Origin of the sequence: Psychrobacillus soli, assembly GCF_006861775.1 — a bacterium.
Lineage (GTDB): Bacteria > Bacillota > Bacilli > Bacillales_A > Planococcaceae > Psychrobacillus > Psychrobacillus soli.
The window spans coordinates 1-57671 of record NZ_VDGG01000023.1 but is presented as its reverse complement, the minus strand read 5'-3'; the positions used below and the strand labels follow the sequence as shown (position 1 = coordinate 57671).

At 38.0% G+C, this 57671-nt stretch carries 56 protein-coding genes and 1 pseudogene (1 of these 57 running past the window's edge); 4 read left to right on the top strand and 53 right to left on the bottom strand.

Features of this window, described 5'->3' with window-relative positions:
• A protein-coding gene (locus FG383_RS12275) for a VOC family protein (RefSeq protein WP_142607680.1) crosses the window boundary here: on the bottom strand, positions 1-160 show its 5' end (the start). The gene continues 191 nt to the left of window position 1, outside the view; the window shows 160 of its 351 coding nt (coding positions 1-160); the start codon lies at positions 158-160; its stop codon lies off the left edge, out of view.
• 269 nt (positions 161-429) lie between these two features.
• Between FG383_RS12275 and speD the strand changes: the two genes are divergently transcribed.
• Entirely contained in the window at positions 430-1245 is an 816-nt protein-coding gene (gene speD, locus FG383_RS12270; RefSeq protein WP_142607679.1) for an adenosylmethionine decarboxylase, read from the top strand.
• 81 nt (positions 1246-1326) lie between these two features.
• Here speD and FG383_RS12265 read toward each other — a convergent pair whose 3' ends face one another.
• Complete coding sequence (locus FG383_RS12265) at positions 1327-2319, bottom strand: LLM class flavin-dependent oxidoreductase (RefSeq protein WP_142607678.1); 993 nt, start codon at positions 2317-2319, stop codon at positions 1327-1329.
• A 196-nt stretch (positions 2320-2515) separates the two neighbouring features.
• Between FG383_RS12265 and FG383_RS12260 the strand changes: the two genes are divergently transcribed.
• Positions 2516-2725, top strand: a complete 210-nt coding sequence (locus FG383_RS12260; protein ID WP_142607677.1) for a hypothetical protein — start codon at positions 2516-2518, stop codon at positions 2723-2725.
• Between the two features lie 309 nt (positions 2726-3034).
• On the opposite strand, the gene FG383_RS12255 is transcribed toward FG383_RS12260, so the two are convergent.
• The 17 genes from FG383_RS12255 to FG383_RS12175 all read right to left on the bottom strand — a co-directional run bounded on the left by FG383_RS12255 (position 3035) and on the right by FG383_RS12175 (position 23463).
• Complete coding sequence (locus FG383_RS12255) at positions 3035-3355, bottom strand: DUF4183 domain-containing protein (RefSeq protein ID WP_142607676.1); 321 nt, start codon at positions 3353-3355, stop codon at positions 3035-3037.
• A 315-nt stretch (positions 3356-3670) separates the two neighbouring features.
• The gene (locus tag FG383_RS12250) at positions 3671-4108 is read right to left on the bottom strand and encodes a hypothetical protein (protein ID WP_142607675.1); all 438 of its coding nucleotides are present in this window, start codon (positions 4106-4108) and stop codon (positions 3671-3673) included.
• Positions 4108-4905: a DUF3100 domain-containing protein gene (locus tag FG383_RS12245; RefSeq protein ID WP_246096985.1), complete on the bottom strand. Its 798-nt coding sequence runs from the start codon at positions 4903-4905 to the stop codon at positions 4108-4110. Before FG383_RS12245 ends, FG383_RS12250 begins: the two co-directional genes overlap by 1 nt.
• Before the next feature lie 457 nt (positions 4906-5362).
• Positions 5363-6772, bottom strand: coding sequence for a YfcC family protein (locus FG383_RS12240; protein WP_142607673.1), 1410 nt, complete (start codon positions 6770-6772; stop codon positions 5363-5365).
• A gap of 44 nt (positions 6773-6816) precedes the next feature.
• Positions 6817-7992 (bottom strand): M20 family metallopeptidase, encoded by a 1176-nt coding sequence (locus tag FG383_RS12235; RefSeq protein WP_142607672.1) that lies wholly within the window; start codon positions 7990-7992, stop codon positions 6817-6819.
• A gap of 168 nt (positions 7993-8160) precedes the next feature.
• Entirely contained in the window at positions 8161-9462 is a 1302-nt protein-coding gene (locus FG383_RS12230) for a helix-turn-helix domain-containing protein (protein WP_342782141.1), read from the bottom strand.
• 313 nt (positions 9463-9775) lie between these two features.
• Positions 9776-10213 carry a hypothetical protein gene (locus tag FG383_RS12225; RefSeq protein WP_142607671.1) on the bottom strand — a complete coding sequence of 146 codons (438 nt, stop codon included), beginning with the start codon at positions 10211-10213 and terminating at the stop codon, positions 9776-9778.
• On the bottom strand, positions 10213-11010 hold the full coding sequence (locus FG383_RS12220) for a DUF3100 domain-containing protein (RefSeq protein WP_142607670.1): 798 nt from the start codon (positions 11008-11010) through the stop codon (positions 10213-10215). Before FG383_RS12220 ends, FG383_RS12225 begins: the two co-directional genes overlap by 1 nt.
• A gap of 18 nt (positions 11011-11028) precedes the next feature.
• Positions 11029-11916, bottom strand: a complete 888-nt coding sequence (locus FG383_RS12215; RefSeq protein ID WP_142607669.1) for an NAD(P)-dependent oxidoreductase — start codon at positions 11914-11916, stop codon at positions 11029-11031.
• Positions 11917-11930: 14 nt separating this feature from the next.
• On the bottom strand, positions 11931-13424 hold the full coding sequence (locus FG383_RS12210; protein ID WP_142607668.1) for an aldehyde dehydrogenase family protein: 1494 nt from the start codon (positions 13422-13424) through the stop codon (positions 11931-11933).
• Between the two features lie 104 nt (positions 13425-13528).
• The gene (locus FG383_RS12205; RefSeq protein WP_185907928.1) at positions 13529-15145 is read right to left on the bottom strand and encodes a helix-turn-helix domain-containing protein; all 1617 of its coding nucleotides are present in this window, start codon (positions 15143-15145) and stop codon (positions 13529-13531) included.
• A gap of 254 nt (positions 15146-15399) precedes the next feature.
• Complete coding sequence (locus tag FG383_RS12200) at positions 15400-16698, bottom strand: dihydrolipoamide acetyltransferase family protein (protein ID WP_142607666.1); 1299 nt, start codon at positions 16696-16698, stop codon at positions 15400-15402.
• Between the two features lie 12 nt (positions 16699-16710).
• Complete coding sequence (locus FG383_RS12195) at positions 16711-17694, bottom strand: alpha-ketoacid dehydrogenase subunit beta (RefSeq protein WP_142607665.1); 984 nt, start codon at positions 17692-17694, stop codon at positions 16711-16713.
• Entirely contained in the window at positions 17694-18704 is a 1011-nt protein-coding gene (locus FG383_RS12190) for a thiamine pyrophosphate-dependent dehydrogenase E1 component subunit alpha (protein WP_142607664.1), read from the bottom strand. The genes FG383_RS12195 and FG383_RS12190 overlap by 1 nt, the downstream gene beginning before the upstream one ends.
• Before the next feature lie 16 nt (positions 18705-18720).
• A complete protein-coding gene (lpdA, locus tag FG383_RS12185; RefSeq protein ID WP_142607663.1) occupies positions 18721-20151 on the bottom strand; it encodes a dihydrolipoyl dehydrogenase in 1431 nt (476 codons plus the stop codon).
• A 116-nt stretch (positions 20152-20267) separates the two neighbouring features.
• Positions 20268-21362, bottom strand: a complete 1095-nt coding sequence (locus tag FG383_RS12180) for a Leu/Phe/Val dehydrogenase (RefSeq protein ID WP_142607662.1) — start codon at positions 21360-21362, stop codon at positions 20268-20270.
• An 85-nt stretch (positions 21363-21447) separates the two neighbouring features.
• Complete coding sequence (locus FG383_RS12175; protein WP_142607661.1) at positions 21448-23463, bottom strand: sigma 54-interacting transcriptional regulator; 2016 nt, start codon at positions 23461-23463, stop codon at positions 21448-21450.
• A 129-nt stretch (positions 23464-23592) separates the two neighbouring features.
• Between FG383_RS12175 and FG383_RS12170 the strand changes: the two genes are divergently transcribed.
• The gene (locus FG383_RS12170; protein WP_142607660.1) at positions 23593-23838 is read left to right on the top strand and encodes a DUF2627 domain-containing protein; all 246 of its coding nucleotides are present in this window, start codon (positions 23593-23595) and stop codon (positions 23836-23838) included.
• Between the two features lie 4 nt (positions 23839-23842).
• On the opposite strand, the gene FG383_RS12165 is transcribed toward FG383_RS12170, so the two are convergent.
• The 11 genes from FG383_RS12165 to FG383_RS12115 all read right to left on the bottom strand — a co-directional run bounded on the left by FG383_RS12165 (position 23843) and on the right by FG383_RS12115 (position 35452).
• Positions 23843-24568 (bottom strand): glycerophosphodiester phosphodiesterase, encoded by a 726-nt coding sequence (locus FG383_RS12165; RefSeq protein WP_142607659.1) that lies wholly within the window; start codon positions 24566-24568, stop codon positions 23843-23845.
• Entirely contained in the window at positions 24561-26135 is a 1575-nt protein-coding gene (locus FG383_RS12160) for a flagellar assembly protein A (RefSeq protein WP_246096984.1), read from the bottom strand. Before FG383_RS12160 ends, FG383_RS12165 begins: the two co-directional genes overlap by 8 nt.
• A gap of 460 nt (positions 26136-26595) precedes the next feature.
• Entirely contained in the window at positions 26596-27342 is a 747-nt protein-coding gene (locus FG383_RS12155) for a class II aldolase/adducin family protein (RefSeq protein WP_142607658.1), read from the bottom strand.
• Positions 27343-27394: 52 nt separating this feature from the next.
• Positions 27395-28771: an acetyl-CoA carboxylase biotin carboxylase subunit gene (accC, locus tag FG383_RS12150; RefSeq protein WP_142607657.1), complete on the bottom strand. Its 1377-nt coding sequence runs from the start codon at positions 28769-28771 to the stop codon at positions 27395-27397.
• A gap of 49 nt (positions 28772-28820) precedes the next feature.
• Complete coding sequence (gene accB, locus FG383_RS12145; protein ID WP_342782142.1) at positions 28821-29300, bottom strand: acetyl-CoA carboxylase biotin carboxyl carrier protein; 480 nt, start codon at positions 29298-29300, stop codon at positions 28821-28823.
• A gap of 28 nt (positions 29301-29328) precedes the next feature.
• Complete coding sequence (locus FG383_RS12140; RefSeq protein WP_142607655.1) at positions 29329-30303, bottom strand: 5-oxoprolinase subunit C family protein; 975 nt, start codon at positions 30301-30303, stop codon at positions 29329-29331.
• Positions 30291-31025: a 5-oxoprolinase subunit PxpB gene (gene pxpB, locus FG383_RS12135; RefSeq protein WP_185907927.1), complete on the bottom strand. Its 735-nt coding sequence runs from the start codon at positions 31023-31025 to the stop codon at positions 30291-30293. The genes FG383_RS12140 and pxpB overlap by 13 nt, the downstream gene beginning before the upstream one ends.
• Positions 31026-31069: 44 nt before the next feature.
• Positions 31070-31843 carry a LamB/YcsF family protein gene (locus FG383_RS12130; RefSeq protein WP_142607653.1) on the bottom strand — a complete coding sequence of 258 codons (774 nt, stop codon included), beginning with the start codon at positions 31841-31843 and terminating at the stop codon, positions 31070-31072.
• 18 nt (positions 31844-31861) lie between these two features.
• Entirely contained in the window at positions 31862-33319 is a 1458-nt protein-coding gene (gene nhaC, locus FG383_RS12125; protein ID WP_142607652.1) for a Na+/H+ antiporter NhaC, read from the bottom strand.
• A gap of 131 nt (positions 33320-33450) precedes the next feature.
• Positions 33451-34239 (bottom strand): SDR family NAD(P)-dependent oxidoreductase, encoded by a 789-nt coding sequence (locus tag FG383_RS12120; protein WP_246096983.1) that lies wholly within the window; start codon positions 34237-34239, stop codon positions 33451-33453.
• A gap of 46 nt (positions 34240-34285) precedes the next feature.
• The gene (locus FG383_RS12115) at positions 34286-35452 is read right to left on the bottom strand and encodes an NAD(P)/FAD-dependent oxidoreductase (protein WP_142607651.1); all 1167 of its coding nucleotides are present in this window, start codon (positions 35450-35452) and stop codon (positions 34286-34288) included.
• A gap of 670 nt (positions 35453-36122) precedes the next feature.
• On the opposite strand from FG383_RS12115, the gene FG383_RS12110 reads away from it, so the two are divergent.
• Entirely contained in the window at positions 36123-37331 is a 1209-nt protein-coding gene (locus FG383_RS12110; protein ID WP_142607650.1) for a sugar diacid recognition domain-containing protein, read from the top strand.
• A 376-nt stretch (positions 37332-37707) separates the two neighbouring features.
• Here the strand turns inward: FG383_RS12110 and FG383_RS12105 are convergent.
• From FG383_RS12105 to FG383_RS11995, 23 genes and pseudogenes are all read right to left on the bottom strand, one after another.
• Positions 37708-38043: pseudogene (locus FG383_RS12105) on the bottom strand (sporulation initiation factor Spo0A C-terminal domain-containing protein); the annotation flags it as partial.
• A 237-nt stretch (positions 38044-38280) separates the two neighbouring features.
• Complete coding sequence (spo0A, locus tag FG383_RS12100) at positions 38281-39081, bottom strand: sporulation transcription factor Spo0A (RefSeq protein WP_425467645.1); 801 nt, start codon at positions 39079-39081, stop codon at positions 38281-38283.
• 214 nt (positions 39082-39295) lie between these two features.
• Complete coding sequence (locus tag FG383_RS12095) at positions 39296-40252, bottom strand: SpoIVB peptidase S55 domain-containing protein (protein ID WP_142607649.1); 957 nt, start codon at positions 40250-40252, stop codon at positions 39296-39298.
• Between the two features lie 127 nt (positions 40253-40379).
• Complete coding sequence (gene recN, locus FG383_RS12090; protein ID WP_142607648.1) at positions 40380-42083, bottom strand: DNA repair protein RecN; 1704 nt, start codon at positions 42081-42083, stop codon at positions 40380-40382.
• A 144-nt stretch (positions 42084-42227) separates the two neighbouring features.
• Positions 42228-42677: a transcriptional regulator AhrC/ArgR gene (ahrC, locus tag FG383_RS12085; RefSeq protein WP_142607682.1), complete on the bottom strand. Its 450-nt coding sequence runs from the start codon at positions 42675-42677 to the stop codon at positions 42228-42230.
• 99 nt (positions 42678-42776) lie between these two features.
• Positions 42777-43595 carry a TlyA family RNA methyltransferase gene (locus FG383_RS12080; RefSeq protein ID WP_142607647.1) on the bottom strand — a complete coding sequence of 273 codons (819 nt, stop codon included), beginning with the start codon at positions 43593-43595 and terminating at the stop codon, positions 42777-42779.
• On the bottom strand, positions 43592-45487 hold the full coding sequence (gene dxs / locus FG383_RS12075; RefSeq protein ID WP_142607646.1) for a 1-deoxy-D-xylulose-5-phosphate synthase: 1896 nt from the start codon (positions 45485-45487) through the stop codon (positions 43592-43594). The genes FG383_RS12080 and dxs overlap by 4 nt, the downstream gene beginning before the upstream one ends.
• 89 nt (positions 45488-45576) lie before the next feature.
• Entirely contained in the window at positions 45577-46461 is an 885-nt protein-coding gene (locus FG383_RS12070; RefSeq protein ID WP_142607645.1) for a polyprenyl synthetase family protein, read from the bottom strand.
• The gene (xseB, locus tag FG383_RS12065) at positions 46454-46675 is read right to left on the bottom strand and encodes an exodeoxyribonuclease VII small subunit (protein WP_142607644.1); all 222 of its coding nucleotides are present in this window, start codon (positions 46673-46675) and stop codon (positions 46454-46456) included. The genes FG383_RS12070 and xseB overlap by 8 nt, the downstream gene beginning before the upstream one ends.
• Positions 46676-46680: 5 nt before the next feature.
• Complete coding sequence (gene xseA / locus FG383_RS12060; protein ID WP_142607643.1) at positions 46681-48033, bottom strand: exodeoxyribonuclease VII large subunit; 1353 nt, start codon at positions 48031-48033, stop codon at positions 46681-46683.
• A 72-nt stretch (positions 48034-48105) separates the two neighbouring features.
• A complete protein-coding gene (gene folD / locus FG383_RS12055) occupies positions 48106-48960 on the bottom strand; it encodes a bifunctional methylenetetrahydrofolate dehydrogenase/methenyltetrahydrofolate cyclohydrolase FolD (protein WP_142607642.1) in 855 nt (284 codons plus the stop codon).
• 27 nt (positions 48961-48987) lie between these two features.
• A complete protein-coding gene (gene nusB, locus FG383_RS12050; protein ID WP_142607641.1) occupies positions 48988-49365 on the bottom strand; it encodes a transcription antitermination factor NusB in 378 nt (125 codons plus the stop codon).
• A gap of 120 nt (positions 49366-49485) precedes the next feature.
• A complete protein-coding gene (locus FG383_RS12045) occupies positions 49486-49878 on the bottom strand; it encodes an Asp23/Gls24 family envelope stress response protein (protein WP_142607640.1) in 393 nt (130 codons plus the stop codon).
• Positions 49879-49892: 14 nt separating this feature from the next.
• Positions 49893-51242, bottom strand: coding sequence for an acetyl-CoA carboxylase biotin carboxylase subunit (gene accC, locus FG383_RS12040; protein WP_142607639.1), 1350 nt, complete (start codon positions 51240-51242; stop codon positions 49893-49895).
• Between the two features lie 33 nt (positions 51243-51275).
• Complete coding sequence (gene accB, locus FG383_RS12035; protein ID WP_142607638.1) at positions 51276-51773, bottom strand: acetyl-CoA carboxylase biotin carboxyl carrier protein; 498 nt, start codon at positions 51771-51773, stop codon at positions 51276-51278.
• Between the two features lie 136 nt (positions 51774-51909).
• Positions 51910-52443 carry a SpoIIIAH-like family protein gene (locus tag FG383_RS12030; RefSeq protein ID WP_142607637.1) on the bottom strand — a complete coding sequence of 178 codons (534 nt, stop codon included), beginning with the start codon at positions 52441-52443 and terminating at the stop codon, positions 51910-51912.
• A 1-nt stretch (position 52444) separates the two neighbouring features.
• Entirely contained in the window at positions 52445-52789 is a 345-nt protein-coding gene (locus FG383_RS12025) for a hypothetical protein (RefSeq protein ID WP_142607636.1), read from the bottom strand.
• A gap of 291 nt (positions 52790-53080) precedes the next feature.
• Positions 53081-53995, bottom strand: a complete 915-nt coding sequence (locus FG383_RS12020) for a stage III sporulation protein AE (RefSeq protein ID WP_142607635.1) — start codon at positions 53993-53995, stop codon at positions 53081-53083.
• A gap of 15 nt (positions 53996-54010) precedes the next feature.
• Positions 54011-54394 (bottom strand): hypothetical protein, encoded by a 384-nt coding sequence (locus FG383_RS12015; RefSeq protein ID WP_142607634.1) that lies wholly within the window; start codon positions 54392-54394, stop codon positions 54011-54013.
• A gap of 3 nt (positions 54395-54397) precedes the next feature.
• Positions 54398-54607, bottom strand: coding sequence for a SpoIIIAC/SpoIIIAD family protein (locus FG383_RS12010; protein WP_142607633.1), 210 nt, complete (start codon positions 54605-54607; stop codon positions 54398-54400).
• Positions 54608-55206: 599 nt separating this feature from the next.
• Positions 55207-55764, bottom strand: coding sequence for an elongation factor P (gene efp / locus FG383_RS12005; protein ID WP_142607632.1), 558 nt, complete (start codon positions 55762-55764; stop codon positions 55207-55209).
• Between the two features lie 17 nt (positions 55765-55781).
• Entirely contained in the window at positions 55782-56846 is a 1065-nt protein-coding gene (locus FG383_RS12000) for a M24 family metallopeptidase (RefSeq protein WP_142607631.1), read from the bottom strand.
• A gap of 70 nt (positions 56847-56916) precedes the next feature.
• Positions 56917-57339 carry a hypothetical protein gene (locus FG383_RS11995; protein WP_142607630.1) on the bottom strand — a complete coding sequence of 141 codons (423 nt, stop codon included), beginning with the start codon at positions 57337-57339 and terminating at the stop codon, positions 56917-56919.
• Positions 57340-57671: the final 332 nt, after the last annotated feature.

Sequence of the window (57671 nt, the reverse complement as noted above, 5' to 3'; positions counted from 1 at the left end):
CTTTAAAGAAAGAAAAGATCGTTTCATTGTCGACATCTGGTTTGATAATAGTAGCATTCCAATCTCCCATCGAAATTCCTAGCGTCTCTTCATACCATTTTTTTAAGGAATCAACATCTTTCGATCTCCAAAAAACTCCACCAAAACCTTTGATTTTCATTATACTGACCTCCAAATAATATTATTTAATAAATTTTATTGCAAAACAATCCTATTTCGTTACTTCTATATGTTCAAAACAAATACATTTTTTAAAAAGAGATGATTTATTTGTTCGCTAATTGTAGATAAACTAATGAAAAAATAATATGTTTCAGAAAGGTTGTTTATGGAAAAATAAAGCTATAGGGAATGTATATCTAGTTTTAACGCATACTTATTATATCGTTTTAACTGGTCCAAAATTTAAGTGAAAGAGAGGAGTTCCAGATGAGCTTAACTCCTAAGCAAAGAATTGAGTTACATGGATTTAATAACCTTACAAAGACTTTAAGTTTTAATATGTATGATATTTGCTACACAAGAACAAAAGAAGAACGAGAGGCATATATTGACTATATCGATGAACAATATAATGCGGATCGTTTGACTAAAATATTAAGTAAAGTGTCGGATATTATTGAGGCAAATATTTTAAATATCGCGAAGCAAGATTATGAACCACAAGGAGCAAGTGTTACCATTTTAGTTTCCGAAGGACCTGTTGATGATTCTCCAGTGGATTCTTTTAAGGAATCCCCAGGACCGCTACCTGAAGCAGTAGTCGGTCATCTAGATAAAAGTCATATAACTGTTCATACTTATCCTGAGTATCATCCGGATGAGGGGATTAGTACATTCCGAGCGGATATTGATATTTCCACTTGTGGAGAAATTTCTCCTTTGAAAGCGTTGAATTATTTGATTCATTCATTTGAGACAGATGTAATGGTAATGGATTATCGCGTACGCGGCTTTACAAGAGATGTAACTGGTCATAAATTATTTATCGATCATGACATTAATTCTATCCAAAACTATATACCCCTTGATATACAAGAATATTATCAAATGATTGACGTTAATGTCTATCAGGAAAATATTTTTCATACGAAATGTAAACTCAAGAAATTTGATATAAATAACTACTTATTCGGCTACACAGAAGACGAGTTAACGGATGAAGAAATAATATCCATTACGAAGAAGTTAAAAACAGAAATGGATGAGATTTTTTACGCTAAAAACATGGCAAGAAAAGAATGAAGTATTAGGACCAAATTTTTGGTCCTTTTTATAGCGGAACAAGACAAAGACACACTCAGAAGAAAAGTGTGTCCATCATTGTTAAAATAATTCACGTGCAAGCAATCGGTACACATCTAACCGTTTCTGTTGGGAGTGTGGAATGCTACAGATCATCGCTTCCTCAAACCCGTACTGTTTCTGCTCCTCTTGTAAAATCGATGCAACTTCTTTTGCTGTTCCAACTAAATGGATTTTGCGATTTTGCTGAATAGCCATGCGATCCATTTCGGTTAAAGGATAATTTTGTGCTTCTTCTGGCGTTAATGTTTGACGTATTTGGCCTCTCATTAGCGATAATCTAGAAATATCTTGTGGAAGTGCTTCATACTCCGCTTCTTCCTTCGTTTCAGCAACTGTTACCATATACGTTACGTTGATTTCTGGCTTTACCATCAGTGCAGAAGGTTGAAAATTACGTCGGTAAGTATCAAAAATTTCTTTTGTCATGCCGCCTTGGAAAAATTGCGCAAAAGAATAACCTACTCCTAGCCGTCCCGCTTGCATCGCACTATTTCCAGTAGATCCGAGTAGCCAAGCTTCCGGTAGAACGACATTCGACGGAGTGGCAATTGTTCGATTATATAAGCTATCTTCTGGCATCTCATCATTTAGTAATTGCAATGTAGTCTTTAATTTTTCGTACATATTATCTAACATCGGCTGGCGTCCTTCAGAAAGTGCATACATTGCATAATTATCTCCACCTGGAGCACGTCCTACACCGAAATCGATACGACCCGGTGAAAATGCACTTAATGTTTTAAACACTTCGGCAAGTTTTAGTGGCGAATAATGCATCATCATTACCCCACCAGTCCCGATACGAATATTGTTCGTTTTCGCTGCTAAATGCGCAGCAATAACTTCTGGAGCTGAGCTAGCAATCGTCCCAGTACCATGATGCTCCGCCATCCACATACGGTGATAGCCCAGTTTATCTGCCAAAATTGCAAGTTCCTCTGCTTTTTTTAACGCATCTACGGCAGTATTTCCAACTGTGATAGGCGCTTGATCTAGAACACTTAATTTCATTCGTTATCTTCCCTTCTTACTTATGTAAAGTAGCAACAAATTTTTCTCTTTGTTAAATTGTATTCCTTCCCAATTGGAAGGTAAACAAAAGTGACTTTCTAACTCTATTCTTATAAATAAGTTTACATAAAGAAAAAGGAGGTACATAGAAAATAAGAACATCAAACTTTGGAAAATGAAAAAGGAGGAATTTACGATGAAAAGAAAATTGATAGCTTTACCATTCGCCTTATCTACTGCCTTATTATTAGGTGCTTGCAGCGATAGTGATGATGATTTAGATGATATTGAAGTAAATGACCCATTATTAGAAGATGATGGTCAAAATGACGTTGGCGTTCCCGATGGTGAAAATGAGGAAGAAACGAATAAATATGGAGAGTCGAGTGAAAACTCTACACCCTAAACACTTATTCCTTCAAAAGCACACTTTCCACTTTATTAAAAGTGTTAGTGTGCTTTATTTATTCCCATGAATCAAAGAAACTAATTAGTTATACACCAATTGGTTTCTTACCATAATTTTAAACTCTACCTTGTATTTCTTACTGTTAAGTGCGCTTGACTTCATCTCAATTTTTCTCTTTTCTTATGTATATACAAACTTGGCTACTTTATTAAAATGTATCGGTTTAAAAATAGAAAGTAAACAAAAGAGACTCCAAATCGGAAAACGTCGATTGAAAGTCTCTTTTGAAAAATCTTTAAATAGCTATTAAATTACTGTAGCTAATTCCACAGCCTCTACTACTAGAGGTGTTCCAGCAGTGATAGTTCCAGTTACTGTATTGAAGGTCAATTCAGTAGCAGAAATTGTATAGGAACCTCCTTCTTGTAGTACACCATTCAAGTAAAGATTATAGTAGCCATTCGCCACTACTGGAAAAGCTGTTGCAGCTACTCCACTGTCATCTAGAAAAGCTGTTGCAGCGACAGTAGTACCATCCGTAACAACTAAAGGTGCTGCCAATACATTAAAAAATCTTGTTGAAGTACTTGATACATTTACATTAATATTAATAAGTGATAATGCCATTTGATTCACCTCCATTCTCTTACTCTATAGTTAATGCAAAGATTCATAAGATAGTAGGGCTGACCACATAATAAATCTAAACAAATTTTATAATAGAATCTTCGCGGAAGCCCTATGACTCCATGGCAATAGGGGCAGCTATAATAAATTATAATAATAGGTTATCTGGTTGTGTTTACATAGGAAGAATTTCGTTCGAATAGAAATCAAAAAAAAGCTGACAGATTAATTACTTCTGTCAGCTTTAGAATTATTTATTTTAATATGGTAAACTCATTAAAATTACTACCATAAATCTACACAATCCAGCTCGCTTTAAAACCTACCTTGTATTTTAAATACAATTTCTGCAAACAATGTAGCGAATAGGAAAGTTCCAGTGTAGACAACTAATGAGATAACAACAATTCTCCAACCTAGCTTTTTGAAACTTTCTATGTCTTTACCGAGAGAAAGGCCAGCATAAGCAAGGATTGGTGTAGCTAATGCCATAAAGTTAATATCCGCCGTTTTTGCCACAATCCATTCGTTTCCTGGGAAAATTGGAGTTGTCGCAATTAGCGCTATCAAGGAAATCCATACTACTGCAGGCATTTTAGGTAAGTACTTATTTAAAACTAAACCTATTATTGTAAATAATACGATAAGAATTATACCAGGAAGAGCTTTAATCGGAGATACACCATAGCCTACCCAGTTCCCAAGAATGGCAATGATTCCAATCAATGCTAATACTTTTGTTTTTTCAATCATTATTTTGCAGCCTCCTTACGTAAGCGGCCAATTTTAGGTTCAAGCCACTCGTAAAGTCGTGCTGTTACTGGAAGTGAGAAGAATACACATAAGTACGTTCCTAATATCGTAGAGATCAAGTTGGCTGCCGCCGCAAATAATGCAATATCCTCTGCATCGTTTGGAAATGTGACAGCAAGTGCTCCAGAAGCAGCCGCCATCATACTACCGGAACCGACCCCAGCTCCCATTGCCAATGAAATTGGATGGAAAATGCCGAGACTTCCTAAAAACCCTGCTAAAATAGCTAAATAGATAGCTCCAAATACAGTCCCGCATATGTAGACACCTAATGCCCCTCTTCCTTCTGGTGAATCTGCTCCATATTTCTCAGAAATAATGGCTAAATTCGGCTCCCGATCTATCGAGAAAGTTGCACCAATTGCTTCTCTTTTCATACCAATAAGTAATGCTATTGGTAATCCAATAATAATCGTTCCTAAGACATGTCCGACTTCTTGCACAGCTAATGACACTCCAGCATCGAAAATTTTAGGCAATGATGGTCCTAACATCGACCCGAGTTTAGCTACAAATAACAAAAAAGATATTCCCAGTATTCCTGCTGCACGCTTCATCTGAGTCTCATTCATTAGTTTCAACTTAGGAAAACTAACGATTCCACCCATTATCAAAACATATAACATCGGGAACAAAGCAACTGTACCGACTCCTAAATTGAACTGTTTAACACCTATTGCTTCACCTATCAACACAAAGAATAAAACGATAATATGAAGTTTCCAATCTTTCAGCAATGATATCTCCTCCTCGAAAGTGCATTCCCTATTTTTTCATGCACCACAATTTTTCTACAATTTGAAAACTTCTTATCGATAATATAGTTATTTTACATCTACCTCCCCATGCTGCCTATAACTCTCAAAATCACTTTGTCGTTGATGAAAATGGAGACAGATTTTAATGAATATTAAAAAAAATCCTTCTTGAAGAATGTCTAGTATACAAACATTTTTATAGGAAGATTTTCTTTTCATTATAGAATAATACCATCTAGCCCTCATCGTATAAAGCATTTTTTAAATCTTCCTTAATTATATAGGCCAATCTGAATAAGTAGCTTCATTTGTAGCTCATTAAAATAACTTGTTTAGTGGACTTTTTACATATAATAGAAAAAACTCAAAACTGTAGTGAGAACAATTTTGAGTTATTTTCATGAGATTATCTTTCATTCATTATTATTCTACTACCTTAATATGGTCCCCAATTGATTGAAACCCCAATGATTAGTGTAATGACAGCGATAACCATCCAAATAAGGAACAATGGGAACATCCATTTAAACCACTTTGTATACGGGATTCCAGCAATCGCAAGACTTGCCATTAATGTTCCCGACGTTGGAATGATACTATTCGTAAACCCGTCTCCGAACAAATAAGTTTGAACTGCAACCTGTCTTGTAACTCCTAGCATATCGGCTAAAGGAGTAATGATCGGCATAATAAGTACAGCTTGTCCGCTCCCAGATGGTACGACAATACTAATAATCGTATTTGCAACAAACATAGCCATTGTAGCCATTATTGGCGATAGACCAGTAAATAGATTTGATAAAGCATACACAATCGTATCTAATACTTGCCCTTGTTCCAATACGACTAATATTGCACGTGCTGCACCTACAATGAGTGCTCCGTAAAGTAATTTTTCAGCACCTCTCATAAAATGAACGATAAACTGATTGTAGTGAATTTTTCCGATTACTCCAACCAAAATTGCAACGCCCAAGAAGTAAGCAGACATATGATCAAGTGTCCATTTGTACTGTATCGTTCCAAAAACCATAAAAGCAAAGGCAAGCCCTACAAAAATCAGTATGCCCTTATGCTTATTCGTAAATTCAGTATGAAGTTCACTTTCATCTTGGTCCTCGTCATCTAAAAATGCACTTGAAAGGATGCTATTATTAGGATCCTTCAATACTTTTTTTGCATAGCGCCATGTATACCAAATCGTAATCGAAACAATTACCACAAATACAATAACACGGAAGAGTAGCCCAGAAAATAGTGGCAATTCAGCGATTTTATGCGCTATCCCAACTGAATATGGGTTGATGAACCCAACATTAAACCCTGCGAAGGTAGCTCCAAATGTAATCGCAACCGCAATAATCGGATCCAGTCGTAATGCTTTGGAAATAATGAGTCCAATGGAAACAAAAGCGATGACCGAGTTAGCGACAGCACCTATCGCACCTCCTAAAGCGAAAAGAATCGTAATAACAGCTATTAAAATAAATTCATTCCCTCTTGTTTTATCTATCGCCTTCATTACCGCTGCTTTAATAGACCCCGTCGATTCAATGACTTCCATTAATCCACCGATAAATAACACGAGGAAAATGATACTACCAGATTCCACCATTCCTTTTTGTAGGGATAGGAGAATATCCATCACTCCGACCCCACTACTCTCCACACTTTCGTAAGTCCCAGGCACGACCATCGTTAACCCATCTTTTTCAATTCTTTCAAACTGTCCTGCTGGAACTAGATAAGTAGCTATTGCAGCGACTAATAGTATTCCAAATAGTAAGACATAGGTATCTGGCATTTTCAAGGAAAATCGTTTTTCTTTTTTTGTTTTAGTTTCCATAAGCTCCTCCTTCTGTAAAAAGCAAACTATCCCTCATAGACACATTAATCTAAAAGTTTAAAGGTTGCATGAACAAACATATTTATTCCGTTCGATAAAGCGTTTTCATCAATGTCGAATCGAGGATGATGATGTGGATAGTCCGTTCCTTTTTCCTTATTACCTGACCCTGTGAAGAAGTATGTACCAGGTGCCTTTTGTAGGAAAGCAGAGAAATCTTCTGCACCCATATTAGGTTTCACTAAAACTAACGCTTCTTCTCCCCATTGTTCACGCACTGTTTCTTCGATTATTTGCGTTACTTCATAATCGTTAACGACAGGTGCAGGACCTTCCATATACTCAAAGTGATAAGTTGCACCATGAGCTTCCGTTATTCCTTTTACCACTCGTTCCATTAATTCCGTCACAACCGGTCGAAGTTCGGTACTAAAAAGACGAACTGTTCCCGCAATTTCCACGGATCCTGAAATAATGTTCATGGCCGTACCACCTGCAAATTTCGTTATGGAAAGGACTAGCGTATCTAACGGGTCCACATTTCGAGAAACAATATGCTGTAAGTTACTAACCACTTGTGCCCCAATCGCTATAGCATCGACCGTTTGATGTGGAAGCCCTGCATGACCTCCCTGTCCATTAATCGTAATAGTAAACGTGTCAGGCGACGCCATTACAGGACCTGCTGCAACACCGATTTTTCCTGTTTCTAGAGGTGACCAAAGATGGGCTCCAATGACCATATCCACTCCATCCATAACACCCGCCTGCACCATTTCCTCTGCACCACCAGGGGCTAACTCTTCCGCATGCTGAAATAAAAAACGGACCTCGCCTTTTAATTGATCTTGTAATGTAGAAAGAATCTTGGCTGTTCCTAGCAAGATTGCCGTATGACCATCATGACCACAAGCATGCATAACACCTGGATTTTGGGAAGAAAATGAAAGGGAAGTTTCTTCTTTAATCGGCAAGGCATCAATATCCGCACGAATTGCTAGCACTTTACCCGGCCGCTTCCCAATCAAACGCGCCATCACACTTGTTTTCGTAGGACGGGAAATTTCTAGATTGTCGAAAGTCTGTAGCGTTTCATAAATAAAACGAGCTGTCCTCTCCTCTTGAAATGACAATTCGGGATATGTATGAAGATATCTTCTCCAAGTGATAACATCGTCCTGAATCGCTTCAATCAAATCACTAAATGTAGTATTATTCATCTCTCTTCTCCTCGTAATCTATGTATATACTCTTTTGCGAGAGCTTAGATTCATTTTAGGTTCATTTACGGCTATGACCAAAATTATATATTAATTACAACATTTTAATCAAGTCCTAATTTTCTAAAATCGAAAAAAAATAAAAAGACAAGTCCTCAAAGGATCTTGTCATAATATAATTTGAAAAACTTTTCTTGGCCTTCCTCTTGGATGAGGGCTTTCTTCTCCTACTACTTGCGCCAATCCTTTTGACTCTAACTCCGTCAAAATTCTACGGGCACTTCTTGGCATAATACTCATTTGTTGGGCTAGATCATGCGCATTGATTTCCGTTTTCCCCATTTTTCTTAAAATCGATTCCAGTTTACTTAAAGTAGCAATACTAAGTGATGTTTGCTCACTTAGCGACTGGAGATGCTCCGGGGCATATCCATATGTAATTTGCTCAGGCTGTCCTAATGGACCGACAATCGTTTTATCGTCAAAGACAACCATCGACGATCCTTTGTGAAATTCTTTTGCATGCAGCAAGGCGGTCCCAGCATTTATTTCGGCATCATAGACAGTTTGTCCAATTCCAATACCGCATGTGACTGCATCACTACTCGTCAACTGAAGGATTGCGAAATCTGGAACGATGGTAAAATCTTTCGTCATTTCTCGAAGAAGTCCATGCGTCGTAAATATGACAAACCGGCCAGGGCCTGCTGATTTAAGCGAACCATTTATTTTTTTCGTATATTCTAGTAGCTTTTCCGTCATTTTGATTTCGATTTTATAAATTTCATCTGTGCTAAAGGTATCTTTCGTTAAACTAGAAAAGGAATCGAATTCAATCATCTGTACCGCAATTTGGGTATCTTTAAAATGCATCGTCTCATTCGTTTGAAGAATAAGGGCTAAAGTTGAAACGATGGCTGATTGAGTGGGAAGAACGCGAAATGCAGGAACGCCAAGTTTATTAAGCTCATGTTGAGCATTTTTAAGACAAGTGACTGCTGCTAAAGTCTTTCCTGTTTTCCAAAGTTCATAGTGGTAGCGCACTATTTCATCCGTAGGGACCTCTCCTTCATAATGTTTTAAATACTTAGGTTTAACAGCTATGTTGGATTCTTTAAACGCTCGTTCTAGTTCAGCAGGATGGAACATATCGAAACTTATCTGATCGAATGGTATTTTCTGATTATAGGATATTTGCAATAACGTTTTATACAAGCTAGAGCCGGAAGATGGTACGTAAAACATTGGTTGCGTAATTCCCGCCCATTTCTTTGCAAATCCATACGGAATCTGTCCAGAAAAAAGCCACATATCTACCTCATTCATGTACGTTGTCAATTTTTCTACTATCTCTTCATCGCGCCAGTAGGAAATAGAAATATAGCTGAATTCAGGGTATTTCATCACTACTGATTCCATTATTTCGATAGAATCTTCCGCACCAAACAAGCCCAATCGAATTTTCTTCAATTTTCTAATCTACCTCTCTTTTTGGAGTTATTAGTTTATATTCACTATTATTCTAACACATTCCCGAAAGAAGACTTTCCTTTCGAGCATGTTAAAGGCAAGTCCAACAATTGTAGGTTGGTATCCATATTAAATAAAAGTTCGGCAACTATCACTGGAGTGTTATTTGTGTAAGAATAGCATCCTTTCAACTTGATATTGAGATTTACCTGTATTTTTTTATTGCAATAAAAGAAACCAATCAACAGATATTGATTGGTTTCCAATGTTACTAACAATAAAATCTAAGCAATTAATAATCATCTATAGCGAATTAAAATCTACCTTGTAGTTTAAAAACAATTTCAGCAAATAATGTAGCGAATAAAAACGTCCCTGTGTAGACTACTAATGAAACTACAACAATTCTCCAACCTAACTTTTTAAAACTTTCTAAATCTTTCCCGAGAGATAACCCGGCATATGCTAGGATTGGTGTCGCTAATGCCATAAAATTAATTTTTCCTGTTTTTTCAACAATCCATTCGTTACCAGGGAAAATTGGAGTAGTCGCGATTAAAGCAATTAACGAAATCCACACAACAGCTGGCATTTTAGGAATAAGAGTATTTAAGCCTAAACCGATTATTGTAAATAATACGATAAGAATTATACCAGGAAGTGCTACAATTGGAGACACGTCGTACCCTACCCAGTTTCCAACAATAGCAATAAAACCAATCAATGCTAATACTTTTGTTTTTTCAAGCATTATTTTTCAGCCTCCTTACTTTTACGTCCGATTATAGGCTCGAGCCACTCATATAGACGCGCAGTCACAGGTAGCGAGAAGAATACGCAAATATAAGTTCCTAAAATAGTCGTTATCAAGTTGGCCGCTGCTGCAAATAATGCTATATCGTCAGCATCATTTGGAAATGTTACAGCCAATGCGCCTGATGCTGCTGCCATCATGCTTCCAGAACCTACCCCAGCTCCCATGGCCAATGAAATCGGATGAAAAATACCAAGACTTCCCAAAAAACCTGCAAGTAAAGCTAAATAGATTGCGCCAAAAACTGTCCCGCAGATGTAGACACCTAATGCTCCTCTTCCTTCTGGAGAATCCGCTCCATACTTTTCTGAAATAATGGCTAAGTTTGGTTCCCTATCAATTGAAAAAGTTGCACCAATTGATTCCCGTTTCATACCAAGAAGTAATGCGATTGGCAATCCAATAATAATTGTTCCAATGACATGTCCGATTTCTTGAACAGCTAATGATGCTCCTGCTTCAAAAATCTTTGGCAATGACGGACCCAACATGGAACCGAGTTTTGCAACAAACAGCATGAAGGATATCCCAAGTATTCCAGCTGCTTTCTTCATCTGCACTTCATTCATCCATTTTAGCTTTGGAAAACTTACAATTCCACCCATTAATAATACATAGAGCATTGGGAACAAAGCAACGGTACCTACACCTAAATTGAATTGTTTAACGCCAATTGCTTCCCCAATAAATACAAAGAACAAGACAATAATATGAAGCTTCCAATCTTTCCGCAATAATATCCCCCCAAAAAGTTAGTTTACTATTTTATGATTGCTTAATACTTCTAACATTTGGCCAACTGCACTCGTGTCTAAACTTCCCTTTCCTTGTATTTTTGCAATTTCAAAAAGTTGGTCCACAATAGGACTAACAAATATGGAAGCTTGTGCGTCTTTTGCTAATTCAGTAAACAAGCGTACATCTTTAGCCATATGGCTGAGTAGAAAATTCACATTTTCATGTGTGTCATTTATTAGATTTGGTCCGAAGACAGAAAGAACTTTACTCTGAGCTGAACCAATCGACATTACTTCCGCAATTATTTTTGCATCTACACCTGCCTTAGTTCCTGCCACCAACGTTTCGCTAAGCAATACCATAATTCCAGCAACCACCATATTATTGCAAAGCTTTACAACCTGTCCTGAACCAACAGGACCAATATATCTTATTTCCTTCCCTATAACACTTAAGATTGGCTGAATTGTTTCGAATTTTTCTCTTTCTCCACCTACCATTATCGTCAATGTACCATTTTCAGCTCCAACCGGCCCATTACTAACTGGGCAATCGAAAAAATATACCCCGGCTTCTTTAGCATACTGCGCCAATTTTTTCGTAATGTTTACATCTGTTGTACTCATGTCCAGTATATAAGTTCCTTTTTCTAAATGAGCAAGGATACCACCTTCCCCTACAATAGCGTCTTCCACTAGTTCCGTCAGTGGCAAGGATAGCATGATGACTTCTAGTGTTGATGCTACAGACTCCATTGAAGAAACAGGAATGGCACCGAGTTCCCTCATGGAATCCTGCTTGTTTGGATCCGGATCGAAAGTCCATACTTGATGATGATTTTTCAATAAGTTTTTTACAATACCTGCTCCCATTGCCCCGCAACCTATCATTCCTATTTTCACCTAGACTCCTCCTATCACGGTTTCATGTAAACTGTTTTGATATCCGTCCAAAAATCTAATGCAGCACTCCCTTGTTCTCTTGGTCCGATACTAGATTCCTTCTTTCCACCGAAAGGAAAATGGTTTTCAAAATAAGTAGATGGAAGATTTACATGTGTCACACCCGATTGTACATTTCGAACAAAATGGAATGCTTTCTCCAAGTCCTTCGTATAAATCGTTGAAGATAAACCAAATTCTATATGATTAGCCATTGCAAGAGCTTCCTCATAATCATCTACTTCAAACACCCCAATAACAGGCCCAAATATTTCTTCTTTTGCAATTGTCATGTCCGTCCGAACTCCGCTAAAAACAGTAGGTGCCACAAAATATCCATTTTTCAAATCACCCTTTGTTAAGCGTTTTCCACCTGTCTCTAACGTTGCTCCCTCATCTATCGCACTTTGTACATAATGTAAATAAGTGTTTAACTGATTTTCATCAATTACTGCTCCATTCGTTGCTTCCTCACTTTGTCCGTCTTGGATTACGAGAGATTCTGCTTTTGCAACAAGGCGATGAATTACTTCTCGATAAATAGGTTTTGGAACGATTAGTCTACTAGTACCTGTACAACGCTGCCCATTATCAAAAAAACCACTCGTTATAATGCTTTCAATCGCTAAATCCAAATCGGCATCTTCTAGAATAATCGCAGGGTTCTTACCGCCCATTTCTGCTTGCATTTTACCTCCGTGTTGCGTCACTGCTTTTCCTAAAGCTACCCCGACTTCTGTAGAACCTGTAAATGATACCGCTTTCAATTCTTTATTTTCACCAAATTCTTTTCCAATAACTGCTCCGGAACCAGTAACCATATTCACAACTCCAGCAGGTACACCAGCCTTTTCAAATAACTCCATTATTTTCACACTGATAAGTGAAGTTGTACTAGCTGGCTTGAATACCACTGTATTTCCAGCAATAATAGCAGGTGCAATTTTCCATATTCCAATTCCTAACGGAAAATTGTACGGTGCAATAACACCAACAACTCCTAACGGTTCCCGAACGGTGTAAGCAAATATTTCATCATTATATGAAGGCAATGTTTCACCTGCTAGACGTGTGGCTTCTCCACTAAATTGCTTCATTGCTTGAATAGTCTTCAAGACTTCGCCTCTAGATTCACGGATTGCTTTACCAACTTCTTTTGTGAGAATCAACGCCAACTCTTCCTTATGTTCTTCTAATAGATTAATTAACTTGAAAATGACATCTCCTCGAGTAGGTGCTGAAACTTTTGACCATTTTGGAAAAGCTTCTTTTGCAGCAGCAATTGCCAACCGTACATCTTCAACTGATGACTTCTGAAATCTCCCCAAAACTTGATTGGTATTAGCTGGGTTAATGCTTTCATATAGTTCATTCGTTTTAGACGTTACCCATTCCCCATTAATATAGTTTTGGTATACAGGTACTTCCAATTTAGGCTCTCCTGTTTGATTGACTGATGTCGATACCATTGTACTCACTCCTTAGTAGTTTGTTTATTCACACTAATTATAATAGTTTAACTACTGTAATTAGTATGTGTGGAAGAACAAATAGAAGTGAAATTACTTGGGGTTTATAACAAACTCTCTTGCAAATAATCAAGCATTTCAAACGAAGTCATAATTGCTAATAAATCTTTTTTAATGCGCAAATCAATTGATAACTCTTCTTCAATTTTCTTCAAGCGATAAGTTAATGTATTCGGATGAATCATTAATTCCTGTGCAGTTTCTTTGTGTTTTCCATTCAGTTCAACATATTTCCTTAGTGTAAGATAATCGGGATTTTCTTTATTAATTAATTTTCCCAGATGATCTTGGACATATTTTCTCAACACCTTTTGGTCAAGACCATGCCATAACCGTTCAAACCCTAAATCTTCAAATCTTACAATAGGTTCTGCAATTTTTCTTTTAGCTATTTGCAATGATTCTTTTGCTTCAAGATACGTTTCAGACAACGCTTGGACAGTTACAGTCCGACCTACACCCACGATCACATCTAAATCATCCAAAAATACCTTTTCAACTATACCTTTCAGTTTATTAAAGGTAACAGAAGTGAACTGAGGGAACAGTGTAATTATCTCAAATCCACGACAAAACAATAAAACATTGTCTTGGATTGTCCTTAATTCCCTCTCTAAGTTTCGTAAAAACCTCTCTTTAGAAATGAAAGAATCCATACTCCAAAGTGGTTTGACCCTACCATCTATAAGTACACAAGTAATAGAGGAATAACTAGAAATCTCTTGAATTTTTTCATATCCTGATAAATTCTTTATATTCACCCCATCGAGTAACTGTAAAAAAAGATCTTCCTTTAAGTGTATCTCTCTTTCAAATAGATTGTTTTGTTTAATAAGCTCAATTACAATGGATGTTGCTGCTTGCTCGATGGCTACCTTTTCAAGTCTAGAAAAATGGTCAACGGGCAGTTTAAAAAGTAGATAACCTAGTATTTCTTGAGATGAAATGATCGGAAACGATCTAGATAGATCTGTATATGTCTCAGAGTAGCTCACGTCATGTTTCAAAATTCGTGCTAATACTTGAACAATTTGTGGAATACCCCTTCCCTCTATTAAAATTTTGGAGAAACGGTTGTGAACCTCCTGAGCATAGACCAAATCATTATTTCGATATTGAAGCTCTTCATAAAATCGACTATTAGACAATGCAATAGCTGCTTGATTCGCTAAAATTTCAATGATTCGTGTTTCTTGTTCCGTAAAAACCCCACTATCATCTTCGAAATTGTCAACAACAATAACGCCTATACACGTATCTTTATAAATAAGCGGGGCAGAAATAACGCTTTTTATTTTTTTGAAGTTAACTGCTTTCTTAAAGTGTTCCATATTTTCATACTCCATGTTCTTCATCAATTCTATGGATTTATCACCAGAAATATTATAGATTTTTCTTTCTTGAAAAACTCGACCAGTTATTGATTCACCTGGTTTAATTCGAATTTTCTTTGCCGATTCACTCCCTAATCCTATACCATCCGTAAAATGTAAATAGCCATCTTCCTTCCACTCATAAATAATGATTGTATCCGCACGTAGAACCAGATCAAGAGCGGCATTGACTAAGTTTCTTAAGACTTCTTTTACATCTAGACTTTGAGTAATCAAACGATTAATCTCAAACAATTTCAAACACTGTTCATAAGTTAACCCATGCATTATGGAGACCCCCTTAATCACTTGTATGGCAAATTCAACTTCAATAAATGGGAACATTCTTAATACTCATTATACAATGATAAAATGATATAACATCAGTCCCATTCTTTTATGAAAGTGCAAATCAAATCATTTAAAAGTATTATCCCTTCGATCCTGAACCATCAACTTCCAATATTTTGATAGTCTATTTTCAAATTCAGATATAAAAAAAACTCAAAACCGTTGTTAAAACGATTTTGAGTCACTTTTCATTAATAAATAGATGTATTCTCTTTTGTTATATTCTCCAAAATTTCTTTCACCCGTGCTAGGAAACGACCAGCAACTAAACCGTCAAGTACACGGTGGTCTAGTGATAGACATAGGTTTACCATATCACGAGCAGCAATCATTCCACCATCCATAATTACTGGACGTTTTACGATGGATTCAACTTGAAGAATCGCTGCTTGTGGGTAGTTGATAATTCCCATTGACTGAACCGAACCGAATGATCCTGTGTTGTTTACAGTGAAAGTACCACCTTGCATTTCGTCTGATTTTAACTTACCAGAACGAACTTTTGCGGCAAGTTCGTTTACTTCACGTCCGATGCCTTTAATCGTTTTCTCGTCAGCGTTTTTGATGACTGGAACGAATAGTGCATCTTCTGTCGCAACAGCGATGGAAATATTGATATCTTTTTTCTGTATGATTTTGTCACCAGCCCACATTGAATTCATCATTGGGAATTCTTTCAGTGCTTGGGCAACAGCTTTTACGAAAAATGCGAAGTACGTTAAGTTGAAGCCTTCTTTTGCTTTAAATTCCGTTTTGAGTGAATCACGATATTGTACTAAGCTTGTTACATCCACCTCAATCATCGTCCAAGCATGTGGAGCTTCATGTTTACTACGTAACATATTTGCTGCGATTGCTTTACGAACACCTGTTATTGGAATTTCAATATCTCCAACTGCCACAGGGACATTTACCGGAGCTGCTTTTGGTGCAGCTGTTATTTGGGCTTGTGGTGTCGCTTGGGCTTGCTCCACTTTTGGTTCTGCTTGTGTAGCTACTGGAATTTCTCCGCTTTCAATAATTTTCAGCAAATCTTTACGTGTAATTCGTCCTTCATTGCCAGTGCCATTCACTAACGTAAGATCAATTCCATGTTCTTGCGATAACTTAAGTACTGCTGGTGAGTAACGAGCTTTTGCTCCTTTTTCACGGTTGACTGGAGTAGTATGCTTTTGCACTTCTGTTGGTTTTACTGTTTCAGCAGTTGGCTGTTCTGGTGCAGCTTCCACTACTTCTTCTGTAGCCCCACCTTCTGTTTCAATCGTACAAACGACTTCTCCAACTGCAAGTGTGTCTCCTTCGTTTGCAATTAGTTCTTTAATAACACCAGTAAAAGAAGAAGGCACTTCAGCTGTTACTTTGTCTGTATTTACTTCCGCTAGAGCGTCGTACTTATTGACATGATCGCCTGGTTTTACTAACCATTTTTCGATCGTTCCTTCTGTAACACTTTCACCGAGTTGAGGCATTTTGATTTGTTCTAAAGCCATGTAAGTTCCTCCTTAATATTCCGCTAGTTCGCGCATCGCTTTTTCGACTTTGTCTGGATTGATCATAAAGAATTTTTCCATCGTTGGCGCATATGGCATAGCAGGAATATCTGGACCAGCAAGGCGCATAATTGGAGCATCTAGATCAAATAAGCAATTTTCTGCAATGATTGCAGCTACTTCCCCAATGATACTGCCCTCTTTGTTATCTTCAGTAACGAGCAGTACTTTTCCTGTTTTAGAAGCAGCTTCTATGATTGCTTCTTTATCTAAAGGATAAATAGTACGTAAATCAAGGATATGTGCGGAAATTCCGTCTTTTTCTAAACGTTCTGCCGCTTGCAATGCAAAGTGAACAGCAAGACCATACGTAATGACCGTAATATCTTCCCCTTCACGTTTTACATCTGCTTTTCCGATTTCAATTGTATAATCTTCTTCCGGAACTTCGCCTTTAATAAGGCGATATGCACGTTTATGCTCAAAGAACATCACTGGATCTTCATCGCGAATTGCCGCTTTTAATAATCCTTTCGCATCGTATGGAGTGGAAGGAATAACAATTTTCAATCCTGGTTGGTTAGCAAAAATGGCTTCCACTGATTGTGAGTGATACAGTGCACCGTGTATACCACCACCAAACGGAGCACGAATAACGATTGGACACGTCCAGTCATTGTTGGAACGGTAACGAATACGTGCCGCTTCGGAAATAATTTGGTTCACAGCAGGCATGATGAAATCTGCAAACTGCATTTCCGCAATTGGACGAAGACCGTACATTGCCGCACCAATACCTACACCAGCAATGGCTGACTCAGCAAGAGGTGTGTCTAAGACGCGGTATTCACCGAACTCATCATACAGACCATTCGTTGCTTTGAATACACCGCCTTTTCGACCTACGTCTTCTCCAAGAACGAATACGCGCTCATCGCGAGTCATTTCTTCTTTCATTGCAAGTGTGATTGCATCGATATAAGACATGATTGCCATTATGCGTTCCCCCCATCTTTTTCTGCATATACATATTTCAATGCATCTTCCGGAGCAGCATAAGGTGCGTTTTCTGCATAATCTGTTGCTTCGTTTACTTCTTTCATGATGCGGTCGTTAATCTCTTTCTCTTGTTCTATCGTTAAAATATCATTATCACGTAAATATTTTGCAAACGTAATAAGTGGATCTAGCGCTTTACCTTCTGCAATATCCTCTGCCGTACGGTACTGACGATCATCATCATCCGAAGAGTGCGCAGTTAAACGGTAGGTTACCGCTTCGATTAAGCTTGGACCTTCTCCAGTACGAGCGCGATCTGCCGCTTCTTTTACTACTTTATAAACAGCAATTGGATCTTTTCCATCCACCCTCACACCGGGCATACCATAACTAGATGCACGATCTGCAACGGTTTTACTTGCTACTTGGCGTTCAAATGGAACAGAAATTGCGTAGTTGTTGTTTTCAACCATTGTAATACATGGTAATTGGTGAACGCCCGCAAAGTTTAGCCCTTCGTGGAAATCACCTTGGTTAGAAGAACCTTCTCCTAAAGTTACAAACGTAATAAAATCTTTTTTCTCAATTTTTGCAGCAAGTGCTACTCCCACAGCATGTGGCAATTGAGTAGTAACCGGTGAAGAACCAGTCAAAATTCTATTTTTCTTTTGTCCAAAATGACCAGGCATTTGGCGACCGCCAGAGTTTGGATCTTCCGCTTTTGCAAAGGCAGATAGCATCAAATCTTTTGCAGTCATACCGAAATGTAAAACAACGCCCATATCACGGTAGTAAGGTGCGATATAATCCTTCGTATTGTCCAGTGCAAATGCTGCTCCTACTTGTGCTGCTTCTTGACCTTGACAAGATATAACGAAAGGAATTTTACCAGCGCGGTTTAATAACCACATACGTTCGTCAATACGACGTGCCATTAGCATCGTTTCGAACATTTTCAACACATCTTCATTTGTTAACCCTAATTCTGCGTGACGATTTGTTGTCATGTAGAACTCCTCCTTTTTACATATGAATAGCTTTACCATCTACAGCAAGTGCCGCTTCACCCATTACTTCACTAAGTGTAGGATGCGGGTGAATCGTATGTGCGATTTCCCAAGGAGTTGCATCAAGAACCATAGCAAGACCCGCTTCTGAAATCATATCGGTTACATGTGGACCTATCATATGAACACCTAAAATATCATTTGTTGCTTTATTCGCAACAATTTTCACAAAGCCATCCGACTCGCCGTAAACTAGTGCTTTCCCTATAGCTTTAAATGAGAATTTACCAATCTTCACATCAAATCCTTGCTCTTTTGCTTGTTGTTCTGTAATACCAACGCTTGAGCTTTCAGGACTCGAATAAATACAGCGAGAAACTAGTTTATAGTCAATCGGTGAAATTTCGTTTCCAGCGAGGTGCTCGATTGCAGTAATTCCTTCATGACTGGCCACGTGCGCCAATTGAAGTCCTCCAATCACATCACCAATAGCATATATATGAGATTCTTTTGTTTGGAATGTTTCAGATACTTGGATAAATCCTTTTTCCACAACGATATCGGTATTTTCAATCCCAATGCCTTCCACATTTGCTTGACGCCCTACAGATACAAGCATTTTTTCAGCAGTGAATGTTTTGTTTTCTCCATTTAGTTCTGCAGAAATCGTAACTTGATTGTCTCCTGTTTGAAGTGTTTCTGGAAGCACTTTTGCACTTGTTACAAATGTAATTCCTTTTTTAGCAAGTAGTTTTTGCATTTCTTTGGAAATATCTTTATCTTCTGTAGGTATGATACGATCTGCATACTCAATAACCGTCACTTCTACTCCGAAGTCATTCAACATGGAAGCCCATTCGATTCCGATCACACCACCACCGACAATCAGGATCGATTTTGGTAATTCCGTCATTGCTAATGCTTCGTCAGAACTCATGACAAATGTCCCGTCTATTGTAAGTCCTGGTAAAGTACGTGGTCTAGAACCAGTTGCAATGACTACATTTTTCGGAATAAGCATTTCATTTTCATCGCCATTATTCATTTCAACTGAAATTGTGCCACCTGGTGATGGCGAAAAGATGGATGGACCAAGCATTCTTCCAGTACCTTCATACACATCAATTTTACCTTTTTTCATTAGTCCTTGTACACCTTGATGTAACTGGCTAACAATGGATTCTTTTCGTGCTTGTACTCGACTAAAGTCAAGCGTCACTTCAGACGTGTTAACCCCAAAGTCAGCAGCATGATTTTTAGTAGTTGCATATACTTCCGCACTACGTAGCAATGCTTTACTCGGAATACATCCTTTATGTAAACATGTGCCTCCGAGGTTTCCTTTTTCTACAATTGCAGTTTTTAAACCCAATTGTGCGGATCTAATAGCAGCTACGTACCCACCAGTACCGCCACCAATAATGACTACATCATATTCTTTTGCCAACGTATTAGCCTCCTAATTCAAAAAACAAGATAAAATTCGAACGAAGAAGGCCGCTTTTTTCAAAGTCGGCCATCATTTGGTTATATGTTATTATTCTTGTTCCTCATTTAATGAAATTAACGCCCTGTAATAATATGTTTGCCATTTTGTAAAAATTGGCTTCTTGATTTTCCTAAGCGTTCAATGCGCTCTTCCGCAAGTCGATCTGCTGCAACGTATGTTGGAATTTCATCTCTTTTAGAAATAGCGAAAATCTTTTCAATTGTATCATATATACCAGCAACACGCTTCATTGCACGATCGTGATTGTAGCCATTTAACTCGTCTGCAACGTTAATTACGCCACCTGAGTTGATCACATAATCTGGTGCATATGCAATGCCCATTTGATGGATTAAATCACCATGTTTTGTGTCTTTTAGTTGGTTATTTGCTGAACCTGCAATTACTTTTACTTTTAGTTGCGGAATTGTGTTGTCATTAATAATTGCACCAAGTGCACATGGAGCGAAAATATCCGCATCTTGTGCGTAAATTTCATCTACGTCTACTTGAACTGCATCGAATGCATTTACAGCACGATCTACCGAAGCTTGGTTAATATCCGCTACAATCAGTTTCGCACCTTCTTTATGTAAGTAGTCGCATAACGTAAATGCAACGTTTCCTACTCCTTGAACTGCAACTGTTTTTCCTTCTAATAAATCAGAGCCAAACGCTTCTTTTGCAGCGGCTTTCATCCCTACATATACACCGTAAGCAGTTACTGGTGATGGATTACCTGATGAACCGAATGCTTCAGAAATACCAGTCACATAATTCGTTTCTTCATGAATAATGTCCATATCTGCTACAGTAGTACCTACATCTTCTGCTGTAATATAACGACCATTTAACCCTTGGATGAAACGACCAAATGCACGGAACATTTCTTCATTTTTGTCTTTTAATGGATCTCCAATAATAACTGTTTTACCGCCACCAAGATTAAGACCAGCAGCAGCATTTTTGTATGTCATGCCTTTTGCTAGTCGCAAGGCATCTTCAATTGCTTCTTCTTCTGACGCATAATTCCACATACGGGTTCCACCAAGTGCAGGTCCAAGTGTAGTATCGTGAATCGCAATAATTGCTTTTAATCCTGAAGTTTTGTCTTGGCAAAATACTAATTGCTCATAATCGTAAGTTTCCATATATTTAAAAATTTCCATGTGTAGTTCCTCCTAGTAGTTAAATGATTAGTTTGTCTATCTATATATGATGAATACCCCTTGTTGCTTGAACGTAACTCCCATTTTAGACCAAATTATATTTCTCTAATTTGTAATATAATGTGCGCAACGAAATTTGCAATTTTTTTGCAGTTTGCGATTTGTTTCCTCCACAAACTTTTAACGTTCGTGCTAGCACTTTCTTCTCCATCTCATCCATCTGTTCCGCAAGCGTTCCATCAGGCATGTCATCCTCGTCTTCTATAACAAGCATTGATCTTGGCAAATGCTGTTCTTCGACGAATCGATCATTCGGCTGTAAGAAAATCATGGAACGACTTATAATATTTTCAAGTTCTCGAGCATTCCCTGGCCAATCATATTGAAGCAAACTTTCCATCGCTTCTTCTGTGAAACCTTCTATATTGCGACCAAATTCTTGGTTAAGCTTCACAAGTAAATGTTCCGCTATAAGTGGAATGTCTTCTTTTCGCTCCCTTAGTGCTGGAATATGAATAGGCATACGATTTAATTGGAAATAAAAATCTTCTCTAAACGTGCCTTCACGCATCGCTTTTTCAAGATTTAAACTGCTTGCTGCAATAATTCGGACATCTACGGGAATGGAAGAAGTTCCCCCAACTCGAATGATAGCATTTTCTCTAAGAACGCGAAGTAATTTCGCTTGCGTCTTTTTCGTAAGTTCCCCAACTTCATCCAAGAAAATAGTGCCATTTGTAGCATCCTCAAACAATCCTGCATGACTTAATCCACTCTCTTCAAAGCCAAACAATTCTCTTTCCAATACATGTTCTTCCATTGCACTGCAATTAACACGGATAAATGGATGGTACGAGCGATTGCTCTCGCTATGAATCGCATGAGCAAATAAATCTTTCCCCGCACCAACCTCTCCCCTTAAGAGGACGGTGACAGGTACACTTGCCGCTAGTCTTGCTTGATCTATTGCAAAATTAATCTTTTCGGATGTTCCCGAAATATCTTCTAGTGAAAACGATGATTCTAGCGTACGAATAAGCGTCTTTGCACGGTCCAGTTCTTTCATGAGTCCGCGCATCTCGGTCATGTCATGAATTACCCCGACACTCCCTTTTAAATTGCCATTCACAAGAATTGGAGCAACATTGACGATCACGTCTTTTTTCTGTTTTCCAACGCGAAGATTTACCCCACGGATCGGCTTTTTCGATTGCAACACTTTTAAGTGGATACTTTCCCCTTCTGAAATATCCGCCGTTGCCGGTTTACCGATCACTTCTTCTTCACTGAAACCAGTAATTCGAGTATATGCAGGATTAATAAGAATCCCTTTCCCCTCTTCATCCACGACGGAAATAGCATCATCACTCGAATAAATAATTGCTTCTAACATTTTTTGAATTTCTGTTAAATTAGTAATTTCTTCTGCCAGTTGAAGTACTTCGGTAATATCCTTAAAAACTGCAATTGCGCCAACTCTTTTTCCCTCTTCATTGATCATCGGATACCTTGATGTGACTATTTTGGTACCGCTTTCAAGAGTGAGTTCTTTGTTTAGTTCGACACGACCAGTCTCGAAGGTTCTTGGTAATTCACTTAGACTTATTACTTGACGGACCTTTTTTCCAATTGCATTTTCTGCAGATATTTTCGTCATTCTCTCTGCGCTTTTGTTGAAAAAATTGACGATTCCTAGGTCATCAATTCCAATCATACCTTCTTCGACAGAGTTGAAAATCAGTTCTTGCATCATTTTTTTTCGGTCAATAATTTGAATATAGTCATTTTTTTCTTCCACTAATGTAACGATTAAGTTAGCAATTTCACCTGGTATTACAACTGCTGTAGCAGGTCTATTTGCAAGCAGTTCTTGAAACACCGCTTTTTGCCCTGTTACATCTATGATGATTTGAATGTCACCACTTATAAGAGATTTCCAATCTGAAAAGGTTGGAATATCGTGCTCTTTTGCGTAAATCATTCCAGGAGCTTCTTCGTTGATGTCGACGATTGCTGTTACTTGTAGGTATTCAGCTAGTTCAATCAACTTCAGAAGTGCATATCCACCGTTACCTGCGCCTACAATGAGTATGTTTTGCAAAAATATGCACACCCCCGTTTTCTTTTTCGCAACTTATTGCACTTCTCATTCATCATAACGTAAGTTTCTTTCGTTGACAATCATATTCTTGCATGTAAAATTAAAAATGTAGGAACAGGAGTGAAGAAAATGGGTCGTTTAGCGGCTTTAATCGTGTTATTAATTCCTGGAATTTTAGCTGCATTTGGAATTAAATTAATGAGAGATACGTTTTTCGGATTACAAATTCTCCCTGTAGGGGGCTTAGCTTTACAATTTATAAGCGGAATTATTTTCACTGTTTTAGGATTAGGCTTCTTTGCCGGATTTTTATTAAACAGGGATCGAAAAAACGGAAAAGTAGCTCCACGATTTCAAAAGAAAAAGGAATCCTGACTTTTTAAGTCGGATTCCTTTTTTGTCGCTGTATTATTTTTCCCGGATAGTCCGTAATCCATCCAATGACCGATTCATGTGGATGGACAATGTACTTTTCATTTCCTTTGACATTGTAAAAGCGAATAGGAAACCCCGCATCCCATATTTTGTGCATCAGTTCCGAATCATAAAACTTTTTGTTTAGATGGATTGCATCGATTTTTTTTATGGATAAAACGTAGTCCCAATCGGCATTTTTTTTGCCTATAAAAGCCGTTTGTACATTCAAACCCATCGCATGAATCGTTTGCAATATGCTAAATTCGAACGAAGAAAAATGTACATCTTCTATACCTTTTGTTTTTTCTACAACTTCTATAATTTTTTCTATTTTTCCTAGAAACGATTCTTTCAGCTCAATGTTCAATTTTATACGAGCGGGAATTGCAAATTGTAAAAACTCGTCGAAAGTCAAAACGCGGCTGTAATAAAATTTACGGGTGAGCGTTCGCCCCAATTTAAGCTGTAAAATTTCTTCTGCACTCATATCTGTAATACGTCGATTACTTCCAGCTAATCGAAAAAAGTCAATATCATGCGTTACAAAAGCAACTCCGTCAGCAGAAAGTTGTAAATCTAATTCAATTCCGTCGGCTCCTAGTGCTATTGCTCGTTGAAAAGCTTTCATTGTATTTTCGACTTCCCTATTTGGTGCACCACGATGCGCATATACAGGTATATTAGACATTTAACTCCCCATTTTCTATTTTAAATTTCCCTTTTGTTGCACTCGATAGGACAGACGATTTATAACCTATTTGAATGATCGTCCCAGCATTTGCTTCTTTTGTAATATGAATATGATAGCTACTTGTTTGGCGTAGCATTTTTAATATTCGTTGAATTTCGGCATCGATTTCTTTTACTTCCACTTGCAATTGGTTGTACTTTTGCTTTGTCTGTTCATATGCCGCTATTTGTTGAACGGTCATTGTATTATTTAGTTGTTTGAAATGACTAATTTGATCACTCAACTTCGGCATTTCCTCTTGCAACTTTATCATTTCTTCCGCTTTTACTTTTGCGTTTTCCGTTAATATTTTTCGATCAATCCCTTGGACGATCAGTTCCGTCTTTCTTTCCAAGCTATTACCAGAATATGCAGCAGTGATAGAATTGATTGCCATCATTTTACCACCAATTATTTTCCCTTTGCGCTCATCTAGAAATATTTGGTTCGCTGCAATAGTAGAACCGAGTGTATAGAATCCTATATAGATATTCTCTTTTGCTTCTAAAGTACATTCGTTTGCATGCTTTATATAAATATTTTTGTGTGCTTCGACTTTTGTCACACTACGTCCGAAAATACCCCCTTTTATGAAGACATCTCCTTCTGTTGATTTTATCAATTCCGCAGCATTTACACCTTCTTTTCCTTCAATTGAAACATCTCCTGATGCGATAACGGAATACCCTGCCATAACCGTTCCTTTCACTTGAATCGATCCGTCGAATGTTAGATTTCCTGTCTCTAACCCAACATCTCCATCAATGACAAGATGCTTTTGAACAGAAAGCACTCCATTCACTTCTCCAATAACACCTTTTGTTTTAGAACGAAGTACAGTTTTACCGCCTTCTTCCACTTCATACGCACTTTTCATGTCATATTTTAACGGAACATCATCGCCTAGTTCAGCAGGAACGGTCTCCCCAAATATATTTATGCCTTCTACACCCTTTTGAGGAGGTGTTTTTTCCCCTAACCAGGAACCTTCTTTTATTTCGACGATAAAATTCATGTCAAAAAAGTCGGCTTTACCATCGTCTTTGACAAGAGGCTTTTTTTCCGCTTGGTTTAAATAGGTCACTTTCGCATCTTCTCCTTTTTGAGGAGGTAACCCTTTTGCAACTATGTATGTTTTTCCTGTCTTTACAGTTAGTAAATCAATTGGTTTATGTCCATAAGTAATGCGCTGTTCCTGTAATACTTTCTGAATGTTCGTATGAATTTCTGCTAAATTTTCTTGGATGTAATTTTGTGATTCATAAATCGTCAGGAACGCTTCCATTTTATCTGCACTTATTACTAACTCCATACTTTCTATCCAACTGCCTATTTCAATAGGATCATGTGATTTATTTTCCAATGCTTTTTTCAACGCCAAAAAATTAGATACTTTCAGGCGTGTGTGCTTGCGTGTTAATTCATCAAATTTTTTTAAGTTATATCCATCGTTATTTATCGCAATAAAAACACGTCCATTCTCTTCTGACAATGTTATTTCATCATTTTTTTCAATAATCATCATGTACACACTTCCTTTCCAACATTATTATACGTCTAATACAGATTAACGTACGAAAAAAATAGAAGGGTAGTGGAATTTCCTTATTAATACCTAACTTACTCAAAAAACGATAAAAGCTTACTGTTAAATACAGACGTTTAGTTGTTTCTTCTGCCACATTAATTAAGATAAAAGACCTAATCTTAACTTTTTATATGAATTTATGTCGCTAAATCCCAAAAATATATCGAAACTCACGAAGTTCTCCAACCTGATGAAATAATGCATACTTTTGAAAAATCACGAGTGTATCTAGTCCTCGACAAGCTCTGATAACCGAATGTCTGTGTACGTTAAATTCTCAGCAATAATAGACTTTCTTAGGAACAAAAAATTAAGCTACCTTACACCAAAAAAATTTGGCATTGCGGCAGCCTAAATGGGTATTTTATGTTTTTCTCATTTCGTAGGTAACTTTATATCAATCTAAGAAGTCAGGTTGTTGGTTCACAATTCTTTCCCACAAAGGCTGGAAGCAGCGCTTTGCTTCTTCTGGTGACCCAACTTGAGCAGCTGTATGTTTGGCATGATCCTCTGCTATTAAAATGGGCTTTCCTACAGATTCAGCTAACATCTGAACTTGGCATGAACGCTCCATGCTCACAAACCACCAAACGGTCTCCTCTAACGAACCCCCAACTGTAAGTAAACCATGATTTTGAAGAATACAGGCCTTGTTGTTCCCGAGGGCCTTTCCAATTCTAGCTCCTTCGTCTAACTGATGTACGACTCCTGTATAATCAGAATACAGCCCGTGATCATTATAAAATGCGCAAGCTTCCTGATTTATTGGATCCAAGTATCTTCCTAAAGTAGACCATGACTTTCCATAAACAGAGTGTGCATGAGCGGCTGCTACAACATCAGGACGTGCTTGATGAATTTGAGAATGAATTGTAAATCCGGCCTTATTGACTTCTCTATTACCATCTACAACTTCCCCTTCATGATTAACCATTACAAGATCAGACACTTTAATTTGGCTAAAATGCATATTATAAGGATTCACCCAAAAACAATCATCGAAGCCGGGGTCCTTGACAGTAATATGTCCAGCGTTTCCTTCGTCAAATCCAAATAGAGAGAATAAACGAAACGCTCCTGCTAGCTTTTCTTTGCGTGATTGACGCTCTTGTTCAATACTAGTAACTTCATTAACTTTATTCATATTTACACTCCTCCAAATTTTGAAATAATTTGATTTTTCATTATGAAAATATTTATGCTTTACTAAGAACAGGTTGCCTCTTTTCGATTTCTAGATCATGTAGTTCCAAAAATTTCGTATTAAAATTTCCTTCTATGAACTTTTCGTGTTTCATCAACTGTAAATGGAAAGGAATTGTCGTTTCAATACCTGTAATTACAAATTCTTCAAGGGCTCTCGTCATTCTGCTAATAGCTTCCTTCCGGTCTTTCCCCCAAACGATGACTTTCGCAACCATGGAGTCATAAAATGGAGGAATGACATATCCAGGGTAGACGGCACTATCAATACGAACACCATTTCCACCAGGTGCAAGATACATCTCTACTTTGCCTGGGCTCGGCAGAAAGTTTCTTGCCGGATCTTCAGCATTGATTCTGCATTCGATCGCCCAACCGTTTATTTGCACATCTTGTTGACGGATGGATAGTGACTCGCCTGCAGCGACTGCAATTTGTTCTTTGATCAAATCCACTCCTGTAATGAATTCAGTGACAGGGTGCTCTACTTGAATGCGCGTATTCATTTCCATAAAGTAGAATGCCCCATCCTTATCTACAAGAAATTCAACGGTACCAGCTCCTTCATAGCGAACGGCTTTCGCCGCCAAAACAGCAGCCTCGCCAATTTCTTTACGTAGTTTGTCATCGAGGGCCGGTGACGGTGCTTCTTCCACCAATTTTTGATGTCGCCTTTGGATAGAACAATCTCTTTCGCCTAAGTAAATAACGTTTCCTTGCCGATCTGCCATAATTTGAATTTCCACATGACGCGGCTCTTCCAAATACTTCTCCAAATACACTCTAGCATTCCCAAAAGCCGTTTGTGCCTCTTGTTGTGCTTGTCGAATCGCTTTTACTAATTCTTGTTCTTCGTAGGCAACTCTCATGCCCTTGCCTCCACCTCCAGTGGTGGCTTTGACAATCACGGGATACCCAATTTCAGCTGCGATGTCCATAACGTTTTCTGCGTCATCAATCAGTCCATCTGTTCCTGGTACTGTCTGCACCTTTGCCTGACGCATCGTCTCTCTTGCAATAGCTTTGTCGCCCATTTTTCGAATTGCCGTCGCACTCGGCCCAATAAACGTTAGCTGGCTCGCTTCACAAATTTCAACAAAATCAGCGTTTTCTGCTAAAAAACCGTATCCCGGGTGAATCGAATCCGCCCCTGTAACGGCGGCAACGCTCAGTATACTTTTCATATTTAAATAACTGTCTTTCGCTGCTGCTTTGCCAATACAATATGCCACGTCAGCCATTTGTACATGTAACGCCTCTTTATCAGCCTCCGAGTACACTGCAACCGTTTCAATCCCAAGTTCGCGACATGCCCTGATGATCCGAACCGCGATTTCTCCCCTGTTAGCGATGAGTACTTTTTTAAACATGCTCACTTCTCCTCCTATCCATTTATTTTTCTAACTCGATAGGCAAGTACTACAATTCTTTTACTAGGAATAGTGCTTGGCCATATTCAACGACTTGGCCATCTTCCACTAAAATATCGATAATTTCTCCATGTACTTCCGCTTCAATTTCATTAAAAAGCTTCATCGCTTCTACGATACAGACTACATCATCTGGTTGAATTTTTTTCCCTATTTCCACATAAGGATCTGACTCTGGATTTTCACGTAAATAAAATGTCCCGACCATTGTCGACGTAATTTCTCGTACCATAGTAGCTGTCTCATTTACGAGCTCTTTCGGGCTTGCCACAGTAGCTTCATTTGAACGTTCCTGAACGATAACAGCCGAACTCGCGATAGCATTGGAGCCTTCAGCAATCCCCGTATCCGTTGCTGGCGTTGCGCCAAACTCTTTTTTCAATGCAATTTTTGTAGCATCTTGTTCAAATAAAAATTCCTGAACGGATGAATCATTGAACAGTTGGAAAATCTCTCGAACTTCTGCCATTTTAAACACAACCAACACTCCCCGTATATTAAATTACTCTGAGTTTTGTCATACTTTTATTCACAAGGCGTAACTCTGCGATAAAACGTTCTTGTTTTCGCAACTGCAGCTGTGCTACTTTCATTGCGACAGGTTGAAACGTTAGATTGTCTCCAGGTTTTCGTTGAGCAACATAGGGGAGATCAATCGTTGTAATTACGCCGATTTTGGTATAGCCCCCCGATGTTCCGCAGTCCGCCATATGAATAATAGGTTGGCCGCTGCCTGGAACTTGTATTGTTCCCACCGTAATAAAGTCAGAAATAATATCCGGACTGTTGACATGTTCCAAGATCGGCCCTTGTAAACGGTAGCCCATTCGATCTGATTCATTCGATACGGTATAGGGCTTATTCAAAAAAGAAGCAAATGATTCGTCTGTAAATTCTTGTTCATGTGGCCCTACTATAAATTGCACGGGACGATCGGTTGTAAAATCTGGGACATCCGCCGGGCGTATCCTTCGACCCGTTAAATCGTCCACCCCGTAGAAAGATATTCCCAACGGCAGACGATCCCCTGCCTTCAGCGCCCTTCCATCCTTGCCTCCATAGTTTCCACGAATAAATGTCGATTGACTTCCCATAATTTCTGGTGTATCAATGCCTCCTGCAAAAGCGATGTACGCTCGGCAACCATCCACACAATTTCCGAACCGTAGTTCGTCCCCTTGCTTTACCCGCAACGCTTTCCACATCGTAACCGCTTGCCCATTTAGTTTTGGAGAAAGATTGCCTCCTGTTATCGCAATGACCCCATCGTTATGAAACTGTAAATAAGGGCCAATAAGCGTTACTTCTAATGCCGCCTCCCCTTCTTCATTGCCGACAAGAATATTTGCCAAACGGAATGACAAAGGATCCATCGCTCCAGAAGCAGACACACCCAACGTCCGATACATCGGACGACCTAAATCTTGAATGGTTGTCAATAACCCCGGTTTCAGTACGCTTACATATTCCATTTTTGGTCCCACTCTCTCTGGCTATCTTGATTCCACCGCTGTGCTTCTTCTTCACTTATAGGGATGTATTGGATGTAATCCCCTGCCTGAAGGAGACTTGGTGGATCTGATTTTGGATTGAAGATTTCCATAGGTGTCCAGCCAACAATATGCCACCCGGAAGGCGCAGTCATCGTAAAAATACCCGTTAAATTATTCACGATTTGAATCGTCCCTTTCTCTACCTTTCCCCGTGGATTTGCCCGTCTTGGAAGTGACAATCTCGGATCAATATCACCACAATACGGATAGCCGGCAATGAATCCAATCATATAGACAAAGTAACGTTTGGATTGAATCAATGAAACTACTTCCTCTATACTTAACTTCGCATGATCGGCAATCTCTTCTAAGTCCGGCCCGTAGTCTCCGCCAAAGACAACGGGAATGTGCAATGTTTTGCTGTTTATCTGAATTTGTTCCAGGTCGTCCCCTTCAAACTTCTTCAACGTTTCAACTAATTCGTCGAACCCAATTACGACAGGATCATAACAAACGGTTAGATTATTAAATGCAGGAATCAGTTGCGTGACTCCCACAATCTGACTACTTTCTATCAAATAAGCTATCGTTTGTACACGCTTGTTCGTCTCTAGAGAAATAACGTGTTCAAATTGAATGATGATTGCCTGATCACCCATCGGTAAGTAGAGCGGGGTCCTGCTTGCTGTATTCGTCGTCATGAGCATGCTCCTTTTCTAATGGATTAGGTCCTATCGATTATTTCTTACGCATGCCAACGACCTACAGGCGCAATTTCGATCCCCTTCTCCTCAATGCACCTTCTCAAATGCCGAACAATATCCAATGCCCCTTGCGTATCTCCATGCACACAGATGCTATCTGCTTTGATATCAATGAACTCTCCGTCAATGGTCTTGGCTTTTCCGTCAAGAATCATTCTTAATACATTGTCGGCAGCTTCCTGGGGATCTTTGATGACGGCACCCGGTAACTTGCGCGACACGAGCGTAGCATCCCGGTTATAAGCGCGATCCGCAAATACTTCTAGCACATGCGATAGTCCTTTTTCTTCTGCTGCTTTATGAATTTCAGTTCCCGGTAAGACAAATAGCTTTGTAGTTGGCAGCACTTCTTGGACCGCATCCACTATCGCATCCGCTATGTTTCGATTGACAAATGACATGTTGCCCATGCTGCCATGTGCTTTGACATGCTGTACCTGCACTTGGTGTTTTCGGCAGAATGCTTCTAACGCGCCGATTTGGTAAATAATATAATTCATTAAATCTTTGCGTGAAATATCTATATCCCTCCGGCCAAATCCCAATAAGTCTGGGTATCCTATATGAACGCCAATCCCTACGTTATATTCCTTAGCCATGGCCACTGTATGATCCATTACATTCGGATCCCCTGCGTGAAATCCGCAAGCAATATTGGCCGAAGAAATTAACTGAATGACCTCTTCATCCATCCCCAATTTATAGGCTCCAAAGCTTTCACCCATATCGCAGTTCAGATCAATTATTTTCGTCACTTTTAATCCCTCCCAATACTAACTAACAGGTTGTTCAGTTTTTTTCTCCACGACAACCGTTTTTTTTCTATCCTTGTTGACTTCGCCCTCGACATCCTTTGTATACCAGATGAACTTACCAGAAAACCCGTAAAATAAAGCAATCGCTAGACCTACGAGATTTAACCAGGCAAACGGAAGATAAGACATAGTAGACACACCCAGAACTGCAGCCATATAGATTCCGTTATCTGCCCACGGAACTAAGGGAGACGTTAGGATTCCACCCGTTTCCATGTTTCTTGATAAAACACGTCGGTCAATCTTTAAAAGGTCATAGTTTTTTTCTGTTACCTTACACCCGGTTATTAAAGAGACATAGCCGGCACTTCCAAAGAAATTCCCTAAAAAGGCTGCAAAAATGGTTGAAGAAGTTAACCTGCCCGCATTCGTAATCCACTTTGACAATATAATAGTAAGTACAGTTAAAATTCCAACCTGTTCCATTAGCCCACCCAAGCCCAATGCCAAAATCATAATGGCAATGACACCTAGCATAGATTCAATTCCACCACGATTAAATAATAAATCTATAAAAGGGACTCCTGACTCGATAACAAACCCGCTATACAATGTCCCTATTGCTGTAATGACATCCATACCTTGAAAAACAATTGCCCATACAATTCCGAGTACAGAACCAAAGGCTAAGGTCAACATAGCAGGTATCCCTTTCATCAACATGACAATGACGACGACCATCGGGATGAGCATGTACCAAGAGACGTTAAAATTAGCGCTCAATGCTTGAATATTATTTATCACGATACTTAAATCATTGCCTCTACTTGTAAAGAAAAAGCCTGCCACTAAAAACATGATTCCCGAAAGTACAAGTGCCGGAAAACTGATTAATAACATGGATTTAACATGCTTAATAAGATCCACTTTTGCGAGAGAAGCTGTCATCACTGTCGAATCGGAAATCGGCGACAATTTATCCCCAAAATAGGCACCTGACACAACTGCTCCAGCAACGAGCGGTAATGGTAAACCAAAACTTTCACCAATTCCCATCATCGCAATCCCCGCAGTCCCTGCTGTTCCCCAAGAAGTTCCTGTCGCAATAGAGGTTAACGAACATATTAGTAATGTAGCCAATAGAAATATACTTGGATGAATCATCTGTAATCCGAAATAGATAAGCGTCGGGACAATTCCCCCAGCGATCCACGAACCTATTAACGTCCCGACAAAAATAATAATGAGAATGGCTTCTAGTCCTGTGAAAATACCTGTGACAATTGATTTTTGTAAATTGTCATAGGTATGTCCAATCCGTATTCCGAGAAAAATCAGCACAAACCAGACAGCTATTAACGCCAGATGAATAGGTAGTTCATACACTGCAAGAGAAAAATACATGATTGCCAAAAACAATCCCATTACGATAAATAATTCAAACGGTTTGGGTAAATGAATTTGTTTTTCTTTCATAACTTTAGGACAACTCCCCCTATTGGAATTTCACTTCTATAGTCAATTGGCTATTCACAGCATTCAACACTTTCTATTCATCGCCCTTTCCTTTTCATAAGTTTAACTTGTCTATTGTTGAATTAACTTGATTAGTCAAACATCAATGGCCGTGCTACTTTATTAAACGTTCCGCCATCAACCATTAACGAATGCCCACTAATATAATTCGATTCATCCGAAATAAGGAATAGACATGCATTCGCAATGTCCTCACCAGTAGCAATTCTACCTAGAGGTTGATAGTCCAACGTTTGTTGAAACGCATCTTCCGGATCTGGCAAACTTTTAAATGTTTCATACAACATTGGCGTATCTACCGTACTTGGACAAACTGCGTTGACACGAATATTTAAAGGTCCACAATCTAAGGACATTTGTCTTGTCAACGCGGTCATGCCTCCTTTGGATGCAGCATAAGCGGCAAATCGTGTAATGGTTCGATAGGCATGCCAAGATGCCATATTCACAATCGCTCCACCACCCCGTTTTTCCATTTTCGGAATGGCATACTTCGAACAAAGAAATGCACCCGTCAAGTTGACATTGATCACTTTTTGCCACTCTTCCAATGATGTGTCTTGCACAGATTTACGAATCGTAGCCGCTGCATTATTGACTAAGGCATCTACCCCTCCAAACTGCTCGACCGTTACGTGCATTAAATCTTGAACATCTTGCTCATTACTGACATCGGTTTTCCAAAAAATAGCCTCAATTCCTTGCGCTTGCAAGTCCCTTACCGTTTTCAATCCAGTCTCTTTATCGATATCCGCAATGACAATTTTAGAGCCATGTTCACCAAGCTTCTTCGCAGTAGCTTCCCCAATCCCTTGACTACCACCCGTAATGATCGTTACTTTTTCTTTTAATCTCATCATAAGCTCCTCCTCTTTCTTCACATTAAATGAGTATATTTGCGGCTACTTAAAATACAGCCGTTTCTAACACAAGATTTTTTGTCGCGAAACGTTCAACAGATAATGCAGACATATCAATTGTCTCGAATTTTCCTAAACGAATTAATTCTGAAAGACCCTTGCCGGCCGCAGGTGCGTGCTGGAATCCATGCCCACTAAATCCGCTAATCACGTAGTAGCCTGCCATCGACGGGTGTCCGCCAATAATTGCGTTATGATCTACCGGATTATAATCGTAGAGACCTGCCCAACCACCATCGACTTTTAATTGCTCAAAATTCAGGGATCTATGAGCCAATACTGGCCAAATTTCTTCTTCAAAAAAAGACTTTTCTAGTCGGAAATCATAGCCAAAGGGCACATCATTCGCCCACCCCACTACAATCTTCGACCTTTCTCCACGGAAGTGTAATCCTGTAGGATCAAACGTAAATGGAATCGTATTTTGAAATTTCATTGTCGTATCTATTGAAAACAATTGGCGCCGCAATGGTTGAACAGGAATATCAATGTCTATTTTTTTACTTAACTCTCCTGACCATGGACCCGCTGCGTTGACAACGATTGGAGCATGATACATTTCTCCATTTTTCGTTATAACGCCTTTCACTTTCTGTTGCTCAGTTACGATTGTGTCGACTTCTTCGTAAATGAATGTAACGCCCATTTGCCTGGCTTTTTTGATATATCCTTGTAACACGGAGTACGGGTCCGCATTCCCTGCATCCGGATCGAACACCGCCCCGGTCAAATCCTCTACATTCAGTTCCGGGAAAAAGTCTTTCGTTTCCCGCTGATCCATCAAGTTGGCTTGAACTCCAAGACTTTCTTGAATCTTCATAATATCCTTAAAAATCGGAAGTGTTCTGTCGTTCAATAAATACAAATAGCCATCTTGTCGAAAATCGATGTGGCAAGGCTCTCCGTCAATCGCCATCTCTTCTTCAAAATTCTTGTAGACTCGATAACTATACTGACTCATTTTAATATTGACTTCCGTACTGAATGTTTGTCGAATGCCACCTTCGCTTCGGGGTGTAGAAGAATATTCATACGCTCGATCTTTTTCAAAAATACCTATGCTCCCTGTATAACCATCTTTCATCAGGTTGTACGCAAGACTACCTGCCATAATGCCCCCGCCAACAATAATCACATCAAATTTTTTAGTCATAGTCTTCTCCCCTTCACCTAGTAAATAGTGTCATGTTACTCTGATGGTTTGACAACGCTTTCATTTTTGAGAAATGAACAACTTTTTTCATCTATATTGTTGAACATATGAATACCTATATAAAATAAACGTTGGCAACCCCTTGCGCCTAATTAGGTTTGAAAGGATTCTTTAGTTCAACACACTTAATTTACTTATGCTGTTTTTTTACATATAAAGAGCATTAATTCTCCAATAGATGAGGCATGAGAATTTTTCAGTAATAGTAAACCATTTTCCTCCTTCTTGAAATTAAGAATAATCAAAACTATTAAAATAGTTTGAATAAATATTCTGTAGAGCTAATTTTAGTTGATATATCTGGCTATATCTACGGTTATATTGAACAATAAATCAAAATGATTTACTATTGGCTATAGTGCAACTTGCACAAATAGTAGATATTTGAATTTGTATTTAGTAGAAATAGGTTCATTAGCCGCCTATATTTGAACAGACTTCACTTCGGACTACTTCCATTTAACTTGTCGCACAATGTACCTGAAATAAAGAGTTCTTTGGACCTTATATTTGCTGCAGCATTAGGTCGATACCACAATAGCCAATTTAGCTAAAACTGTTATGGACAGATTGCCACTTGCATATTTTGATAGAGGAAGGATGAAAATGATTGATTTTAAAACAAATTGCTCAAAAAATTTCAGAAGATACAACTAAGATCATCGGTTACCCTGTAAGTATCTCAGATGAAAATGGGATTCTAATCGGTGTAACAGATCCAAAACGACTCGGAATATTCGATAAATTACTGGAAGGCGTTATAAAAACAAAGGAGTTAACCTACTATAGCGAAAAGGATGTATCCAATTTACCTAATATTTTTCCGGGTGTTGCAATCCCGATTATCCTAAATGGAGAGGTTTTAGGGGCGGTAGGTATCGTAGGAAAAGTCGAGGAAGACTCTGAAACCTATAATTATATTCAACTTGTTAAAAATCATATAGAGATGGTCTGCCACGAAGCATTACGAAAAGAAATGAAATCGATTGAAACCAGCAATTTAAACACATTAATTCACCACATACTACATTTTGATAAAAGTACAAGCAGCATGGAATATATTATAGACTATGGTAAAATGTTAGGCTTCAATCTAAGTTTGAACCGTATTTGCATAATGATTGAGGTTAAATCCCTGTCGATTGATAACGTAGATCGACCTACATTGCAACAAATTCAGGTTGAATTAGTAGAATATCTTCATCGTCTCTTTCATGAAGACCAAGAAAGTTTAATAGGCAGCTTACATTTTGATCAATTTACCGTTTTAAAAACCGTACCTTGTCATCAGACATATGAAACTTTCATGAAGGAAATCGGGGATAAAACAAAAAAACTAACACAACATTTGGCAAGCAAATATCAATTGTCTACGATCATTGCAGTTGGTGATTTCCATACTGGCATTAAAGGCGTAAAAGATTCTTACCACAACGCATTAAAAACGTTATCTGCTGGAAAGAAAATCTCGGGTGAAGACAATGTATTTCATTATGAAGACCTATCTATCAAGTTCGAAATGTTACTAAACGATTTGTCAACAAACTCTTTTGAAGAATTAAATGAAAAGTTCAGTTGCTTGATGGAACATGAAAACTATGAAACGCTGTCTTCTACCTTTCTCGTGTATTGTACATGCAAAATGAATGTAAGTGAAGCCGCACGCCATCTGTATATTCATCGAAACTCTTTAATTTATCGATTAGAAAAGATTCATGAATTAACAAAATTAGACTTAAATAACTTTGATCATTGTCTGCTCCTATATATTACTGTAAAAAAAAGACAAAGTAACAGTTTTTCTAGTAAAGGCTTATAATTTTTATTAAGCCTATTTTTATAAAGTTATTTATATCAACAGAAAAGTATTTTGTTTACATTGATCTTGCACCTGAAAAAAAGAATTGCTTACGTGATTATAGTAAGAGATGCCATTATCAACTGTTCAATGCATATAGAATTTTAAAGCACCCCTAACTGCTTGTAATTTAGATTTTTAATAAATACTTTAAACATTGCCATCTCATGAGCTGCTTTGACTGTTCATTCTATGTCAATGTTTTTTTTAAATAAAAGCCAATGAATCAATTCATTGGCTTTTATAGTCGCATCGTATAGATTTTAGGGGTTGTATTCCAGTTATTTTATTATAAATTGATAGATAATATTTATAATAAGTCCAGTAATACCAACGATTAACTAGCCATATTCTCCATACGAATTTTATCTGCGATCATCGCAATAAATTCTGAATTGGTAGGTTTTTACTTAAAATGATGTACCGTATAGCCAAACATTTTCGAAATAGTCTCGTAGTTTCCTCTGTTCCATGCAACTTCGATAGCATGTCGAATGGCACGCTCTACTCGGGCTGGAGTTGTTTGAAATTTTTTAGCGATTTCTGGATATAATACTTTCGTGATAGAACCAAGTAGCTCAACATCCGTATAAACCATTTGAATTGCTTCGCGTAAATAAGAGTAGCCTTTAATATGTGCAGGCACGCCAATTTCTTTAATGACGTTTGTTATGATGAATAATAGGCTGTATAGGGATAAAGCACACCATCTGCCGGCCGGTTTGTCGTATTCAACCATTTATTAGTTTTTATTTACAAGAAATACTATATAAGATTGAATGTAAAACAGTGGGGAGAGAATAATCCACATGCTATCGATTTTATAATTTCTAAAACATAAAAAAACCAGCGAATCAATAATTCGTTGGTTAAGGTTTATAATTTATAATAAGTCCAGTAATACCAACGATTAACTAGCCATATTCTCCATACGAATTTTGTCTGCGATCATCGCAATAAATTCTGAGTTGGTAGGTTTTGACTTAAGATGATGTACCGTATAGCCAAACATTTTCGAAATAGTTTCGTAGTTTCCTCTGTTCCATGCGACTTCGATAGCATGTCGAATGGCACGCTCTACACGGGATGGAGTTGTTTGAAATTTTTTAGCGATTTCTGGATATAATACTTTCGTGATAGAACCAAGTAGCTCAACATCCGTATAAACCATTTGAATTGCTTCGCGTAAATAAGAATAGCCTTTAATATGTGCAGGCACGCCAATTTCTTTAATGACATTTGTTATGATGTGATCAATCAGACGTTTACTTTGTGCTGCTTCTTTTTCTGGATTTGACTTCGCGGGAATGTCTTGGACAAATTCTTTTTTGCCTGCAACTTGTTTTATTTGTGTAACAAGACGATCAAATTCAAACGGCTTTAACATAAAATAGGATGCTCCTAAATCGACCGCCTGCTTCATTACGTCCTCTTGACCAAAAGCAGTTAGCATAATAATTTGAATACCGTTCAATTGGTTATTTTTTTGTAAGCTATCCAGTACTGCAATTCCATCTAGATGAGGCATAATAATATCTAGTAACAGGACGTCTGGTTTTTGTGTTTCTAATAATTCCAAACAAAGTTTCCCGTTACTTGCGGTACCGATAACTTCTATTTCTGGATGTTGATCAAAATAAGATCCCATTGTCCGAAGTAAATCCCTATTGTCGTCTACAATTGCTATTTTAATTTTCTCCATCATACTCATCCACCTTTGTATTTTTTGACTTTAGTACTATTCGCTATTTTTAGACTACTTCCTTTATTTTTGCTAAAAATAAGTCTTTCCTATTACAGTTTCTACCTTTTTCGATATTTAAATAATTGTTTCGACAATTTTGTCGATTTCTCTATGTATTCATTGTATCTTTACTGGATGAAAAAGGGTAGACCTAATTGCGGCCTACCCTGCATAATCATATTCATGGATTTTTTTTCATCATTTCAGTTATGGCAAGCGCGGCACCATTTTTAGGTTTGTCTACATACATATGTGTGACCACACCAATTAACTTATTTTTTTGGATGATCGGACTTCCACTCATACCTTGTAAAATTCCGCCTGTTTTTTGTATAAGCGATTTATCCGTAACAGTGAATTGAAAAAGATGTCCATCGACCGAAGAAATATTTATCGAAAATTCTTGTACTTTTTCACCATCGATGGATGTTCGCATAATTGCTTCACCTGTCATTATCGTTTCTACGTCTGCAATTTCTACTTGTTGCAATGGGATATTTTCTAAAGCGTTATCCTCTAATTTACCAAATATGCCATATACATTGTTTTCATCGACACCACCTATTGGCGATGTATCTGCCTCATGGGAAGTGATCTTATAGCCTGGTTGACCTGGGATACTTTTCTTTATTTGTTCAATGGAAGATAAATAAATGGATCCTTCCGAAAATTTCGGAGTTACTCCTGTCGTATGGTCGACAATTTGATGACCGAGTGCTCCAAATTCTTTTGTAACAGGGTCAAAGTAAGTCAATGTGCCAATTCCTTCTGTCGCATCTCGTAAAAATGGAAGAAGTTTCAATGTTTGTTCGGAAGTAATTTCTTTTGTATGCATTTTTTTATTATGCTCATACTGAATACTAATTTGTTCTTTATCTTTTACGTGCTTTTTTACATCTTCTACATTCGTTATCGTTTGGTCGTTTATTTGGTGAATGGAATCACCAGCCCGTAACCATTCTTCATCTGTAAGCATAACATCATGACTGAGGAAAACGGCACCATATTGAAGATCAATTTGAATCGATTGACCAAGTGGAACAACAGAGGTTTGCTGTGCAAAAGTAGGATTACTCGCAAAGAATAATGCGGCGAAAAGTATTGGCATTAGCGACCATTTACGATAGTTTTTTTTCATATTTCACCTCCTATACAAATACTATGTCCCGCAGAAAGAACTCTATGTGAGGTAAATAATTGATAATAAAGAAAAGCGCAGGCGGCTATGTCTGGTAAAAAAAATGAAGACCTATAAGAACAGGTCTTCACACATTTCGTAATATTTTTTTCCGATCTTTTGCTAATTTTAACAGCTCTTTTGAATGTTGGAATGTCGTGCTTGTAATTTCGGCGCCAGACATCATGCGACTTAGTTCCTCGGCACGTTTGTCATCGATTACTTCTTCTAGAACCGTAAATGTACGATTGCCGTTAACTACTTTTTTAATCATCAAGTGTTGGTCCGCCATTGCTGCGACTTGCGGTAAATGAGAAATACATAATACTTGTGAATTAGTAGCAATACCGGAAATTTTTTCAGCAATGGCTTGTGCTACTCGCCCGCTTACACCTGTATCTACTTCATCAAAAATAATGGACGTAATACCTTGATGTTTGGAGAAAATACTTTTAAGGGCAAGCATCATTCGAGAAAGCTCACCACCCGAAGCAATTTTCGTTAGTGCTTTTAGAGGTTCTCCTACATTGGTGGAAATATAAAAAGACAACTCATCTAGCCCGTTTTCATTATATGTCGGTTTCGCTGAATCTTGGAACATAACGGAAAAAGTAGCCTTTTCCATGTAAAGCTCTTGCAATTGCTCCATTATTGCTTTACTTAATTGTTTCGCAGCAACTTTTCGTTTATGCGTTAAATCATTCGCTTCTAGTTCTAAGTCTTTTTCGATTTGATTTATTTTTTCTGCCATTTTTTGGATTTGTTCATCTCTATTTACTAGTTGTCCTAGGCTATGCTCGATTTGCTCCTTATATTGTAGAATCTCTTCAATTGATGCACCATATTTTCTTTTCAATGTTTGGAGCAAAGCGAGTCTATCTTCTACAAGTTGCAATTGATTGCTATCGTATTCCATTTCATCTAATTCATTTTTTAATTGGTATGCAGCGTCTTGTAACATGTAAAATGCAGTGGAGACATTTTCACTTAGTTCTTGCATGTTTTTATCTATATCTGCTATATCTTGTAGGTCTGCCATTGCAGTACCGATATAATCTAGTCCTCTTGATTCGGATAAAATGGATTCGTATGCATTACTCATTTTATCAAATACTTTATGAAAATTTTGCAGCTTCTTTTTTTCTTCTTGTAGCTGTTCTTCTTCCCCAATGACTAGACTCGCCTCTTCTATTTCTTCTACTTGAAATGTATATAAGTCGATTTTATGGGCGATTTGTTGTTCATTTTCTGTTAAGGTTGAAAGTTCTTTTTTCCATTTTTTATATTGCGTATATAGCTCTTTATAGGATTCTTTTACGAGTTTTAAATCTTCGCCCGCAAATTGGTCTAACAGATGGATATGCGCTTTGTCATCCATCAGTTCTTGACTTTCATGTTGGCCATGAATATCGATTAACGAGGCGCCAATTTCTCTTAAAATACCTATTGTGACAAGTTTCCCGTTCACTCGACAAACACTTTTACCTGAATCATTAATATCTCTTCTTAAAATAATGGACTCTTCGTCTATGTCGATCCCGACATCTATCATTTTTTTGAACACACCATGCTTTGGTTTTGAAATGATAAATAATCCTTCTAATTCTGCTTTTTTTGCTCCATGACGAATAAATTCTTGAGAACCTCTTCCACCGCATAATAAATGAACAGCGTCAATAATAATAGACTTTCCTGCTCCAGTTTCTCCCGTTAATACCGTTAACCCTTCTTCAAAACTAACGGTTAGTTCATCAATAATCGCAAAGTTTTTAATGGATAATTCCTTTAACAACAATCTTCACCTCTTTTTATCAATTACACCTCGGCGTAATTGCGTCCAGATTTTGATTTGCGCAAACGCAATTAACTCCTTTCAAAATCTGTGACATCCGCCATAGGCTTAACTTGAATCAGCATTTATTTTTGCTGATCCAGGTTAAAGCATCTCTAAGAGTCGGTTTTTAACGATTTCACTGTCCGTTTGTTCTCGACATAAGATTAAACAGGTGTCATCCCCACAAATCGTCCCAAGTATTTCTGTCCAATCTAAATAATCGATTAATGAACCGATTGCGTGTGCATTACCAGGTAAAGTTTTCATGACTAAAAAATGGCTTGCCCCGTCGATACTTACAAATGCATCGGTTAAAGCACGACGTAATTTTTGGGTTGGATTAAATCTTTGGTCTGCTGGAAGACTGTACTTATAGTTACCATTTGGTAATGGAACTTTCACTAAATGTAATTCTTTTATATCTCTAGAGACTGTAGCTTGCGTTACGTTATATCCCGTATTTTTTAAAAAGTCGACTAAATCGTCTTGTGTTTCTATTTCGTTATTGGCAATAATATCACGAATACGTATATGCCTTTGTCCTTTATTCATGCGGTCACCCCATTGTATATTTATACTAGTTACTTTATACATTAGCACTTCACCTTAAAAGTCACAAGAAAAAACGCGACTCTCTTGTAGAGTCGCGAATTATTTGAGGGAATTATGTGCAACACTGACGAGTTTTGTAAAATCTATTTCATGTGGGATAACTTGTCCCTCGTTTACACTTTTTAAATGAAACAGAAACTCGATATTCCCTTCCCCACCAGTAATCGGCGAGTAGGAGGCATTTATCAATTGGTAATGATTGTTTTCCGCAAAATTAGCAATATCATTTAATACGTCTACATGTACACTGGCATCTCTTACAATACCTTTTTTCCCAACACGATCTTTCCCTGCTTCAAACTGTGGTTTTACAAGTGCAATTACATCACCATTTGGAACCAAAATGGTTTTTAACGTTGGAAAAATTAGTTTTAAAGAAATAAATGATACATCAATCGAGGCAAACGATGGTAGACCTTCACCAAAATCAGCAGGAGTCGAATATCTGAAATTCGTTTTCTCCATTACAGTTACACGCGGATCTTGACGAATTTTCCATGCTAATTGATTGCTTCCCACATCTAGTGCGTATGCATGCTTTACACCATTTTGTAATCCACAATCTGTGAATCCACCAGTTGAGGAACCGATATCTAACATTATCTTGTCTTGAACGGTAAGATCGAACTGTTCTAATGCCTTCTCTAGCTTTAGCCCACCTCTGCTTACATATTTCAATACTTGACCCTTCACGGTTAAAACAGAATCGATTCCTATTTTTTCTCCTGGTTTATCCACGCGTTCTTCTTTGCTATAGATAAGCCCTGCCATGATAGCACGCTTTGCTTTTTCTCTCGTTTCAAATAAACCTTGTTCTACTAATAGTATATCTACACGCTCTTTCGGTACTTTTGTCATGACGAAATATACCTAGAACCTTCATTTACAGAAGTCTTTACTAGCTTTACGATATCTTCTGTCGTAATATGAATTTCCTCTAATAATTGACTAACATCGCCATGTTCGATAAATACGTCCGGAATTCCAATTCGTTTTACGTTCGCTTGCAGATTTTCCTCGTTGAAAAACTCGAGAACAGCACTACCGAAACCACCTTGAAGCGCACTTTCTTCCACTGTAATAATAGGAATATTTCGCTCTTGCAAGCTTCGAAGCATCTGTTCATCTAGTGGTTTAATAAACCGCGCATTCACGACTTCGACCGAAATATTCGCTTCTGTCAATTGTTCTGCTGCCTTCATAGCCATTGGAATCGTCGTTCCAAACGTTAAAATGACAGCTTGTGTACCATCTTTTATTACTTCCCATGAACCAATAGGAATTGTTTTTAAGTTCTCATCCATTGGCACGCCTAATCCGTTTCCTCTTGGATAACGAAGTGCAATCGGACCGTCTGAATATTCAAATGCCGTTTTCACCATATGTTGCCCTTCGTTTTCATCTTTTGGCATCATAATGACCATGTTTGGCATATGACGTAAAAAAGAAATGTCGTATACACCTTGATGCGTTTCACCATCTGCTCCCACTAGTCCAGATCTGTCAATACCGATTACCACATTCAAGTTTTGTCGGCAAATATCATGAAGCACTTGATCATATGCCCTTTGAAGAAACGTCGAGTAAATAACTAAAAATGGTTTCATCCCATCTGCTGCCATTCCAGCTGCCATTGTTGTCGCATGTTGCTCCGCAATCCCAACGTCAAACATCCGATTTGGAAACTCAGAAGCAAATCCTTCTAGTTTAGAACCAACTGGCATAGCAGGTGTAATCGCAACAATGCGCTTATCTGTACGCGCTAACTTACGTGCAGTTTCTGCGACCAGTCCACTCCAAGACGGTGCTTTAGTTACTGATTTAACAAAAGCGCCTGTTTCCATTTTATATGGACCAGTTCCATGCCAAGTACCAATTTTATCTTGTTCGGCAGGTTTATAACCTTTTCCTTTTTTTGTAATGACATGAAGGAGAACAGGTCCTCTCATTTTCTTCGCATTTTTTAAGTTCTCTTCTAATGCTTCGAAACTATGCCCATCAATTGGACCTAGGTATGTGAAGCCCATTTCTTCAAAGAAAACACCAGACACAAGTAAGTATTTTAAGCTATCTTTTACTCGCTCCGCAGTTCCTGCAAGTTTCCCACCAACTGCGGGAATTTTTTTTAGTAAATATTCTAATTCATCTTTTGCTTTATTGTACGTACCATGTGTACGTAGTTTTCCTAACACATTATGCAACGCGCCTACGTTCGGAGCGATGGACATTTCGTTATCATTTAAAATAACAATCATATCTGTTTTTTCATGTCCAATATGATTGAGCGCCTCTAATGCCATTCCGCCTGTTAACGCTCCGTCTCCAATAATCGGTACGACGTAGTTCTTTTTGTTTTGGAGATCACGCGCTTTCGCCATTCCCATTGCAGCAGAAAGGGATGTGGAGCTATGCCCTGCTTCCCACACATCATGTTCGCTTTCAATTCTTTTAGGAAAACCACAAAGCCCTTTAAATTGACGTAGTGTATCAAACTGATCCGCTCGTCCTGTTAAAATTTTATGCACATATGCTTGATGCCCAACATCCCAAAGAAATTTATCTTCTGGACTGTTAAACGATTTATGAAGTGCAATTGTCAATTCGACAACGCCTAGATTCGGTCCAATATGACCACCCGTTACAGATAATTTCTCTATTAAAAACGATCGAATATCTTCACTTAATTCCTTTAATTGTTCATTATCTAAACTTTTTAAAAAGGATGGGCTAGAAATTGAAGTTAAATCCATTGCCATCACACACCTTCTTTTTTGATTTCCTTCTTTACAACTAGTTAATATAATATCAATAAACGGCATTAAAACAAAGTTTTACGCTGTCAGTTCGACCTTTTTGTAATATAATTAGCAAATTCTACAAGAAGACCTTCATGCATATTCACTTCTTTTAATGCGCCTATCGCTGATTCATACTGTTTTTGCAACTGCTCTTTCGCACCGGCTAGCGTTAAGATTGAAGGATATGTATTTTTTTCACTTAATACATCTTTTCCAGCGGTTTTTCCAAGTTGCTCTGAAGTTCCTTCGATGTCTAAAATATCATCTTGAATTTGAAATGCCAAACCTATATGAAATGCATAAGTTTGTAACGCTTTCATAATTTCTTCCGAAGCATTTGCTATAATTCCACCGGCTAATATGCTATAGGAAAGAAGTGCCCCTGTTTTATTTATATGAACTTTTTCTAGTTCATCAAGTGTCAACGATTTGCCTTCACCTAATATATCTAGTACTTGTCCACCAACCATCCCTTCCGCTCCTGCGGCATAGCTTAGTCGTTCGATCAATTGTATTTTCTGTTCTGCTGTTAATTCAGGAAGTCGTGCTACTATTCCAAACGCAAGTGTCAGAAGTGCATCCCCTGCTAAAATAGCAAGTGCTTCTCCAAAAACTACATGATTTGTTGGTTTTCCTCGTCGAAGATCGTCATCATCCATTGCTGGAAGATCGTCATGAACAAGGGAATACGTATGAATCATTTCAATCGTGCAAGCCACAATTGTTGCGTCTTCACTTTTTATGTTCAGTTCTTCTAATACTGCAAGTGTAAACAATGGTCTAATTCTTTTCCCACCTGCTTGAAGCGAGTATGCCATCGCTTCTTTTAACTTTTTAGGGGCATGAATTTCTTGTATTAACTCGGCAAGTTTTTGTTCAATAATCGGCTGATTGGTTTGGATGAAAGCTTGTAATTCATTACTCATTTGCATTACCAACTTCTTCTGTCTTTTCTCCCATGAAAGAGACTAATTGCTTTTCTGCACTTTGTAATTTTTCACTACAAAGTTTCGAAAGCTCCATGCCTTTTTGATACAATTCTATAGCGTTTTCTAGTGGTACATCCCCTTGTTCCAGTTGGCGAACGATATTTTCCAATTGTAGCATTGCTTCATCGAATGGTATTTCTTTTTTTGTCATGAATTTTAGTCCCCTTTCTCTTTCACTTCTACCTGCTCTACGATCGCTTCGACACGACCATCTGATAGTGTGACAACGATAGAATCGCCTAGCCTAACATCGTTGACTGATTTCACGAGTTTTCCATCTTTATACGTAATACTATATCCACGATCCATGATTTTTAATGGATTTAATGCTTCTAACGTGCGAATAGATCCAATAAATTGTTGTTGATGCTTTTCATAAGTTGAAAAGGCCACTTGGTTCAGTTGGTTTGTAATAGATTGTACTGATTTATAATGCTGGTCTATTAGCTTTTGGGGAGAAAGTTGCATCAATCTATTTTGCATTTGACCGAAATGAAGCCACTTATCTCGGTACAAACGATTTGTTTCTCTTTGTAATTGCTGCTCCGCGCGGACATATCTCTCTATAAAAGGACGATATAACTTTTCAGGAGTTGCAAGCACGGGAGATTCAATCGCACGCTTATATCTATTTTTCTCATCCGTTAGTTTTTTGGATACAAAATGTAAACAAGCCGATTGATAGGATAAAATGTTCTTCATTAAATTTTCTTTACTTGGAACAGCCATTTCTGCAGCGGCAGTTGGGGTAGGGGCACGCAAGTCAGAAACGAAATCCGCAATCGTCGTATCCGTCTCATGTCCAACAGCACTAATGATTGGTATCTCACTATTTGCAATTGCCCTTGCTACTATTTCTTCGTTGAATGCCCACAAATCTTCAATGGATCCTCCACCTCGTCCAACAATGAGTACGTCTATGGAACGTAAACTATTTGCTTGCTCAATCGATTTGACAATCGAAGGTGCCGCTTGGGGACCTTGTACAATACTCGGAAACACAACTACTTCGCTAATCGGATACCTGCGTTCTAAAGTGGTTAATATATCACGTATTGCTGCACCAGTTTTCGAAGTAACGACCCCGATTTTTTTAGGGAATGCCGGAATTTCTTTTTTGCGGCTTGGGTGAAATAATCCTTCTTGTTCTAATTTCTTTTTTAATTGTTCAAAAGCGAGGAAAAGTTCTCCAATGCCGTCCGGTTGTATACTAGATGCGTAAAGTTGATATTGTCCTGCTGCTTCAAATACGTTAATATCTCCACGAACAAGTACATTCATCCCACTCTCCGGAGTGAATTTGAGCGCTCTGGCATTCATCGCAAACATGACGGATGTGACCCTTGCCGCCTCGTCCTTCAACGTAAAATAAATATGCCCGCTTGAGTGGACTTTCACATTGGAAAGCTCCCCTTTTACGTACACATCACGCAAGTGCGTATCTGCATCAAATTTTCTTTTTATGTACTTAGTTAACGCTTTTACAGTTAAGTATGTATGTGATGTCACGAACGAAACAACTCCTCAGACTATTGGCAAGGTAAAAGCTGTCTTTCTGTAGAAAAACAGCTTTTAGCATTATTAGTTGATAAGGGTATTTTCCGCCGCTAAGCATGTGTTTTCCATTAGCATAGCAATCGTCATTGGGCCTACCCCGCCCGGTACTGGCGTGATTTTAGAAGCAACTGCTTGTGCAGATGCAAAATCAACGTCGCCACAAAGCTTATTGTGTTCATCACGATTAATACCAACGTCGATCACAACTGCGCCTTCTTTAATGAAGCTTGCATCAATCATTTTCGCACGACCTGTAGCAACTACTAAAATATCCGCTTGCTTTGTAAATGTATGTAAATCTTTCGTTTTGGAATGGCAATACGTTACGGTTGCATCTTTTTGTAATAATAGTTGCCCCATCGGTTTACCAACAATATTACTTCTCCCAATAATTACAGCATGTTTTCCTGCTATTTCTACATCACTGTATTCTAGAAGTTTCATAATACCGAACGGCGTACAAGAAAGGAATGTTGGTTGACCAATCATCATTTTACCAACGCTTTCTGGATGAAAACCGTCTACGTCTTTAAGAGGAGAAATAGCTGCAATAACGCGATCTTCATCTATTTGTTTCGGTAAAGGTAACTGTACTAAAATACCATGGATTTTTTTATCATTATTTAACGTTTCTACATGTTTTAGTAGTTCTTGTTCTGTAATATTTTCTTCTAGTTCAATCATGACAGAATGCATGCCCAGTCTTTCACATGTCTTCGTTTTGTTGTTAACATATGTTTGGGAAGCTGGATTATTTCCAACTAAAACAACTGCTAATCCAGGTGTGACACCTTGTTCTTTTAAACGCTCTACTCGTTCTTGAACTTTTTCTGTTACTTGACTTGCAATTTGCTTGCCATCAATTTTATTATTTGACACGTTTAACGCTCCTTCATTTTATATAGATTATTGCACTTTATATTTGGATAATACACCATTTACGAAACGACTTGACTTTTCATCACCGAAAACTTTGCAAATTTCCAACGCTTCATTAATGACTACTTTTCCTGGTGTTTCCTCTGTATATAATAATTCGTATACAGCTATACGAAGAACTGTTCGTTCTATTTTAGGTAATCTAGCAAGTGACCAGTTCTCTAATTTGTCTACTAAAGAAGCGTCAATCTCTTCTTTATGCGCAAGCGTACCGGTTACTAATTGCGTTAAAAATGGGTCTTGTTTCTCTGTAACATGCCCAATGGCCTCTTCTATGGAAATCTCGTGATTGTCTAACTGAAATAGTGCTTGCAATGCTAGCTCTCTTGCTTGTCTTCGTTTCATGAATAAGTTCTCCTTTAAATGTAGCTATCTAAAGAACAATAATAGCATATTTCCCCCCATAATGCGTAGGAGAAGAAAGAAAAAATGAAAAGAGCCACCAGAGGGGTGACTCTTTTCTTATTATTCTGCTGTTTCAAATTGCACACCGGTAATATGAACATTTACTTCTTTCGGGGAAAGACTCGTCATATTCTCGATTGCTTGGCGGATTTGTGACTGTACTTCTCTTGCAACAGTAGGTACAGAAATGCCATATTTCACTAAGCAATAGACATCGATAAACAATCCATCGTTCGTGATTTCTGTTTTAATCCCTTTGCCATGGACTTTTTTTCCAAGTCGTTCAACAACACCAGCAGCAAAATTACCGCGAGTTCCAGCAATTCCTTCTACTTCGTTTGTTGCAATACCTGCAATTACTGTAATTACTTCAGGAGCAATTTCAATTGTTCCTAAGCTTTCTTTTCCTTCAGGAGTCATTTGAACAAACTTTTGTTCGTTAGTTTCTGTCATTTAGAACACTCCTTTTATGAATTCATTACATCGTATTTCTCTAAAAACTTCGTATCAAAATCTCCAGATACAAACACTTCATGATTCATGAGCTTTTCATGAAAAGCAATCGTAGTTTCTACTCCTTCTATTGCAAATTCGGAAAGAGCACGTTTCATCTTAGCAATTGCTTCTTCTCGTGTTTCCCCGTACGTAATTAGTTTTGCTACCATGGAATCATAGAATGGTGGAATGTTATACCCTGGATAAACTGCAGAGTCCACACGGACACCTAGACCACCCGGTGGCAAGTAAAATTCTACTAGCCCTGGAGAAGGCATAAAGTTTTTCGCAGGATTTTCTGCATTGATACGGCATTCTATTGCCCACCCATTAAATTTAATATCTTTTTGTTCGTATGGTAATTTTTCTCCAGACGCAATGAGAAGCATTTGTTTGATCAAATCTATCCCAGTAATCATTTCCGTTACAGGGTGTTCTACTTGAATACGTGTATTCATTTCCATGAAGTAGAATTTCTGATTGATGTGATCGAAAATAAATTCTACCGTACCAGCACTTTCATAACCTACTGCAAGTGCTGCTTTTACAGCAGCTTCTCCCATTTCCGCACGAAGTTCTTCTGATAATGCCGGAGAGGGCGCTTCTTCTACCAGCTTTTGCATACGTCGTTGAACAGAGCAATCACGTTCACCAAGGTGAATTGCGTTGCCATATCCGTCTGCAAGTACTTGAATCTCTACATGGCGAAATACTTCGATGTATTTTTCTAAGTATACACCTGGGTTACCAAATGCTGCAGCCGCTTCTTTTTGCGTAATTTTAATCCCATTAATAAGGTCTTCTTCATCTTTTGCAACGCGAATTCCTTTACCGCCTCCGCCAGCAGTTGCTTTAATGATAACGGGGAATCCGATTTCTCTCGCTATATTTAGTGCATCTTCTTCTGTTTCCACAATTCCTTTTGACCCCGGAACTATTGGAACACCTGCTTTTTGCATTGTTTCTTTTGCAACGTCTTTAATACCCATACTTCTAATCGCTCCAGAAGTTGGTCCGATAAATTTAATATCGCATTCTTCACAAAGCTCTGCGAATTCAGCATTCTCTGCTAAAAATCCATAACCAGGATGAATTCCTTCACAACCAGTTAGTTTCGCTACGCTAATAATATTCGAAAAGTTTAAATACGAATCTTTTGATAATCTTGGTCCGATACAATATGCTTCATCTGCAATTTGGACATGAAGGGCTTCGCGATCTGCCTCAGAGTATACTGCGACCGTTTCAATCCCTAACTCTTTGCACGCACGGATGATACGAACGGCGATTTCACCACGATTGGCGATTAATACTTTTTTCATTCTTTATAACCCCTTTCCTCGTCTTTTGTTTATTTATATTCCTTTTACGAGGAACAACGGTTGACCATATTCAACTAATTGGCCGTCTTTTACAAGAATTTCTACGATTTCGCCTTCTACTTCTGCTTCAATTTCGTTGAATAGTTTCATCGCCTCAACAATACAAACGATTGACTCGGTCGATATTTTACTGCCTACTTCTACATAAGCTGCCGTATCCGGGGAAGAGGATTGATAGAATGTACCAACCATTGGAGAGGTAATTTTATGTAGTGAGTGATCTTCTGTAACTGGTTTCACTTCCGTCACAACTACTTCTTCCTTTACTTCACTTACAGGCTCTGGTTGTACTTCTACAATTTTTGGTTGTTCCACTACAGAAGAGCTTTCGAATGTTTGTCCAACTGTTGTCACAGTTCCTTTGTCATTCTTTTTTAATTTAATTTTCGTACCATCTGATTCATATAAAAATTCGTCCAATGAGGATTGATCAATCAATTTAATAATTTCTCTGATTTCTTGGATTTTCATGTTACTTATCTCCCTTTTATATACATTATTAATACTTACTCTACCCATTTTAGACGTTTTTACGATAATTTGAAATAGCTAGGTAGGAAATCTTGTGAAAGAATGAAAAAAAGCGCCCACAAAAGGCACTTTTTTCTTATAATCCGTTGAATTTTACTTCGACATTATACGCTTGTGGCCATTCTCTTTTTACAGCGTAAATGATATCCGAAGCTTTTTTAGTAGATTGTTCGTTCGCAACAACATCTATTAAGACATCCTTGTCTTCGATGCGTACAAGTGCATCATCATAACCTAGTGATTTAATGACAAGCTCTAACATCGCTTCTGTGGAGTCTATTTTAATTAATTCTTCAATTTCGTTAAACGCTGCATCTTTTTGTTCTGTAGTAAAATCATTCGAACCGACTTTTGATGTTAATGTGTCCCGAAGTTGACTTCGTTTTTGTTGCACTTCCATTCTCATCTCTTCGAATTCATTACTGTGAGAAGCAAATGATTCTTCATTCGTAGAGGATGTTTCAACTAATTCAACATCCTCTAAAGTGTCATTGGAAAATAGGGCGATTCCATCAAAAGGGGATGGGCGATCCGATAAGTAGAAAACCGTCACTACCGCTACTAAACTGATTAAAGTTAAAAACCATACTGATCTCTTTTTTATATTCATATTATTTATCCTCCATTTCCATTTCTTGTATCACAATTCGATGTGGAGCTATTTGCAAAACAGATGAAAGGGTCTTGATCAATTTATTTTGTACGCGTTTATCCCTCGCTCCTTCCGCTACTACTAGTATTCCAATCAGTTCTTCCTTGTCCCCCCTACTGTCACTTGTCCACTGGAAAAATGATACTTCACTTTCCGTTGTTTTTTCAGTGCTCTCTTTATAATGAAAATAGACTTCCACTCGACCAACCCCACTGATTTTCTCCAATATGTAGCCTAAATCTTCTGTTGTTTTGGGAGCTAGTTTTGTATCTTGATCATTACTTCCATCATTCCAAAAGAACATTTCTGAAAAAAGTAGACTGATGATGAGAACAGCAATACTTATGACAACAAAACGAAAAGTGGGCTTTTGTTTGAATGTTATAACGCTTCACCCTTCTTTTCATGATGGATACAATACTTTATGCAAGACAAACTATTTATATGAAGAGAAAGGACAAGATCCAGAAGATTATCGCAATTTTTACGAGAAAGTCTATCCGTTCACTGCCTGAACCTTCTAGTAATATCGAAAGAAGTTCCCCAACGACTGCAATCAGCAAGAGACCAAACAAGAAACTGGAAACGATTTTATTTATCCTTTCACACTTATGAGTAATTTCGCAAAAAGCATCGTTAAAATAATCGTAAAAAAGAAAGCAAATGCAATTAAAACGGAAAGTATGGACAATACGAACAATGTTCTACCAATATCATCTAGTAAACCACTAATATTGCCATCGATAAAAGGATCAAGTATAGCTCCTAATAATCGGTATAAAAAAGCGATTAAAATCGTTTGAATCGTCGGTATCGATACTAAGATTAATACAGAAAAAAGCACTGCATTACCTGTAACAACCGAAGCAGAAGATGAGTAACTTTTCATCGTACTAATACTTTCTGTTAAAAGAGATCCGACAAATGGAATATTATTCGCGATTAGTCGTTTTGCTGATTCGCTAACCGCACCACTGACCGACCATGTGAAGACCCCGTTAACAGTCATAAAAAAACTATATAAAACTAAAATAATAGAGGTAGTCCCAACTAGTGTCATCCGAATGAGGTCCGACATTTTCGAAAAAGAAGTAGCCGGATGAATTCGGGTAATGATATCGAAAATGAATGCTGCCATGATGGAAGGTATTAACACTTTTTCGGCTAATATCGTCGTAAAAGAAGCAAATACCATCACCATCGGATTCCATAGAGTGATTAATAACGCGCCCCCAGATATCGCTATTCCCGCCGTTAATAAAGGATACATTCCTAAAAAAAGCGTGACCAGTTGATTGGAGAGAGCTTGAATCATATCTAATGTTCGAATTGCGGGTTCTAAACAATAAAAACAAATAATCATAATGAACAAAAATTTAAATAGTCGTGTACTTTTTGGTATCAACCATTCTAAACAAACAAACACCAATCCAAACAGTAGAATATACATAAATGTTTGGATGACTTCTTTCACTGGCTGCAATAATGTCTGTAACATTTCATCCATCATTCACTGTTCATTCCTTCAAGAAAGTAATCCGAGTACAGAAAAAAACTTTTCGTAAAATTGCTTCATATGTTGCAGCCACGCGAGGAGTATGATTGCTTTTGTAGTAAATGTAAACATTGTTGCAAGGCTTGTATATTCGTAGTCCAAAAGAAGTTCTTCCACAATTTGAGAGATAAAAAGTAGTAACACAGAAAAAAGGAGTAATTTAAATACGGGTAGTAGGGCAACTGGAACGACGGAGAAATACTGCGATACAAACGGTACTACAATAGACATCACTAAATACGTTAAAAAAAGAAAAACATAAATCGTATAGATAATCGAATGTAATCGTGGATACGTTTCTTTTACTAATAGCAGTAAGCAAAATGCGAGAATAATCGTAACATATACACTCATTGGTTAACTCGTCATAAGAAGCCATTCTAAAAATGACGAAATCTCATAAAAAAATAACCTTAATAAGCGCAACAATTCGATTGTCATATATATATACCCAACAAAAAACAAGAAAAAAGCAAATTCTTTTTTACCAGTCGATTCGAAAAACAAGTGAAGAATAGCAATTAATAAGCCTATACCCGCAACTCGAAGTACATCGTGAAGTTCCACAATGCCTCCCCCTTCCATACGAATAACATATGAACGGAAATCCGAGAATATGAAAAAGATTATAGCAAATTGTGAGACTCTCCAAATAAAACTCTATACTTTCCCATCAAGTAAACTTGCATTTTAAGAATTGGTTGCTTTCATCGACATTTTGGTTGCTCTCATGCTGATTTGATTGCTTTTCGATTAGAACTGGTTGCTTTCAATAATCAATTGGTTGCCCTAATCCATTTACTGGATGCACATATTCGATAAAACCATATAAAATTTTGTTTTTAGCTGGTCAACACTGATAAATAAGTTATATCCTTTGATTTGCGCTTTAGGCGGCGGTACTGGCTCATCGCTCACCCGGCGGAAAACGTCCGACTGCAGCGAAAATCACAGCCGTCACCTGATAAAGCTTTTTACGACGCATTATTTCTATCTCACGTACAATGTAAAGAATGCCACCTTATGTTACTTGAAAAAAATTATCAAGATGTCTTAATTTTTATAGTTTCCTAAACATAAACAAAATAGCGAGCCTTCTCTCGATAAAATCGAGGAAAGACCCGCTACTTATTTTTATGCTCTGATAGGCTACTTGTGCTTTAATCTTAAGCTCTTGAAACGTATGAACCTTCATCTGTGTTGATGATCAATTTATCTCCAACGTTGATGAATAATGGAACAGTTACTACTAAACCTGTTTCTAGTTTTGCTGTTTTAGAACCACCACCAGAAGTGTCTCCTTTAATACCTGGTTCTGTTTCTGTTACTTCTAATTCAACTGATTTTGGTAATTCTACTCCAAGTGTTTCACCTTGGTACTGAATTACATGAATTTCCATGTTTTCACGTAAGAATTTCAATTCGTACTCGATTTGTTTTTCGCCTAGCTCTAATTGCTCGTAAGAATCTGTATCCATGAATACATGTTGATCCCCACTTGCATATAAATATTGCATTTTTTTATTGTCAATTTGTGCTTTTTCTACTTTTTCACCAGCACGGAAAGTTTTCTCATTCACTGATCCGTTACGTAGGTTTCTTAGTTTAGAACGTACAAACGCTGCACCTTTTCCTGGTTTTACATGTTGGAAATCAAGTACGCGGTAAAGTACACCGTCTACTAAAATTGTTAAGCCTGTTTTAAAATCATTTACTGAAATCATGTATTTTCCTCCAAATTTTAAGATAGTATTAATAGTTCTTTTGTCGAGTGCGTTAGCTTCTCTAAACCATTTTCCGTTACAAGTGCATCATCTTCAATTCGTACGCCACCGATATTAGGCAAGTATATACCCGGTTCAATCGTAATGACCATGCCTGGTTCTAGCACAATATCCGAACGGAATGATAATCCAGGACCTTCATGCACCTCTAGACCAATACCATGCCCTAATGAATGCCCAAATGCTTCTCCGTATCCTTTAGAAGCAATATAATCACGTGCAATTGCATCTGCTTCTTTACCAGTCATACCCGGTTTCACTTTTTCTAAAGCAAGTAATTGTGAATCAAGAACAACTTGGTAAATTTCCTTCAGTTGTTCGCTAGGCTCTCCAACTGCAATTGTTCGTGTCGTATCAGAAATATAGCCATTGTATACGGCTCCAAAATCTAATGTCACAAAGTCGCCAACTTCAATCACTTTATCCGATGCAACACCGTGTGGCAGCGCGGAACGAACTCCCGAAGCAACGATTGTATCAAAAGAAGAGGAAGTTGCGCCACGCTTGCGCATGAAAAATTCCAACTCATTGGACACTTCAAGCTCTGTCATTCCTGGTTTTATGTATGTAACGATATGCTCATAAGCCTCATCTGCAATACGACAAGCTGCCTTTATTATACTAATCTCTTCGTCGGTCTTTATCAAGCGAATTTTTTCCACTAATCCTGCTAGTGGCACTAAATCAGCTTTGACAGCTTGTTTATACAATTCAAAGCTACTGTATGTCAAATCCTCTTTTTCAAATCCTAATGATTGAATGCCCATTTCCGAAACTTGAGTTGCTACTTCTTCGATTAACGTTTTCTCATGTTTTACAATACGGAAATCTTGTATCTGGCTTGCCGCTTGTTCAGTGTAACGGAAATCCGTTATAAAAACGGCGTCGGTTTTGGAAACAATCGCAACACCAGCCGTTCCAGTAAAGCCTGTCATATAGTGTCTATTGTATCCATTTGTAATTAATAAAGCGTCAATCCCTTTTTCTTCTAACGCTCTGCGTAATTTAGCAAGTTTCATTATTACCCCTCATCTCGTTTTCTAAATAACCACTGCCTATTATTTTATCATACGAAATAAGGATGGTAAATTTTCATTTGCTTAATGGTTTATCTTGCGCATGGAAAATAGCAGATTCCATTAAAAACCGCGTAGCCAGGATAACAATACATATAAAGGGAATAGACATTTTTTTTATCGTTTTTTCGATTGTACTAGCATCTAGAATAATCCATTCCAGTGCAAATGCTATTAGCAGCCCAAGTGCGATGCTCGTAATAGCTACCGGTATTTTCATAAACAACAGACTAATGTAGTATAAAACAATGCTAGCTGCCCATACGAAGAGGAACAAAATTCCCCATTTTATAAACACATTGCTATCCTTCAAAACATTAAAAGTATCTGAAAAACCGACTGGATCCCATTTGATAAATTGAAAAAAATCTAATATTTTAAACATGATTACTGTAACTACTGCCGCTGCAAAACCAGTACTGATCGCTAAACCTTTCATACTAAATCTCCTTAACGTTTTTACTTTAGTGTAGGCTTTGAAAGGATTATTTAAACAACAAAATAAAAAGTGTTCGTGGCTTGTTCTCTGGAGCTATAAAAGATTGTTGGGCAATATAGCGATACTGCGTGGTAGTGAGCTGGATGAAGTATCCGCTGTAAGGGCGCCACATCGTGTGGCAACGCCTTCGTGACCAACATCCTGTTGGCCACGGCAGGAGTTGCCGACTGAAGCGAAAATCAATAGAGATCGCTTACTTAATCAGTATCCACTCGCAAAAAACAAAATTTCTGCAGTATTTCGTCTAGGTGATTCCAATAAATGGCTTAGGG

Coding starts and splice junctions, on each gene's coding strand:
- FG383_RS12255 (WP_142607676.1), bottom strand. CDS start 3,355: ATGGCATTATCACTTATTAATATTAATGTAAATGTATCAAGTACTTCA.
- FG383_RS12195 (WP_142607665.1), bottom strand. CDS start 17,694: ATGGCAATCATGTCTTATATCGATGCAATCACACTTGCAATGAAAGAA.
- FG383_RS12225 (WP_142607671.1), bottom strand. CDS start 10,213: ATGCTTGAAAAAACAAAAGTATTAGCATTGATTGGTTTTATTGCTATT.
- FG383_RS12115 (WP_142607651.1), bottom strand. CDS start 35,452: ATGACTAAAAAATTTGATGTGATTATTGTTGGCGGGGGCATTATGGCA.
- FG383_RS12020 (WP_142607635.1), bottom strand. CDS start 53,995: ATGATGGATGAAATGTTACAGACATTATTGCAGCCAGTGAAAGAAGTC.
- spo0A (WP_425467645.1), bottom strand. CDS start 39,081: ATGAGTATGATGGAGAAAATTAAAATAGCAATTGTAGACGACAATAGG.
- FG383_RS12190 (WP_142607664.1), bottom strand. CDS start 18,704: ATGACAACAAATCGTCACGCAGAATTAGGGTTAACAAATGAAGATGTG.
- nusB (WP_142607641.1), bottom strand. CDS start 49,365: ATGAAACGAAGACAAGCAAGAGAGCTAGCATTGCAAGCACTATTTCAG.
- xseB (WP_142607644.1), bottom strand. CDS start 46,675: ATGACAAAAAAAGAAATACCATTCGATGAAGCAATGCTACAATTGGAA.
- efp (WP_142607632.1), bottom strand. CDS start 55,764: ATGATTTCAGTAAATGATTTTAAAACAGGCTTAACAATTTTAGTAGAC.
- FG383_RS12160 (WP_246096984.1), bottom strand. CDS start 26,135: ATGATGATTATTGAAAAAAATGATGAAATAACATTGTCAGAAGAGAAT.
- FG383_RS12120 (WP_246096983.1), bottom strand. CDS start 34,239: ATGATGAGATTAAAAGAAAAAGTAACGATCATTACGGGTGGTAGTCAA.
- FG383_RS12045 (WP_142607640.1), bottom strand. CDS start 49,878: ATGACAGAAACTAACGAACAAAAGTTTGTTCAAATGACTCCTGAAGGA.
- FG383_RS12250 (WP_142607675.1), bottom strand. CDS start 4,108: ATGATTGAAAAAACAAAAGTATTAGCATTGATTGGAATCATTGCCATT.
- accC (WP_142607657.1), bottom strand. CDS start 28,771: ATGTTTAAAAAAGTACTCATCGCTAACAGGGGAGAAATCGCGGTTCGG.
- speD (WP_142607679.1), top strand. CDS start 430: ATGAGCTTAACTCCTAAGCAAAGAATTGAGTTACATGGATTTAATAAC.
- ahrC (WP_142607682.1), bottom strand. CDS start 42,677: ATGAATAAAGGACAAAGGCATATACGTATTCGTGATATTATTGCCAAT.
- FG383_RS12165 (WP_142607659.1), bottom strand. CDS start 24,568: ATGTCTAATATACCTGTATATGCGCATCGTGGTGCACCAAATAGGGAA.
- FG383_RS11995 (WP_142607630.1), bottom strand. CDS start 57,339: ATGAAAGGTTTAGCGATCAGTACTGGTTTTGCAGCGGCAGTAGTTACA.
- FG383_RS12025 (WP_142607636.1), bottom strand. CDS start 52,789: ATGTTCTTTTGGAATGATGGAAGTAATGATCAAGATACAAAACTAGCT.
- FG383_RS12030 (WP_142607637.1), bottom strand. CDS start 52,443: ATGAATATAAAAAAGAGATCAGTATGGTTTTTAACTTTAATCAGTTTA.
- FG383_RS12200 (WP_142607666.1), bottom strand. CDS start 16,698: ATGGCTTTAGAACAAATCAAAATGCCTCAACTCGGTGAAAGTGTTACA.
- FG383_RS12205 (WP_185907928.1), bottom strand. CDS start 15,145: ATGCATGGGTTAACTTATGAACAGTGTTTGAAATTGTTTGAGATTAAT.
- pxpB (WP_185907927.1), bottom strand. CDS start 31,025: ATGACGACGAATACAGCAAGCAGGACCCCGCTCTACTTACCGATGGGT.
- FG383_RS12070 (WP_142607645.1), bottom strand. CDS start 46,461: ATGAGTAATGAATTACAAGCTTTCATCCAAACCAATCAGCCGATTATT.
- dxs (WP_142607646.1), bottom strand. CDS start 45,487: ATGGATTTAACTTCAATTTCTAGCCCATCCTTTTTAAAAAGTTTAGAT.
- FG383_RS12260 (WP_142607677.1), top strand. CDS start 2,516: ATGAAAAGAAAATTGATAGCTTTACCATTCGCCTTATCTACTGCCTTA.
- FG383_RS12235 (WP_142607672.1), bottom strand. CDS start 7,992: ATGAATAATACTACATTTAGTGATTTGATTGAAGCGATTCAGGACGAT.
- FG383_RS12095 (WP_142607649.1), bottom strand. CDS start 40,252: ATGAAAAAAAACTATCGTAAATGGTCGCTAATGCCAATACTTTTCGCC.
- FG383_RS12155 (WP_142607658.1), bottom strand. CDS start 27,342: ATGAATAAAGTTAATGAAGTTACTAGTATTGAACAAGAGCGTCAATCA.
- FG383_RS12080 (WP_142607647.1), bottom strand. CDS start 43,595: ATGACAAAAGTACCGAAAGAGCGTGTAGATATACTATTAGTAGAACAA.
- FG383_RS12140 (WP_142607655.1), bottom strand. CDS start 30,303: ATGGAATATGTAAGCGTACTGAAACCGGGGTTATTGACAACCATTCAA.
- FG383_RS12015 (WP_142607634.1), bottom strand. CDS start 54,394: ATGAGTGTATATGTTACGATTATTCTCGCATTTTGCTTACTGCTATTA.
- FG383_RS12265 (WP_142607678.1), bottom strand. CDS start 2,319: ATGAAATTAAGTGTTCTAGATCAAGCGCCTATCACAGTTGGAAATACT.
- accB (WP_342782142.1), bottom strand. CDS start 29,300: ATGGCAGAAGTTCGAGAGATTTTCCAACTGTTCAATGATTCATCCGTT.
- FG383_RS12180 (WP_142607662.1), bottom strand. CDS start 21,362: ATGGAAATTTTTAAATATATGGAAACTTACGATTATGAGCAATTAGTA.
- FG383_RS12240 (WP_142607673.1), bottom strand. CDS start 6,772: ATGGAAACTAAAACAAAAAAAGAAAAACGATTTTCCTTGAAAATGCCA.
- accC (WP_142607639.1), bottom strand. CDS start 51,242: ATGAAAAAAGTATTAATCGCCAATCGTGGTGAAATCGCCGTTCGTATC.
- accB (WP_142607638.1), bottom strand. CDS start 51,773: ATGAAAATCCAAGAAATCAGAGAAATTATTAAATTGATTGATCAATCC.
- FG383_RS12210 (WP_142607668.1), bottom strand. CDS start 13,424: ATGGTATCGACATCAGTCAATCAAACAGGAGAGCCTAAATTGGAAGTA.
- nhaC (WP_142607652.1), bottom strand. CDS start 33,319: ATGAAAGAAAAACAAATTCATTTACCCAAACCGTTTGAATTATTTATC.
- FG383_RS12170 (WP_142607660.1), top strand. CDS start 23,593: ATGGGTCGTTTAGCGGCTTTAATCGTGTTATTAATTCCTGGAATTTTA.